43 protein-coding genes and 1 pseudogene are annotated in these 49,401 nt (G+C 65.1%); 21 read left to right on the top strand and 23 right to left on the bottom strand.

All coding sequences use genetic code 11. The features are described from left to right. Window positions 1-233 (top strand): annotated as a pseudogene (locus tag VFG49_RS06715) (tetrameric acyl-CoA thioesterase); the annotation flags it as partial. Window positions 234-248: 15 nt separating this feature from the next. Here the strand turns inward: VFG49_RS06715 and VFG49_RS06710 are convergent. Together VFG49_RS06710 and VFG49_RS06705 are read right to left on the bottom strand one after the other, a co-directional pair. Further along, entirely contained in the window at window positions 249-917 is a 669-nt protein-coding gene (locus VFG49_RS06710; RefSeq protein WP_324858743.1) for a hypothetical protein, read from the bottom strand. Further along, window positions 914-1,432 carry an RNA polymerase sigma factor gene (locus VFG49_RS06705; RefSeq protein ID WP_324858742.1) on the bottom strand — a complete coding sequence of 173 codons (519 nt, stop codon included), beginning with the start codon at window positions 1,430-1,432 and terminating at the stop codon, window positions 914-916. The genes VFG49_RS06710 and VFG49_RS06705 overlap by 4 nt, the downstream gene beginning before the upstream one ends. Window positions 1,433-1,555: 123 nt before the next feature. On the opposite strand from VFG49_RS06705, the gene VFG49_RS06700 reads away from it, so the two are divergent. Further along, window positions 1,556-2,227, top strand: a complete 672-nt coding sequence (locus VFG49_RS06700) for a DUF502 domain-containing protein (RefSeq protein ID WP_324858741.1) — start codon at window positions 1,556-1,558, stop codon at window positions 2,225-2,227. 208 nt (window positions 2,228-2,435) lie between these two features. Here the strand turns inward: VFG49_RS06700 and VFG49_RS06695 are convergent, their stop codons facing one another. From VFG49_RS06695 to VFG49_RS06685, 3 genes are all read right to left on the bottom strand, one after another. Further along, window positions 2,436-4,043, bottom strand: coding sequence for a multicopper oxidase family protein (locus VFG49_RS06695; RefSeq protein ID WP_324858740.1), 1,608 nt, complete (start codon window positions 4,041-4,043; stop codon window positions 2,436-2,438). A gap of 76 nt (window positions 4,044-4,119) precedes the next feature. Continuing rightward, complete coding sequence (locus VFG49_RS06690) at window positions 4,120-5,811, bottom strand: alkaline phosphatase family protein (RefSeq protein WP_324858739.1); 1,692 nt, start codon at window positions 5,809-5,811, stop codon at window positions 4,120-4,122. 83 nt (window positions 5,812-5,894) lie between these two features. After that, on the bottom strand, window positions 5,895-6,038 hold the full coding sequence (locus VFG49_RS06685; protein WP_324858738.1) for a hypothetical protein: 144 nt from the start codon (window positions 6,036-6,038) through the stop codon (window positions 5,895-5,897). A 173-nt stretch (window positions 6,039-6,211) separates the two neighbouring features. Here VFG49_RS06685 and VFG49_RS06680 point away from each other — a divergent pair, with 173 nt between their 5' ends. Further along, complete coding sequence (locus VFG49_RS06680; RefSeq protein WP_324858737.1) at window positions 6,212-8,323, top strand: M13 family metallopeptidase; 2,112 nt, start codon at window positions 6,212-6,214, stop codon at window positions 8,321-8,323. Window positions 8,324-8,562: 239 nt separating this feature from the next. Then, on the top strand, window positions 8,563-9,810 hold the full coding sequence (locus VFG49_RS06675; protein WP_324858736.1) for a patatin-like phospholipase family protein: 1,248 nt from the start codon (window positions 8,563-8,565) through the stop codon (window positions 9,808-9,810). A 5-nt stretch (window positions 9,811-9,815) separates the two neighbouring features. On the opposite strand, the gene panE is transcribed toward VFG49_RS06675, so the two are convergent. Next, window positions 9,816-10,745: a 2-dehydropantoate 2-reductase gene (gene panE, locus VFG49_RS06670; RefSeq protein ID WP_324858735.1), complete on the bottom strand. Its 930-nt coding sequence runs from the start codon at window positions 10,743-10,745 to the stop codon at window positions 9,816-9,818. 304 nt (window positions 10,746-11,049) lie between these two features. On the opposite strand from panE, the gene VFG49_RS06665 reads away from it, so the two are divergent. From VFG49_RS06665 to rapA, 3 genes are all read left to right on the top strand, one after another. Then, a complete protein-coding gene (locus tag VFG49_RS06665) occupies window positions 11,050-13,371 on the top strand; it encodes a catecholate siderophore receptor Fiu (RefSeq protein WP_324858734.1) in 2,322 nt (773 codons plus the stop codon). Window positions 13,372-13,432: 61 nt separating this feature from the next. Next, window positions 13,433-14,110 (top strand): Fe2+-dependent dioxygenase, encoded by a 678-nt coding sequence (locus VFG49_RS06660; protein ID WP_324858733.1) that lies wholly within the window; start codon window positions 13,433-13,435, stop codon window positions 14,108-14,110. A 142-nt stretch (window positions 14,111-14,252) separates the two neighbouring features. After that, complete coding sequence (gene rapA, locus VFG49_RS06655) at window positions 14,253-17,093, top strand: RNA polymerase-associated protein RapA (RefSeq protein WP_324858732.1); 2,841 nt, start codon at window positions 14,253-14,255, stop codon at window positions 17,091-17,093. A gap of 102 nt (window positions 17,094-17,195) precedes the next feature. Here the strand turns inward: rapA and VFG49_RS06650 are convergent, their stop codons facing one another. The 3 genes from VFG49_RS06650 to VFG49_RS06640 all read right to left on the bottom strand — a co-directional run bounded on the left by VFG49_RS06650 (window position 17,196) and on the right by VFG49_RS06640 (window position 19,574). Then, the gene (locus tag VFG49_RS06650; RefSeq protein ID WP_324858731.1) at window positions 17,196-17,447 is read right to left on the bottom strand and encodes a DUF2249 domain-containing protein; all 252 of its coding nucleotides are present in this window, start codon (window positions 17,445-17,447) and stop codon (window positions 17,196-17,198) included. 80 nt (window positions 17,448-17,527) lie between these two features. Next, entirely contained in the window at window positions 17,528-18,895 is a 1,368-nt protein-coding gene (locus VFG49_RS06645) for an amino acid permease (protein ID WP_324858730.1), read from the bottom strand. A gap of 28 nt (window positions 18,896-18,923) precedes the next feature. Then, window positions 18,924-19,574, bottom strand: a complete 651-nt coding sequence (locus tag VFG49_RS06640; protein ID WP_324858729.1) for a rhomboid family intramembrane serine protease — start codon at window positions 19,572-19,574, stop codon at window positions 18,924-18,926. A 471-nt stretch (window positions 19,575-20,045) separates the two neighbouring features. Between VFG49_RS06640 and VFG49_RS06635 the strand changes: the two genes are divergently transcribed. Next, entirely contained in the window at window positions 20,046-21,674 is a 1,629-nt protein-coding gene (locus VFG49_RS06635) for a M28 family peptidase (protein WP_324858728.1), read from the top strand. A gap of 46 nt (window positions 21,675-21,720) precedes the next feature. After that, on the top strand, window positions 21,721-22,362 hold the full coding sequence (locus VFG49_RS06630; RefSeq protein WP_324858727.1) for an oxidoreductase: 642 nt from the start codon (window positions 21,721-21,723) through the stop codon (window positions 22,360-22,362). Window positions 22,363-22,431: 69 nt separating this feature from the next. On the opposite strand, the gene VFG49_RS06625 is transcribed toward VFG49_RS06630, so the two are convergent. The 3 genes from VFG49_RS06625 to VFG49_RS06615 form a co-directional block, all read right to left on the bottom strand. After that, window positions 22,432-23,151: a C40 family peptidase gene (locus VFG49_RS06625; RefSeq protein ID WP_324858726.1), complete on the bottom strand. Its 720-nt coding sequence runs from the start codon at window positions 23,149-23,151 to the stop codon at window positions 22,432-22,434. Window positions 23,152-23,416: 265 nt separating this feature from the next. Then, window positions 23,417-24,121: a YggS family pyridoxal phosphate-dependent enzyme gene (locus tag VFG49_RS06620; protein ID WP_324858725.1), complete on the bottom strand. Its 705-nt coding sequence runs from the start codon at window positions 24,119-24,121 to the stop codon at window positions 23,417-23,419. Window positions 24,122-24,258: 137 nt separating this feature from the next. Further along, window positions 24,259-25,683, bottom strand: coding sequence for a M20 family metallopeptidase (locus VFG49_RS06615; protein WP_324858724.1), 1,425 nt, complete (start codon window positions 25,681-25,683; stop codon window positions 24,259-24,261). Window positions 25,684-25,887: 204 nt separating this feature from the next. On the opposite strand from VFG49_RS06615, the gene VFG49_RS06610 reads away from it, so the two are divergent. The 4 genes from VFG49_RS06610 to VFG49_RS06595 all read left to right on the top strand — a co-directional run bounded on the left by VFG49_RS06610 (window position 25,888) and on the right by VFG49_RS06595 (window position 27,923). Next, window positions 25,888-26,223: a ComEA family DNA-binding protein gene (locus tag VFG49_RS06610; RefSeq protein ID WP_324858723.1), complete on the top strand. Its 336-nt coding sequence runs from the start codon at window positions 25,888-25,890 to the stop codon at window positions 26,221-26,223. A 106-nt stretch (window positions 26,224-26,329) separates the two neighbouring features. Next, window positions 26,330-26,809 carry an SET domain-containing protein gene (locus VFG49_RS06605; protein WP_324858722.1) on the top strand — a complete coding sequence of 160 codons (480 nt, stop codon included), beginning with the start codon at window positions 26,330-26,332 and terminating at the stop codon, window positions 26,807-26,809. 5 nt (window positions 26,810-26,814) lie between these two features. Beyond that, window positions 26,815-27,354, top strand: a complete 540-nt coding sequence (locus tag VFG49_RS06600; protein WP_324858721.1) for a GNAT family N-acetyltransferase — start codon at window positions 26,815-26,817, stop codon at window positions 27,352-27,354. Beyond that, entirely contained in the window at window positions 27,351-27,923 is a 573-nt protein-coding gene (locus VFG49_RS06595; protein ID WP_324858720.1) for a HutD family protein, read from the top strand. The genes VFG49_RS06600 and VFG49_RS06595 overlap by 4 nt, the downstream gene beginning before the upstream one ends. 92 nt (window positions 27,924-28,015) lie before the next feature. On the opposite strand, the gene VFG49_RS06590 is transcribed toward VFG49_RS06595, so the two are convergent. From VFG49_RS06590 to VFG49_RS06560, 7 genes are all read right to left on the bottom strand, one after another. Next, window positions 28,016-28,912, bottom strand: coding sequence for a hypothetical protein (locus VFG49_RS06590; protein ID WP_324858719.1), 897 nt, complete (start codon window positions 28,910-28,912; stop codon window positions 28,016-28,018). Beyond that, window positions 28,912-31,122 carry a M1 family metallopeptidase gene (locus VFG49_RS06585; RefSeq protein WP_324858718.1) on the bottom strand — a complete coding sequence of 737 codons (2,211 nt, stop codon included), beginning with the start codon at window positions 31,120-31,122 and terminating at the stop codon, window positions 28,912-28,914. The genes VFG49_RS06590 and VFG49_RS06585 overlap by 1 nt, the downstream gene beginning before the upstream one ends. Window positions 31,123-31,244: 122 nt before the next feature. Next, the gene (locus VFG49_RS06580; RefSeq protein WP_324858717.1) at window positions 31,245-32,876 is read right to left on the bottom strand and encodes a sulfite reductase flavoprotein subunit alpha; all 1,632 of its coding nucleotides are present in this window, start codon (window positions 32,874-32,876) and stop codon (window positions 31,245-31,247) included. Next, on the bottom strand, window positions 32,873-33,805 hold the full coding sequence (locus VFG49_RS06575; RefSeq protein ID WP_324858716.1) for an FAD:protein FMN transferase: 933 nt from the start codon (window positions 33,803-33,805) through the stop codon (window positions 32,873-32,875). Before VFG49_RS06575 ends, VFG49_RS06580 begins: the two co-directional genes overlap by 4 nt. 57 nt (window positions 33,806-33,862) lie before the next feature. Then, complete coding sequence (locus VFG49_RS06570) at window positions 33,863-34,675, bottom strand: DUF4198 domain-containing protein (protein ID WP_324858715.1); 813 nt, start codon at window positions 34,673-34,675, stop codon at window positions 33,863-33,865. Window positions 34,676-34,690: 15 nt separating this feature from the next. After that, on the bottom strand, window positions 34,691-35,206 hold the full coding sequence (locus VFG49_RS06565; RefSeq protein WP_324858714.1) for a DUF2271 domain-containing protein: 516 nt from the start codon (window positions 35,204-35,206) through the stop codon (window positions 34,691-34,693). Window positions 35,207-35,307: 101 nt separating this feature from the next. Beyond that, the gene (locus VFG49_RS06560; RefSeq protein WP_414649069.1) at window positions 35,308-35,949 is read right to left on the bottom strand and encodes a PepSY-associated TM helix domain-containing protein; all 642 of its coding nucleotides are present in this window, start codon (window positions 35,947-35,949) and stop codon (window positions 35,308-35,310) included. Between the two features lie 225 nt (window positions 35,950-36,174). On the opposite strand from VFG49_RS06560, the gene VFG49_RS06555 reads away from it, so the two are divergent. Both VFG49_RS06555 and VFG49_RS06550 read left to right on the top strand, forming a co-directional pair. Then, entirely contained in the window at window positions 36,175-36,864 is a 690-nt protein-coding gene (locus VFG49_RS06555; RefSeq protein ID WP_324858712.1) for a response regulator, read from the top strand. Window positions 36,865-36,974: 110 nt separating this feature from the next. Next, complete coding sequence (locus VFG49_RS06550) at window positions 36,975-38,318, top strand: sensor histidine kinase (protein ID WP_324858744.1); 1,344 nt, start codon at window positions 36,975-36,977, stop codon at window positions 38,316-38,318. Between the two features lie 406 nt (window positions 38,319-38,724). Here the strand turns inward: VFG49_RS06550 and VFG49_RS06545 are convergent, their stop codons facing one another. Both VFG49_RS06545 and VFG49_RS06540 read right to left on the bottom strand, forming a co-directional pair. Continuing rightward, window positions 38,725-40,134 (bottom strand): aspartate aminotransferase family protein, encoded by a 1,410-nt coding sequence (locus VFG49_RS06545; protein ID WP_324858711.1) that lies wholly within the window; start codon window positions 40,132-40,134, stop codon window positions 38,725-38,727. A 50-nt stretch (window positions 40,135-40,184) separates the two neighbouring features. After that, the gene (locus VFG49_RS06540; RefSeq protein ID WP_324858710.1) at window positions 40,185-40,877 is read right to left on the bottom strand and encodes an MtnX-like HAD-IB family phosphatase; all 693 of its coding nucleotides are present in this window, start codon (window positions 40,875-40,877) and stop codon (window positions 40,185-40,187) included. 248 nt (window positions 40,878-41,125) lie between these two features. Here VFG49_RS06540 and VFG49_RS06535 point away from each other — a divergent pair, with 248 nt between their 5' ends. The 5 genes from VFG49_RS06535 to VFG49_RS06515 are packed head-to-tail and all read left to right on the top strand — an operon-like array spanning window position 41,126 to window position 46,143. Then, window positions 41,126-42,535 carry a TolC family protein gene (locus VFG49_RS06535; protein ID WP_324858709.1) on the top strand — a complete coding sequence of 470 codons (1,410 nt, stop codon included), beginning with the start codon at window positions 41,126-41,128 and terminating at the stop codon, window positions 42,533-42,535. Next, a complete protein-coding gene (locus VFG49_RS06530) occupies window positions 42,535-43,668 on the top strand; it encodes an ABC transporter permease (protein ID WP_324858708.1) in 1,134 nt (377 codons plus the stop codon). The genes VFG49_RS06535 and VFG49_RS06530 overlap by 1 nt, the downstream gene beginning before the upstream one ends. A gap of 11 nt (window positions 43,669-43,679) precedes the next feature. After that, on the top strand, window positions 43,680-44,414 hold the full coding sequence (locus VFG49_RS06525) for an ABC transporter ATP-binding protein (RefSeq protein ID WP_324858707.1): 735 nt from the start codon (window positions 43,680-43,682) through the stop codon (window positions 44,412-44,414). Beyond that, window positions 44,411-45,340, top strand: a complete 930-nt coding sequence (locus tag VFG49_RS06520; protein WP_324858706.1) for an efflux RND transporter periplasmic adaptor subunit — start codon at window positions 44,411-44,413, stop codon at window positions 45,338-45,340. The genes VFG49_RS06525 and VFG49_RS06520 overlap by 4 nt, the downstream gene beginning before the upstream one ends. 8 nt (window positions 45,341-45,348) lie before the next feature. After that, a complete protein-coding gene (locus VFG49_RS06515; protein WP_324858705.1) occupies window positions 45,349-46,143 on the top strand; it encodes a MipA/OmpV family protein in 795 nt (264 codons plus the stop codon). 120 nt (window positions 46,144-46,263) lie between these two features. Here the strand turns inward: VFG49_RS06515 and VFG49_RS06510 are convergent, their stop codons facing one another. Continuing rightward, window positions 46,264-46,584 carry a non-heme iron oxygenase ferredoxin subunit gene (locus tag VFG49_RS06510; protein ID WP_324858704.1) on the bottom strand — a complete coding sequence of 107 codons (321 nt, stop codon included), beginning with the start codon at window positions 46,582-46,584 and terminating at the stop codon, window positions 46,264-46,266. Next, window positions 46,581-47,126 (bottom strand): GNAT family N-acetyltransferase, encoded by a 546-nt coding sequence (locus VFG49_RS06505; RefSeq protein ID WP_324858703.1) that lies wholly within the window; start codon window positions 47,124-47,126, stop codon window positions 46,581-46,583. The genes VFG49_RS06510 and VFG49_RS06505 overlap by 4 nt, the downstream gene beginning before the upstream one ends. A gap of 166 nt (window positions 47,127-47,292) precedes the next feature. Here VFG49_RS06505 and VFG49_RS06500 point away from each other — a divergent pair, with 166 nt between their 5' ends. Beyond that, window positions 47,293-49,326, top strand: coding sequence for a M13 family metallopeptidase (locus VFG49_RS06500; protein WP_324858702.1), 2,034 nt, complete (start codon window positions 47,293-47,295; stop codon window positions 49,324-49,326). Window positions 49,327-49,401: the final 75 nt, after the last annotated feature.

The following is a 49,401-nucleotide window of genomic DNA, read 5'->3' as shown; positions in this document are numbered from 1 at the left end:
ACTACTACGTGTGGGACAAGGCCGGCGCCATCGATTTCGTGGCGCCAGGCCGCGAGGACGTATACGCCCACTTCAAGCTGGACGCGGCTGTCGTGGAGGAGTTGCGTCAGGCGGCAGCCGGTGGCGACAAGGTATTGCGCTGGTTCGACGTGGATGTCGCCGCACGCAGCGGTGAAGTCGTCGCGCGCGTGCGCAAGCAGTTGTATGTGCGGCTCAAGCCCAAGGCACGTTGAGCGCGGCTGGCGCGCTCACTCGCGCTCGAAGCGGGCAATTTCATCGAGCATGCGTTCGGCGCGCGTCACGCAGGCTCCGGCGAACTGGTCCTCCATCCAGCGACGCTTCCCCAGGTAGCGCACGAGCCCATACGCCAGCGCTACGACAGCCAGAGAAACCGCCGCACAAAGCAGCATCCAAAGCAGCAGGCCGGGAGCCTGATCCCAGTAGTCGTGCCCCTGGCGATCGAAGTCGTACTGGATCAGGACCAGCATCACCGGAATCCAGATGACGCTGCCCAAGGCCGCGAACACGGGCGCCTCCACCCGCACGCGCCAACGCCGCAACTGTGCCAGGCGACGCTGGATGTCGAGCACTGGCGAGGCGTAGTCGATCCGGTTCAACAGCCCAAGTATGCGGCCCGCGAAAACCGCCGCCAGCGTGCCGAACACTTGCAGCGCGATGCCGCTCGCCAATGCCATGGGCGTATGCAGATGCGAACTCCACACGCACACGCCCCACAGCAACACCAGCACGCCCAGCGCCAGCTGTACCGCTTGCCACCATCGCAGTGGACGCAGGCCGAGGCGAAGCCGGTCCATATGCTGGCCACGAAACATCTGCCATTGCAGCGCCTGCTGGTCCGCGAGACGCCGGTCCAGCGTCTGCCATGCGGATTTCAGTTCGTCCAGTTCCATGCTCATGCCCTCTCGGTCGCTGCGCCGGTCATCTGGCTGCGCAGGGTTTGCTTGATGCGACCCAGCTTGGTCGCCACATTGGTTTCGCTGATGCCGAGGATGTCGGCAATCTCGGCGTAGCTGCGGTCTTCCAGGTACAGCAGGATCAACGCGCGATTGAGCGCTTCCAGTTGGCCGATAAAGCGGTAGAGCACCACCAGCCGCTCATCAGGCTCGGGCGGCGGTTCAGCACCGATGGTTTCCAGGTGATGCGGCTGCAGCGGCTCCAGACGGCCGCCATCGCCACCGCGGCGCATGCTGGAAATGGCGACGTTCAACGCAATGCGGTACAGCCAGGTGGAAAATTTCGCGCGTCCGGCGTCGTAGCTGGCGAACGAGCGCCACAGCTGCACGCAGATTTCCTGCGCCAGGTCGCTGCGATCCTCCGCGCCGTTGGCATAGAGGCTGGCCACCTTCAGCACGATGCCGCGGTGTTCCCGCAGTCGCGCCTCGAATTGCTGGTGCCGTTGATCTCCCGCCATGTCGTCGCCCCCGGATGTCCCTCCATGATTCGCCGACGCGAAGAAAAAATCACATGGCGCGACAAAGGCCGGCCAGGGACGCGTGCTCCCCTACAATGGGCGCATCTTTCCCGGGCCCCTCCCATGAAGCACCTGCGCATCAAACGCTATCTGTTCACCGGCCTGCTCACGTTCATTCCCCTGTGGGTGACCTGGGTGGTCTTCAAGTTCGTGCTGAGCATGCTTGCCGGCATCGGCACGCCACTGGCATCGGCCCTGCTGACCACGCTGTCCTCCGCCTCGCCGCTTGCGGGCATGGCGCTCAACAACGCCTGGATCAGTTTCATCGTGGCACTGCTGCTGACGCTGGGCGTGCTGTACGTGCTGGGCTGGCTGGCCAACCGCGTGATCGGCCAGCGGCTGATCGATGGCTTCGATGCGCTGCTGGCCCGCATTCCGCTGGTGCAGACCATCTATGGCGGCACCAAGAAGCTGATGGCCGTGCTGCAGCAAAAGCCTTCGGGCGTGCAGCGCGTGGTGCTGGTCGATTTCCCGCGCAAGGGCATGAAGGTGGTGGGCTTCGTCACGCGCGTGATGACGGAGGAAGGCACGGGCCGCGAAATGGCGGCCGTCTATATCCCCACGACGCCCAACCCGACGGGCGGCTATCTCGAAGTGGTCGCGGTGGAGGAGCTCACGCCCACCGACTGGACCATGGACCAGGCCATGGCGTTCATCATTTCCGGCGGCGCCGTGGCGCCCGATACCCTGCCGGCTTCGCCTCAAGACCGCATTAGGGCAGAGGCTGAAGGTTGATGCTGGCTTCGCCGTTAGCCTGATGGCGCGGCTGATGTTCTTGTCCGGGCGTTCGCTGTGGTACAGCGCGCAACACCGGTCGTGAAGCGGGATGCGGCGCGGCTGAGGCAGATTCAGCAGTAGGTTGAGACGTGTAATTGCGCACTGGGTGCACTCCTACATTTGCGCCGCGTTGCAGGAGCGCACCCAGTGCGCGATGGCCCTCGCCTCAAGCCACCACCTCGAACGGCCGCATCATTTCGTTGGAGGCATGCTCCAGCAGGTGGCAGTGCCAGACGTAGCGCCCGGTAAAACCCTCGAACTTGATGATGTAGCGCGTCACCATGCCCGGGTATACCTGCGCCGTGTCTTTCCAGCCGGCTTCGTGCGCCGGCGGCGGCTGCGCAGGGCCCGTGTAGCGCAGGGTTTTCGTATCCAGGTACGTATTCACGTCGAACGGACGCCGGTCGAGAATCTGGAAGCGCACCAGGTGCAGGTGAATCGGGTGCGTATCTTCCGTGAGATTCACCAGGCTCCAGATTTCCGTGCTGCCGAGCCTGGGCTTTTCGCTGACCGGATCGTGCCAGTGCTTGCCATCCAGCAGCATCAGCATGGGCTCGGACACGCAGTCTGAATACTCGTCGATGCTCAGCACGCGCGTGATGCTCGCCGTGCTCTCCACCATGCGCGGCACGTCGCGCAAGGCAGCAGGTACCGCACTGGCATCGCTCTCCTTGCTGGCCGCGATGTCGAAGCGCATCAGCGGCAGGCTGTCGTTCATCAGTTCGACCTGGCTTCCCGCCAAGTCCGCAAAATCGATCACCAGGTCGGCGCGTTCGCCCGGCGCAAGGAACAAACTGGTTTGCCTGACGGGCGCCGCCAGCAGGCCCTGGTCGCTGCCGATCTGCAGGAAAGGCCGCTGACCACGCAGGCTGAGGCGGAAGAAACGCCCGTTGGCCGCATTGAGCACGCGAAAGCGATAACGTCGCGCCCGCACTTCCAGTTTGGGAAGCACCGCGCCGTTCACCAGCATCACATTGCCGAACACTTCGGGAACCCATGGCGCATCGGCAACGCCAGACTCGGGGTAATACAGCTGGCCATCCTCGGTCAGCAGGCGATCGCTCAATACCAGCGGCCATTCGAACTCGCCCGAAGGCAGCCCCAACGACAGCTCGTGCTCGTCGCGCAGCAGGTACATGCCGAACATGCCCGCGTAGAGGTTCAGCCGTTCGATGCCCATGGTGTGGTCGTGGTACCACAGCGTCGCCGCGTCCTGGCCATTGGGATAGCTCTGCCGGCGCGACTGGCCGGGCACGAACCAGTCGGTGGGATAGCCGTCTTCCGAAGCGGGCACGCGTGCCCCGTGCACGTGCACCACGCTGCGCACGTCGGGCACGTCCGGCTCGGCGCCGCAGACGTGGTGATCCACCGGCAGGAAATGTTTCGTCGGCAATTGGTTGATCCACTCCACCCTTAGCGCGCTGCCGCTGCGCGCCTCGATGGTCGGCCCGGGAAAGGAACCTCCATAGGTCCACAACCGTGCCGGTGGCAGTTCGCGATGCAAGCGTTGCCTCGTCTCGCGCATGGCGATGCGCAGCACTTCGCCATGCACCGGGCGAAGCACGGGCGGCAACGGCAGATCATCGACATAAGGCGTGAGATGGGCGGGATCGAGCAGGCGCGGCACGGCCGTCTGGTCGGCGATGTCGTGCTGGCACAGGCCGCTGCTCTTTTTCGGCATGGCCATGTGCATCGGCGCGCCCCACGCGCGCAATACGCCCGCGCCGGTGAGAACGCCGATGCCCTGCAGAAAACGGCGGCGAGAAGCAGACACGATCAGGCGACTCCGGCAGAGGAAACGACGAAGCGCCCCGGCGCGATGGCCGGGGCGCTGATGACGAGCTCGCCAATCAACCGCGCGGCGTGTGCGGCAGGCTGGCCCACGGCCAGGGCTTTGGCTGCTTCACCGGCTGGCCGGTCTGTTCGTCCAGCACCAGCTTGCGGTGGTCCGTGAATGGCTGGAAGAAATCGAACATGTGTTCCAGCGAACCCGCCTCGGCGTCGAACGAACCGCCGCCGATGCGTTTGCCATGCAGCCAGTTGTCCTCGATGAAACGCGTGATGGACGACTGGTCCGTCAGCGTGTGGTCGACGTGGTTGCTGCGTGCCCACGGCGAGATCACCAGCAACGGCAGCCGCGGACCGTAACCGCAGCGGCCCTGTACCGGCTTGCCCTTGCTGTTGCTTCCCGCCAGCGTGCCATGCGCCTTGCACGCGCCCGTGCCATCGAGTGCGTCAGCCGCCGTGGCAGATGCGTTCACGCGGGGCGCTGCCTGGTGGTCGTACCAACCGTCGGAATCGTCATAGGCGATCACTACGGCGGTGTCGCGCCATTCCGGTTGCTGCTGCAGGAAATTGATCACGTGCACGATGAACTGCTGTTCGTCGAGCGGATCGGAGTAGCCGGCATGACCATCCTGGTAGCCCGGTGCCTTGAGGAAGCTCACCGCCGGGAAATTGCCGGCGCTCACCGCGGCGTAGAAGTCGCTGAGGTCGTATTGATGATTGCCCGCATCGCCCTGGTGGCCGATTTTCGCCACCGAGGTTGGACGCGCATGCGTCGGATTGGCGGTGGAGGCGTAGTACTGGAACGGCTGGTGGTGCGGAATGTAATCCGCCTTGGTGGTCTGCGTCACCGCGGACAGCGTCGATCGCTTGCAGCCGGTGGTGCCGTTCGCGTTGGCCTGCGAGAGATCGAAGCCACCCTCGAAGAAGCCCCAGGTGACGCCAGCGTCGTTCAGCAGGTCGCCTACGTTGCGGCCGCTCATCTGCACCTGGTTGCCGCTGGATGACGAGCAGACGTCGCCGATCGGATCGGCATCGCCGATCAGGGTGAGGCCACCCTGCCCGTCGTCGACCTCTTCGCCGGTACCGTTGAGCGTCTGCGCGATGCCGTTGGTCTGGCCGGAGACGAGGTTGAGCGCGCCGGGCGTGGAGGGGCCGAACGTGGTGTTGTAGCTGTTGTCGTTCAACGCGAACCACTGCGCGTAGTTCCACAGCGCCGTGACGGTGTTGCCATCGTAGTAACCCATCACCTGGCCAGTGCCGTTTTCATCCGCCGGCGCACCGGGCAGCGTTTCTCCCGACCCGGTGTATTTAGGAAACAGGTCCATGGCGCCGCCGTTGAATGCCTGTTGCTCCGGGCCGTAATCGTGATCCTGATCGGCGGTGGCCGACTGCGCACGCGAGAGGCGGAACGGATTGATCGCGCCCGCACCGTTCGCCGCGTTCTTCTGGTTAGGGTTGTGGTTGAGCAGGCTCGCGGTGAAGCCATTGGCTTTCGGGGTGAACGGGCGCGCGTAGAAGGTCGGCTCACCCGGCGCGTTGGCGGCGAAGGGATACGTGCCGAAGTAGTGATCGAAGGAGACGTTCTCCTGGAAGATCACCACGAGGTGCTTGATGGGCGTGGACGCATGATCGTCCTTGCCGTGCCAGCCGAAGGCATTGGACGCTTCTTCGGCATGCACGGGGATTTGCGCCAACGATACGGCGGACAGGCTGAGAACGCACGCGGCAAGACAGACTGCGAGGTGATTTCGCATGGAAGGCTCCTACGGTCGCGGTGGAGCGCCCCCCTGTGGAATGCCCGTCTGCAGGTCACCCCAAGCGCTGGATTCGGCGAACGTTAGGCCTCGAAGGTGACAGCCGGATAACAGGTAAACGACGCATTTTCCTGCGATTTTCCCGCCGGCTCGATCGACTCGGCGCCCTCGGGACCCGGCACCTGGCGCGTGGCTTCAACCACGGCCGGGCGAGCCGCCAGCGGCATCACCGGGCCTCGAAGCCGCCCCGGTTGCGAGACGCGCCCCTGACCTTTGACACTGTCTGAACCATGACCTCCGGCCTAGCCTGACAGGTCATGATTGCCAATTCGGTCGCTGCGCAACACGCGGCCGCCGGCACTACTTAGCGCCCATTGGGCGAATCACGAGAGGGAATCCCATGACCAAACCGTATCTGAAGCCCCTGGCGTTCGCCGTCAGCGTGGCCCTGTCGCTCACCGCCTGTGGCAAGCACGAGGAGGCCGAGCAGACCGCCCAGGCTCCTGCCCCCGCCACGACCGCCCCGGCCGCAGCTCCCGCGCCGAAGGTGTTCGACGTGACCGAGCTGGGCGACAACGGCCAGGCTTGCCAGGACTTCAACGGTTTCGTCAACGCAAAGTGGGTCGCCGCCAACCCGATCCCGAACGACCGCACCCGTTGGGGCGCGTTCGACAAGCTGGCCGAGGACAGCCTCAACACCCAGCACGACATCGTGGACGGCGCCGCCAAGGATGCCGCCAACGCCAAGGCCGGTTCGATCGAGCAGAAGATCGGCTACCTGTACGCCTCGGGCATGGACGAAGCCGCCATCGAGAAGGCCGGCTTCGATCCGATCAAGCCCAAGCTCGACGCCATCGCCGCGCTGAAGAACAGCAAGGACGTCGCCAACTACCTCACCCAGAGCTTCGCCGAGGGTGACATGCAGGTGTTCCAGTTCGGCTCGGGCGCCGACTTCAAGAACGCCAAGGTGCAGATCGCGTTCACCCAGGAAGCCGGCCTGGGCTTGCCGACCAAGGACTACTACCTCAGCGACAAGTACAAGGATGTTCGCGACGCCTACGTCGCCTATATCGCCAAGGCGCTGACGTTGACCGGCGTCGCCGATGCCGATGCGAAGAAGCAGGCCGACCAGGTGCTGGCCTTCGAAACCGAACTGGCCAAGGCCTCGCTGGCGCCGGTGGAAATGCGTGATCCAGCCAACGAATACCATTTCGTGAGCGTGAAGGAAGCGGACAAGATCACCCCGCACTTCAGCTGGGACGATTTCTTCAAGGCGCAGGGCGTGACGATCGACAAGGGCTTCTCGCTGTCGCAGCCGAAGTTCATGGCCGAGTTCGACAAGCTGCTGGCCGGCGCACCGGTGGACCAGTGGCAGGCCTACCTACGCTTCCATGTCATCGACGATGCCTCGCCGTTCCTCAGCAAGGGCTTCCAGGACAACAAGTTCGAGTTCTACGGCAAGACCCTCGCCGGCCAGCCGGAACAGAAGCCCCGCTGGAAGCGCGTGCTGGGCGGCGTCAACAGCTCGATGGGCGAAGCCCTGGGCCAGCTGTATGTGGCCAAGGTGTTCACGCCCGAAGCCAAGGTGCGCGCGAAGGAACTGGTCGACAACGTGCGCAACGCCCTCAAGGCACGCATCGAAAACCTCGACTGGATGAGCGACGAGACCAAGCAGAAGGCCATCGCCAAGTGGAACACCTTCCTGCCCAAGATCGGCTACCCGGACAAGTGGCGTGACTGGTCGGGTCTGGATGTGAAGCAGGGCGACTACTACGGCAACGTGATGGCCGCCGCCAAGTTCAACTACCAGTACGACCTGTCCAAGGTGGGCAAGCCGACCGATCGCCTCGAGTGGGGCATGACCCCGCAGACGGTCAATGCCTATTACAACCCGACCGACAACACCATCAACTTCCCGGCCGCCATCCTGCAGCCGCCGTTCTTCTATGCCAACGGCGACGACGCGATCAACTACGGTGGCATCGGCGCGGTAATCGGCCACGAAGCCAGTCACGGTTTCGACGACCAGGGCAGCCAGTTCGATGGCGAAGGCAACAACGCCAACTGGTGGACCAAGGCCGATCGCGAGAAGTTCGATGCGCGCACCGACAAGCTGGTGGAGCAGTTCAACGGCTACACGCCGGTTCCGGGCCAGCCGGACATCCACGTCAACGGCAAGCTGACGCTGGGCGAGAACATCGGCGACCTCGGCGGCCTCAACTCGGCTTACGACGCGCTGCAGATGGCGCTGAAGAAGAACCCGCAGGAAGCCGGCGAGAAGATCGACGGCTATACCCAGGACCAGCGCTTCTTCCTCAACTGGGCCCGCGTGTGGCGTGGCAACATCCGCGACAAGCAGCTGGTGCTGCAGATCAACACCAATGAACACGCGCCGGCCTCGCTGCGTGCCATCGGTGCGCCGTCCAACATGGACAGCTTCGCCAGCGCGTTCCAGTGCAAGCCGACCGATCCGATGGTGCGTTCGGGCGACAAGCAGGTGAAGATCTGGTAACTCCCGGCCGGTCTGCGTGACCGACCCGAAGGCGCCGCGTGAAAACGCGGCGCCTTTTTCGTTGCAAGACTCCCTCTCCCTTGTGGGAGCGCACGCTGTGCGCGAAAAGTCTGCGGAGCGATGACGCCGATGCTCCGTCGTCGACCACAGGGTGCTCTCCCACAACAAGCCGGCGGTCCACACAAAGGATGCACGCACCGCATGGCCCAATCGCGCCTGCATCCATGCCGGGGAAGTCCATGCATCGAGCCGCGCCACTGTTGCTTGCGTTGGGCGTGACGCTGCTCGCTGCCTGCAGCTCATCCACCCGCCGCCCTGCACCGCCCCGCCTGATCTCGGGCTCGGTGCCGGAAGGCTATACGGAGCGCGTGCGCCTGCTGGCCTCCGACGTCGAGCAGTTCGCCAAACGCTCGCCCGAATTCTTCCAGGGCATCCGCGATTCTGCATCCGACGGCAGTATCGACATCCTTGCGCTCTCCGGCGGCGGCGCCGGTGGCGCCTTCGGCGTGGGCGCAATCACCGGCCTGAGCCGCGCCCACACACGGCCGCAATACGAACTGGTGACCGGCGTCAGCGTAGGTGCCCTGCTCGCGCCGTTTGCCTACCTGGGCTCCGACTGGGACGAGGCTATGCAGCAAGCTTTCGGCGGCGACACCACCGCGCATCTGATCGGTTCACCACGTAGCACCTTGCTGGCCCGCCTGGTGTCGCCGATGGGTCACCATCACGGCACGCTGTACCAGTTGGTCGATCACTTCGTGACGCCGACCATGATCGAGGCCGTGGCTCGCGAGAATGCCAAGGGACGGCGACTGGTCGTCGCCACCACCGACCTCGACAAGAGCGAAACCGTGCTATGGGACATGGGTGCGATTGCCTCGCGAGGCGGTGAAACCGCCCGCGCCACCTTCCGCGATGTGCTGGTCGCCTCGGCCAGCGTGCCCGGCATGTTCCCGCCCATGCTTATTCACGTGCAGGATGGCGAACACCATTACGACGAACTGCACGTCGATGGCAGCGTAACGGCACCCGTGTTCACCACACCACTGATTGCCGAACTGCATCCGGAAACACTATCGGCATTGCACGGCGCGAACCTGTACATGATCGTCAACAGTCAGGTCCATCGCTTTCCGAAAACGACGCCGGTGAAGACGTTGCCGGTGCTGATCAGCAGTTTCGGTGCCGGCCTCACCTACAAGACACGCGAGGCCATCGCCGAAACCATCGGGATCACCCGGCAGCTTGGCATCCATTTCCTGATGACATCGATTCCGGTCGACTATCCGGAAACGAGCTTCATCGACTTCGACCCAGCCAACATGCGCGCCCTGTTCAACTACGCGACTGACTGCGCGGAACAGGGCAAGCTATGGGTGACGCCCGAACAGGGGTTGCGCCGCAACCTCATGGCACACAGCACGCCACCGAAAGGCCCGCCGTCCTGCCCGACCGAAGATCCGGCCATCGTGCCCACGGCACATTGAACGGCTCAGCGGCCGCCGTCTCGCCTCGCTTCGTACGCCTTGAGATGCGCATAGGCCGTGCGCAGCATGGTGAGCGATTCCGCATCCGCGCCCGCACGCGCCAGCATGTCGCCGATCACGTGATCGGCTTCGATCTGCCCGCCCTGCTCAAGGTCGCGCATCATCGACGCGCTGAGCTTCGAATCCTTTTCGGTAAGCACGCTGCACGCACGCGCAAGCACGGTGTCGGCAGGTGCATGCTGGTTGAGCGCCGCCACACGCCGGCAGTCTTCCAGCAACTGCAGGGTGGCCGCCTCGCCGCCTGTCGCCGCCATGATGTCGCCCACCGGCGCACGCATCAGGCAGGTGATGCCCGCCAGCGAAGCGAGAAACACCCATTTGTCCCACATGTCCTGCAGGATCGTGGTGCTGAGCCGCGCCTCGAAGCGGGCCTGCGACATCGACGCAAGCACGCTTTCTGCGCGTTCCGAACGCTCGCCACTGCGTTCGCCGAACGTGAGCGAGTGCGATTGGTTGAGGTGATGCACGACGCCCTGCTTGTCCAGCGTGGCGGCGATCACGCATTGGCCGCCAAGCACGCGCTCCTTCCCGAAGCGCTCATCCAGCACATCCAGGTGCCGCATGCCGTTGAGCAGCGGCACGATCATCGTGTGCGGGCCCACCGCCGGCGCCATGTCTTCGATGACCTGCGGCAAGTGATACGCCTTGCAGCTGAGCAGCACGAGATCGAAGGTGTCATGCAAAGCGCCGGCCTGCACCGTGGCGGGCGAAGGCAGCGTGGTGTTGCCATGACTGCTGCGGATGACCAACCCCTGCGCAGCCAGTTGCGCGGCGCGAGCGGCACGCACCAGGAAGGTCACGTCCTGGCCGCTTTCCAGCAGCCGACCACCAAAGTAACCGCCGGTCGCGCCGGCACCGATGACGAGTATGCGCATGTCCTGTCCTCCACGACGTCAGGCCCTTGAGGCTACCCACTCGGACCGTCGCCACTCAAATCGCCTTCTGTCATGCCCGGCCAGCGACAGAATGGGTATTGCAAATCATTCTCATTAAAAATAACATTCCCTAAATCTTTTGCACGGCTCGCCAGGGGATCGGTCCACGGGAAGGCCTTCGTCGCCCCCACCCGATCACGACCGCCGCAGAAAAACCGAAGGATCGGAGCCCGCCATCGCCAGCTCATCGTTCGTCACGCCCCGGCTGCTGACCCATCTCCCCACCCCATCGATGAGCTTTTCCATGGCCTACATCAAGAGTCGCAAGCACCCTGTTACCCGTACCGCCCTGAGTGCTGCCACCGCAACGCTGATGACGGGACTGGCGATCGCCACGCCGGCACTGGCCGCGGACAATGTCGTCGACACCACCACGCCATCGACGACCGATACCAAGAATCTGCCAGGCGTGCGCGTCGACGCGACGGCCGCGAGCGAATACAAGATCGACAAGGTCTCCTCGCCCAAATTCACCCAGCCCCTGCTGGACACCACGCAGACCATCAATGTGATCAGCAGCCAGCTGATCCAGGAACAGGGCGCCACCACGCTGACCGAGGCGTTGCGCAACAGCCCGGGCGTAGGCACTTTCTACGTGGGTGAGAACGGCACCACGACGACGGGCGACGGCATCTACATGCGCGGCTTCGACACGTCGAGCAGCATCTTTGTCGATGGCGTGCGCGACCTCGGTTCGATCTCGCGCGATGTGTTCAACATCGAGCAGATCGAGGTGACCAAGGGCCCGGCGGGCACCGACAACGGCCGCACCGCGCCGACCGGCTCCATCAACATGGTGAGCAAACAGCCGGAATTGAACGATGGCGTGACCGCCTCGTTGTCTTATGGCAGCGGCGACCATCGACGCGCCTCGGCCGACTGGAACCAGTCCATCAGCAGCACGGCGGCCTTCCGACTCAATGTGGTGGGCCAGGACAGCGGCGTGCCGGGCCGCGACAAGGTGGAAAACAACCGCTGGGGCATCGCGCCCACGCTCGCCTTCGGCCTGGGCACGCCCACGCGCGTGTACCTGGACTTCCTGCACGTGAAGCAGAACAACGTGCCCGACGGCGGCGTGCCTACCATCGGCCTGCCCGGCTACAGCAGCCCGGACCCGAAGCGCCCGCAGCTGACCAATGCCGACATGGTCGATTCGTCCAATTTCTACGGCACCACTGCAGACCACGACCATGTCACCGCCGACATGGCGACGGCACGCGTGGAGCACGAATTCAACGACAACCTGGCCCTGCACAGCACCACGCGCTGGGGCCGCACCACGCAGGATTACCTGCTGACCTCGTTCATGGGCAGCGCGGCCAACCTGCTTACGCCGAATATCAATGATCCGTCGACCTGGACGATTGCGCGCAGCAACCCCACCTTCAAGCACCAGGCCAACCGCATCATCACCAACCAGACCAGCCTCAACGCCAATTTCGATACCGGGGCGATCACGCACAACCTCAACACCGGCATCGAACTGACGCAGGAAAAGGCCACCACCGAAGGTCTCGGCGCGCTCAACGGCACGACGTGGCCTGCGGCCAACCTGTACGACCCCCATTGGGATGTCAGCGGACTCATCTACGGCCCGACGGGGGCCTACAGCAACGCCAAGACCAATACCGCATCCGGCTACGTCTTCGACACGCTGAAGTTCGGCGAACACTGGCAGGTGAATGCCGGCGTGCGCCTGGATTACTACGATACCGACTACAGCAGTTGGGTGCAGTGCGGCGCGCGCGGCGCGCCGGTCTGCGGCACGAGGCCCACGGGCACCCCGGTGCCTGGCGTCAATGCGGAGAAGAGCGATAACCTCCTCAACTGGAAGCTCGGCGTGCTTTACAAGCCGGCGCCCAACGGCAGCATCTACGCGAACTTCGCAGTGTCCGCCGAGCCGCCGGGCGGCACCACGCTGACGCTTAGCAGTGCGACCAACAGCGCGGACAACCCCAACCTCGATCCGCAGAAGGCCCGCACCGAGGAAGTCGGCACCAAGTGGGAACTGCTGGACAGCCGACTGTTGCTGACGGGTGCGCTCTATCGCACCACGGTCACCAACGACCTCGTGCAGGACCCGGTGAGCCTGCTGTACTACCAGATCGGCAAGAAACGCGTGCAGGGTGTTGAACTGAGCGCCGTGGGCAAGCTGACCGAGAACTGGGCCGTCACCGCCGGCTTCACCACCATGGACACCAGCGTGGTGAGCGGCACGGCCGTGGCCAACGATGGCTCCTCCGACCTGGCCTACACGCCCAAGTCCGCCTTCACCAGCTGGACGACCTATCACTTCCCGTTCGACCTCACCATTGGCGGCGGCGCGCGCTATGCGGGCGAGATGAAGCGCGGCGTCGATGGCGCCATCGGTACGCCCGCCTATACCGAGGCCTATTGGGTGTTCGATGCCATGGCGTCGTATCCGCTCAACAAGCACGTGGACCTGCAGTTGAACCTGTACAACCTGTTCGACAAGGACTACGTGGCAGCCATCAACAAGAGCGGCTACCGTTACACGCCGGGGTCGCCGCGCTCGGCCATGCTGACTGCCAACATCCGTTTCTGATCGCCAGCCTGGCTGGCAGGACCTGGCCGCGCAGGCCAGGTCCGCTTTCAGGGAAAACCTCATGCTGCTGCATATTCCCGACATCCTCAGCCGTGACGAAGTCGCGCGGTTCCGCAGGGCCCTCGACGGCGCGGACTGGACAGACGGACGCGAAACGGTGGGCTCGCAGGGTGCGAAGGTAAAGCGAAACCTGCAGCTACCCGATGCCTCCCCCTTGAGGGAAGAACTTGGCCGCGCGGTGCTCGCCGCGTTGGCTCGCAATCCGTTGTTTCACGCGGCCGCACTGCCGCAACGCACGCTGATGCCGCGCTTCAACCGATACGAAGGTGGCGGCCAGTACGGCTTTCACGTCGATGGCGCCGTGATGGCGCTGCCGGATGGTGAACAGCTGCGCAGCGATGTCTCTTGCACGCTGTTCCTCGCCGACCCCGAGGAGTACGACGGCGGCGAACTGATCGTCAACGACACGTATGGCGAGCACGAAGTGAAGTTGCCGGCCGGCGACATCATCGTCTACCCGTCCAGCAGCCTTCATCGCGTTGCGCCGGTGACGCGTGGCGCCCGCATCGCCGCCTTCTTCTGGGTGCAGAGCCTGGTGCGCGATGAGCAGCAACGCCGCCTGCTGCTGGAACTGGATGCTTCCATCCAGACGTTGACGCGCAGCGGCGCCGATGCGCAGGCACTGCTGCAGCTGACGGGCGTGTACCACAACCTGTTGCGGCAATGGGCCCAAACCTAGAGGCCCGCATTCAGGCCTTTCCATTCAGGTGGACCGGTTGGGCATCCATCGTGCATGACGGCCCTCGATATGGCCGTTTTCTCTAGGCATCGACAGGCACTGGGCGGATAATCGGCGGTCCCTGCAACTTGCGGTACCGCTGATGTTTGTTCCCGGTCAACGATGGATCTCCACCGCCGAGCCCGAGCTTGGCCTTGGCACCGTGCTTCGCGTCGAGGGACGCGGCGTACAGGTGCTCTTCGCGAAGGCAGGCGTGCTGCGCCCCTACGCCATCGATTCGGCGCCGCTGGTGCGCGCGGAGTTCCGTCCCGGGCAGCGTGTCGCCGGCAAGGGCATTGCCTTCCTGGTCGAGCGCGTCGAAGTGCGCGAAGACCTGCTGGTCTATCGCGGTGAAGGCCGCGAGCTGGAAGAAGGCCAGCTCGACGACGAACAGAGCGTGAGCCAGGCGGATGACCGCCTCATCGGCGGCCGCACCGATCCTGCCGCGCACTTTGAACTCCGCCTGGACGGACTGCGCCGTCGCGCCGATGCGCGCCGCTCACCGGTATGGGGCCTGGGCGCCTCGCGCATCGGACTGGTGCCGCACCAGCTGCGCGTGGCCGGCATTGCCTCGGCGCGCCGCCCGCCACGCGTCCTGCTTGCGGACGAAGTGGGCCTTGGCAAGACCATCGAGGCGGGCATGATCATCGCTCGCCAGTTGGCCACCGGCCGCGCCGAACGCGTGCTGCTGTTGCTGCCCGACACGCTGGTCTACCAGTGGTTCGTGGAACTGCTGCGACGCTTCAACCTCAGCTTCGCCATCTACGACGAAGAGCGCTGCGAGGCGCTGGAGCAGTCCGGCGACGGGCGCAACCCGTTCGAGGATGAGCAGCTGGTCATCGCCGATTTCAGCTTCCTGGAACAATCCCCCAAGCGAGCAAGCCAGTTGCTCGATGCGCGCTGGGACCTGCTGGTGGTCGACGAAGCCCATCATCTCGCCTGGACGCCCGAGGCGGCGAGCCCTCGCTACACGCTGGTGGAACAGCTTGCGGCCGCAACGCCGGGCGTGACCTTGCTTACCGCCACGCCCGAACAGCTGGGCCGCAGCGGCCATTTCGCGCGCCTGCGCCTGCTCGATCCGCAGCGCTATCACGATCTGGACGTCTATCTGTCCGAATCCGATGCGTTCCACAACCTGTCGAAGATTGCCGACCGGCTGCTCGAAGGCCAGTCGCTCGATGACACCCAGCGCGCTGCGCTGAAGGATGCGTTCGCGGGAGACAACGAGCTGCAGGCACGCCTGGCCGACACCACCAAGCCTGAGAACGCCCGCGAAATCCTCGCCGCTCTGATCGACCGCCATGGCACCGGCCGCGCGATGTTCCGCAATCGGCGCGCCAGCATCGGTGGTTTTCCCAAGCGCATACCACAGTGGCACGTACTCGACGCGGATGTGCTCAGCGATGCCCAGCGCCAGGCCCTGCTTGCCGAATTCCATGCGGACATCCAGCAGCCGGCGCCGGCCATCGAGATCGACTACGCCGCCGACCCGCGCCTGGACGCCCTGGTGTCCCTGTTGGAGGCACACCCGCAAGACAAATTCCTGCTCATCTGCCGCAGCCAGGCCAAGGTACTCGCACTCGAGGAAGCCTTGCGTACCCGAAGCGGTGTTGGCCTGGCGCGCTTCCACGAAGGCCTCGGCATCGTGCAGCGCGATCGCAACGCGGCCTACTTTGCGCAGCCCGATGGCGCGCGACTGCTGCTGTGCTCGGAAATCGGTTCGGAAGGCCGCAATTTCCAGTTCGCGCACCGGCTGGTGCTGTGGGACCTGCCGCTCGATCCCGACCTGCTTGAACAGCGCATCGGCCGCCTGGACCGCATCGGCCAGAAGCACGACATCAGCATCCACATCCTCGCCGTCGCCGACAGCGCCCAGCACGTGCTCGCGCGCTGGTACGACGAAGGCATCGACGCCTTCCGCTCCAGCCCCTCCGATGGCCGAGAACTGCTGCGCCGCTTCGGCGAGGCGCTGGCACGCCTGGCCGACGAGCACGCACGCGGCGACGACAACCGCGACCAGGAGCTGGACGTGCTGCTCGCGGAAACCCGCGGTGCCCACGAGGAAATGGCAGCGCTTATCCGCGACGGCCGCGACCATCTGCTGGAGCTCGCGGCCAGCCGCGACCTGCATGCGGACGAACTGCAGCAGGCCTTCGCGCGCGAAGACCACGACCCGGGCCGCGACGCCTTCGTGCAGGCCTTGCTGGAGCGCTTCGGCATCCATGCCGAGGAACTCGGCGGCCAGGTGATCCTGCTCGATCCGCAGTATCTCTCCACCGATGCCCTGCCCGGCTTCGCCGAAGGTCCGCAGGCCGCCACGTTCTCGCGCGAGGTCGCGCTGGCGCGCGAAGAGCTGCCGCTGCTGCGCCTTGACCATCCGCTCGTGCAGGGTGCGCTCGACCTGACGCTGTCGAACGAACAGGGCAATGCCGCCTTCCTCGTCGACGACGCACTGCCGCCGCGCAGTGCCTTGCTGCAGGCGGTGTTCCTGCTGGAATGCGTGGCCGATCGCAGGCTCGATGCCGAACGTTTCCTGCCTGCGCAACCGATCGTGGTGACGGTGGATACCCGTCTTGCCGAACGCGCGGACTTTCGTCCCAGCGACATCGCACTACGCAAGGCGGCCGACCGCAACATCGAGGTGGCGCGCTACCGCAAGTTCCTCGCCAAACTGGTTCCACCCATGCTGGAGAAGGCGGAGACGCTCGCCGCCGAACGCTCACAGGCCAACATGGCCGATGCCATCGCGCAGGCCACCGAGGCGCTCGACGCGGAACTGTCCCGGCTCATTGCCTTGCGCGCGGTGAATCCGGCGATCAGCGAAGCGGAAATCGCCACGCTGGCCGACGAGCGCACCGCCCTGCTCAAGGCGTTGCCGGAATCACGCCTGCGACTGGATGCCGTGCGCTTCGTGGTGAGTCCGGACTTCCTCGCGCTGCGCTGATCCGCGCGGCGCAATGGCGACCGCGGCATTCCAGTCGCGGGAAACCAGGGCCACTCCACGACATGGCCCTGGCATTGGCGTCATGCGCTGCGCAGCACTCGCTCAGTCAACCACGCCAAAGTCGATCACCACGGCATGCTCGTCGCGCTGCACATAGTTCACGGATAGCGCATCGCCGTAGCGCTGGCGCAACTGCTCGATCAGCGGCAGCGGATCGTGGTCGTTGATGAAGCGCATCGCTTCGCCCGGCTGCAATACGCCCAGCGCGCCGAAGATCGCGGAATGGCGGAACCGACGCGCCACGCCGCGTGCGTCGAAGATGTGGATGGATTCACGCTGGAAAGGCAGTGCCATGGAAGGTCCCCGTTGGATGGACCGCGCCAGCATGGGCCGCGCAAGCCATGGGTCTCCATGATTTGAGTCAGTGAAATCGCCTAGGCGGAGACGGCCTGCTCCGCATGCCGCACGGCACTCCAGCGGTAGGCCGACGCCAGCAGCGCGATCCATGCGGCACCGACATACAGCGCCACGCGTGTATCGGGATTGACCCCGAGCATCACCACCACGAAGGCGAAGAACAGCAGGCACACCACGCCGCTGAGTGGCCACCAGCGCAGTCGAAAACCCGAAGGCGCCTCGCCGCGCAGCCGCATGCGGCGACGAAAGCTGTAGTGCGCCAGCAGCACCATCGTCCAGGTCCACACCGTGTTGAACGACAGGATCGACATCATCATGCCGAACACCTTGGCAGGCAGCAGGTAATTCAACAGCACCGCCAGCAACAGCACCGCCAGCGTCACCAGGATCGCGCGTAACGGCACGCCATGCTCGTTGACCTTGCCCAAGACCCGGGGCGCGTGGCCCTTGGTCGCCAGGCTGTACAGCATGCGGCTGCCGCTGAAGGTGGTGCTGTTGAAACCCGAGAGCGCCGCCGTGATCACCACGAAATTGATCACGCCCGCTGCCTGCGCAATGCCCAGCTTGGAGAACGTGGTGACGAAGGGACTGCCGTGCTCGCCCAATCCCGTCCACGGATAGATCGACATGATCACGAACAGCGCGCCCACGTAGAAGATCAGGATGCGCCACAGCACCGAATTCACCGCACGGGGAATGGTGCGCTCCGGCTGTTCGGCCTCGGCCGCGGCAACGCCCACGGTTTCCACGCCGCCGAACGAGAACACCACCACCGGCAGCGCCAGCACCATGCCCATCAACCCATGGGGAAACCAGCCGCCGTGTGACCACAGGTTCGAGAGCCCGGTCGGATGGCCGCCATTGCCCCAGCCCAGGAAGATGATGGCCAGGCCACCGGCGATCATCGCGAGCACCGTTACCACCTTCACCAGGGTGAACCAGAACTCCATCTCGCCGTAGATCCGCACGCTGAGCAGGTTGAGGCCACCGATCATCAGCACGCTGCCCAGCACCCAGACCCAGCGCGGCCAGTCGGGAAACCACGCCTGCATGTACGCGCCCACCGCGGTGGCCTCGGCCATGCCCACGCCCACCATCAGCAGCCAGTAGTTCCAGCCGGTGAGATAACCCGCGAAGCGGCCGAGATAGCGCTGCGCGTACACGCTGAACGACCCGGCGACCGGGTCGTGCACGGTCATCTCGCCCAGCGCGCGCATGATGATGAAGATCATCACGCCGCCGACCATGTAGGCAAACAGCACCGAAGGGCCCGCGAGCTTGATCGCATCGGCCGAGCCGAGGAACAGGCCCGCGCCGATGGCCATGCCGAGCGCCATGAACGTGATGTGGCGCGGCGTGAGGCGGCGCTGGAGATGCTGGGTCATGAAACAGCCGGAAGAATGCGTGGAACGATCAGCGCCACAGATGGCGCTTGGGCTTGATGGGCAGCTTGCCCCGCCAGTACTGGATAAGCAGGAAACCGCCGAGCATGCCGCCCAGGTGCGCGAAGTGCGCAATGCCGGCCTGCGTGCCGGTGACACCCAGCACAAGCTCATACAAGGCGTAGAGAGTCACGAACAACCAGGCGGAAATCGGGATGGGCAGGAAGATCAACATCATCTTCTCGTGCGGGAACAGCATGCCGAAGGCAAGCAGTACGCCGAAGATCGCACCCGAAGCGCCCAGGGTGGGATAGAACCCACCCGTGAACCACTGCACCACCGCCAGTTGGGCGAGCGCCGCCATCAGCAGACACAGGAAGTAATACAGGACGAAATTGCGTGGCCCGAACACGCGCTCGATCTGTCCACCGAACATGAACAGCGCAAGCATGTTGGACAACAGATGCAATGTGCTGCCGTGCATGAACGCGTAGGTCACCAGCTGCCAGGGGCGGAAACCGATCGAAACCAACCCGTCGGGCAATTCGGCCACGCGATCGGGCCCCCAGGGCCACAGGGCGAAATGCAGGATCAAGGTGTCACCCATCACCTGTTGCAGCAGGAAAACCACCACGTTGGCTATCAGCAGATTGCGGGTGACCGCGGGGAGGTTAAACGGCATGGAGAGACTTTTGGGGAGGAAGCAATGGCGCCAAGCGTAACTGCACTGCACTGCCGCTGCCACGTGAGCGCCCTGGATGCCGCCTCGGGGCGTGAGCCATCCGCTGCGACGCCGGTCGTCCCTGGCCGACGTTTCACTGGCGGCAACGGAGTCGCGGCGTCCATTTCTTCTCACCGGAAGGGTGTGGTGTGTGTGGCTTTTCAGGGACGTCTATCGCATTCGGAAAGCGCCGACGCGCATTCCGCTATCCAATCCATCGACGACGCCGCTGCCCCGGCAAGCGGGCTGCGCAGGTGGACTCGTCAACGCAACTCCTGACCCTTCGCCGCTCGCCCGGGTAGGCGCTTGCAAGTCTTACTCGCCTGGCAATTTCTTGCGAAAAAGCCATGAAACCCGCGTAATCTCCTGCGCGTTTTTCTCGCGCGAATCACGCGTTAAATTGATGACCTCCGCTTCACTCAGGTAAGGGGCATGCGTCACCGATGGTGGTTGCCGATGTTGTGCGTGGCGCTGTGCGCCTGCCAGCATCATTCGGGAAACAGTGGGAAAGCCAGCGCGCTGTCGTCCGATGCCGATTTCTCTCCCGGCATCGTGATCGATGACGTCGCGCAGCACATGAAGGCGCTGTCGTCCGACACGCTGCTGGGACGCACGGTGGGCGGCGAATCCGAAGACCGCACCACGCGCTACCTCATCCAGCAATTCACGCGCATCGGTTTGCAGCCGGGCAACAATGGCAGCTGGCTGGAAGCCGTGCCGTACGTGGCGACGACGGTGCAGGATAGCGACAACGTGAAACTGGACATCGCGGTGCGCGACGGCGCCACGCATTTTTCGTTCGGCAAGGACATGGTCGTGGGCACGCTCGACGAGCAACCGCACGCAACGCTCGACCAATCGCAGCTGGTCTTTGTCGGCTATGGCATCGATGCGCCGGGCGAGCAGTGGAACGACTACGCGGGCACCGACCTGAAGGGCAAGACGGTCATCATCCTCATCAATGATCCGGGTTGGGCCAAGCAGGATCCGAAGCTCTTCAAGGGTCGCGAATACACCTACTTCGGCCGCTGGAACTACAAGTTCGAGGAAGCCGCGCGCCAGGGCGCCGCCGCCGCTTTCATCGTGCACGATGCCGAGGGTGCCGGTTATCCGTGGCAGGCCGTGCGGGACAGCTGGAGCACTGCGCGACTGGACCTTCCCAAGGAGCAGGACAGCAGTCGCCGATTGCCCGTGGCCGGCTGGCTGACGACGGATGCGGCCCGCGCGCTGTTCGCACAGGCCGGCGCGGATTTCGATGCGCTACGCAAGCGTTCCGCCGAGCGCGGGTTCACCGCCGTGCCACTGCAGGCGACGCTCAGCGCCAGCTTCGACAGCAGCATCACGCACGGTGAATCACATAACGTCGTCGGTCGCGTCGACGGCAACCGTCACGCGGACGAAACCGTGGTCTATTCCGCCCATTGGGATCATGTCGCCGCGCCCGGCGAAAAGGCGCACGGCACGGTCGACAACGCCACCGGCCTCGCCGGTCTGCTGGAGATCGCCGAAGCCTTTGCACATCGCGCCCCCAAGCCTCACCGCTCCGTGCTGTTCATCGCCACCACGCTCGATGAGAGCGGGCTGCTGGGCGCGCGCTACTACGTCACGCACCCGCTGGTGCCGCTCTCGCGCACGGTCGCCGACATCAACCTCGACATGCTGCCCGCCGACGGCCCCGCCAGCGCGCTGGCCGTGATCGGCTTCGGCCAGTCGCAGCTGGACGATTACGTCGCCGCCGTGGCGCAGCAGCAGCGCCGCGCCGTCCTGCCGGATATCGAGCCGCAGAAGGGCCTGTTCTTCCGCTCCGACCAGCTGAGTTTCGCGCGCGCCGGCGTACCGGTGCTGTACGTCCGCTCGGCCGCTGCCCAGCCCGATTCGCCGGAAGACCCGGACCAGCCATCTGCCGCCGAGCGTTTCGATCCGCATTGGGATTTGAGGGGCACCGTCGAGGACGTCCGTGCCCTGTTCATGGTCGGCAGTCGCCTGTCGATGGAGGACAGCTATCCGCAATGGAAGCCGGGTGCCGATTTCCATCGGCCGGAGAGCATGCGGGGCCTCTAGCCGCACTGCGGCATGACCGCGATGCAGCACGCCGTAGAATGGCCCCATGAGCGACTCGCCACGCCGCGTACTGATAGCCGGTGCCACAGGCCTGACCGGGCAGGCTTTGCTCGCGCTGCTGCTCGGCGACCCCGCCGTCGGCCACGTGCTGGCTCCCTCGCGCCATGCGCTGCCGCCTCACTCCAAGCTTGAGAATCCGGTCGGCATGGTCAGTCACCTGGCCTGCCAGCTGCATGGCCATCTCGACACCGCGTTCTGCTGCCTGGGCACCACCATTCGGCAGGCGGGTTCGCGCGAAGCCTTCCGCACGGTGGACTATGAGCTGCCACTGACGCTTGGCAAGCATGCCCTTGCGCTCGGAGCGCGCCACTACGTAGTGATCAGCGCCCTGGGTGCCGATCCGTCGTCGCGGGTGTTCTACAACCGCACCAAGGGTGAGCTGGAAATCGCCCTGCAGAAGCAGGGCTGGCAGCGATTGACCCTGGTGCGTCCCTCGCTTCTGCTCGGGGCCCGTCACCAGCCTCGCCTGGGCGAGGCCCTCGCCGCACCCTTCTCGCGGCTCCTGCCCGGCCGCTGGCGTGGCATCGAGGCCGCTACCGTGGCGCGTGCCATGTGGCGTCTGGCCGGCGAGCCCGGCGAAGGGGTTCGTCTCGTGGAATCAGACGAGCTTCAGCTCGTCGGTCGCTGACCGGGCAAAAGCCGCGCATAAAAAAAGGCCGCCCTGAGGCGGCCTTTGACTGACGGAGACACCCAGCAATCAGCTGTTGCGAGCCAGCGCGTCCGGACGCTTGGCGCCGGCGAAACGCTTGGCCCAATACGACTCGTCCAGGCTGTCCACGCGCACGGTCTTGCCACGCGAGGGCGAATGGATGAACTGGCCGTTGGCGATGTAGATGCCCACGTGCGAAATGCGGCCCTGGCCACGCTTGCCGGCGGTGCGGAAGAACACCAGGTCACCCGGCTTCATGTCGCCGCGGTTGACCTTGAGGCCGGCGAGGAACTGCGAAGCGGAGTTGGTCGGCAGGTCCAGGCCGACGGCGTGGGCGAACACGTAGCGGACGAAGCCGCTGCAATCGAAACCGGTGGAAGGATCACGGCCGCCGCGCACGTAACGGATGTCACGCAGCTGCATGGCGAGGCCGATCAGGGTCCTGCGAAGATCGGAGGTATCGTTGTCCAGCGAAGCGACCGAACCGTCGGCAACGCCGTCGCCCGGCATGCCGTCATCGTTGTCTTCGTCATTGCCCCAACCCGACGGCACCGCAGCCTTGGCCTGGCTGGCGGCTGGCTGGGCCGGCATCGCCGCCTGGCTCAGGCTGGCCGCCGGTGCGAACACCGCAAGCTGGCCCATCAGGTTCGGCGTGACGGAGGCGACGGTGGGCTTGGCCGTGCCGTTGAGCGGCTCGGCGAAAAGCGGAAGGGACGTGAGCAGTGCACCAGCAAGCGCAGCGGCAGCAAACAATCGCTTCGTTGGCATGTGGGACAAATCCCTTTGCAGTTCGTGGAGTTATGTCATCGGCCTGTGAGATGCCGGTGACGTGATGGCCATGTGAACTTAGCAAAGGGATATAGATCGTATGTTCGATCGAGGTTAACTGAACTCTATCGTTTCAAAACTTGGCACGGCCCATGCTTGAAGGATAATCTATTGTTTTTAAAAGAAAATAGGTGCGAAAGTGGTTACTTATTGATCAATTAGTGAACTAATTATTCAATTCGGTTCCGTATGTTTCAGAACGCCGTCACACTCGCCGGCCGAAGATCGCTGTCCCGATGCGGACCTCCGTGGCCCCTTCGGCGATGGCCAGTGGGAAGTCGCCGCTCATGCCCATCGAAAGCCTTGGCAGATCATGACCTTGCCGTTGCGCCTCGTCCCGCAGCTGGCGTAGTTGGCCGAAGCAGGCGCGCACGCGTGCGTCGTCTTCGGATTGCACCGCCATCGTCATCAGTCCCTTCACTCGCAGTGTGTCGAAGGCACGCAAGGCATCAAGCATTGCCATGAGCTCTTCGGGCGGCAGGCCTTGCTTGCTGTCCTCCGGGGATGTCTTCACTTCGATCAGCACATCGATCGCACGGCCTTCGATCTGCAACCGCTTGTGCAACGCCTCGGCCAGTTCGATGCGGTCCAGCGACTGCACTTCGCTGGCCAGCCGTGCCACATCCTTCGCCTTGTTGGTCTGCAGATGACCGATGACCACCCACGCGATGTCTTCGCCGGCCAGTGCTGCCGCCTTGCTGCGGATCTCCTGCACCTTGTTCTCGCCAAAGCGGGTCAGGCCCAGCGCCATGGCGGCACGCATCGCCTCCGGGCCGAAGGTCTTGCTGACCGGCAGGATCGACACCTCGGAAGGATCACGCCCGGCGGCACGGCAAGCCTCGTCGATGCGCGCGCGCACAGCCGTCCAGTTGGCGGCAAGGTAAGCGTAGTCGTCGGATGATGGATTCATCAGTTTGGCAATCCAGGGCTGCGCCGCACGTCGTCACGCCAGCGCATGGATGACTCCGACACCTTGTGACGGGTACCCACACTGGCCCCGGCGCGTGCCCCTTTCAGGGATACACCCGGGCGACGGTCCGCGAGGCCTTAGCCCTTGGCGCCTTGTGCGTGATGGCGAGCTACCACGTCGGCCACCACCATCGACACCTTCTTGCCGGTGGGGATGTGCAGGAATTCGTTCGGGCCATGCGCGTTGGAATGCGGGCCGAGCACACCGGTGATGAGGAACTGCGCCTGCGGGAATTTCTCGCCCAGCATGCCCATGAACGGGATGCTGCCGCCCTCGCCCATGTAGGCCGAAGGTGCGCCGAAATAGGTCTGCGAGGCGTTGGCCACCGCCTCTTCCAGCCATGCCGACAACTGCGGTGCATTCCAGCCGCTGCCGTCCTTTTCCAGCTTGAAGGTCACCTTGGCGCCATACGGCGGGTCCTTCTCCAGCAACTGCTTGACGAACTGGCCGGCCTTGGCGCCCGACAACGTCGGCGGCACCCGCAGGCTGAGCTTCACCGAGGTCTTCGGACGCAGCACGTTGCCAGCGCTTTCCAGCGGCGGCATCCCATCCACGCCGGTCACCGCCAACTGCGGGCGCCAGGTGCGATTGAGCACGAGCTCAGTGAGGTCTTCGGTGACCGGATGCATGCCCTGCACGAACGGGAACTTGTCGTACACCGCCGTGCCCAGCACCTCGGCCGACTTCTTCGCCTGCTCGATGCGCTGCGCCGGAATGTCGACGTAGAGTTCCTTCGGCTTGATCGTGCCGGTCTGCGGATCTTCCAGGCGGCTAAGCAGCTCGCGCAGGATGCGGAAACTGGACGGCACCACGCCGGACGCATCGCCGGAATGCACGCCCTCTTCCAGCACCTGCACGGTGAGCTCGCCGCCGGTCATGCCGCGCAGCGAGGTGGTGAGCCACAGCTGGTCATAGTTGCCGCAGCCGGAATCCAGGCACACCACCAGCGAGGGATTGCCGATGCGGTCTGCCAGGTGATCCACGTAGTACGGCAGATCGTAGCTGCCCGATTCCTCGCAAGCCTCGATCAGCACCACGCAACGCGCGTGCTGCACGCCCTGTTCGTGCAGCGCCAGCAAGGCCGCCAGCGAACCGAAGATGGCGTAACCGTCATCGGCGCCGCCACGACCATAGAGCTTGTCGCCCTTGAGCACCGGCGTCCACGGGCCCAGGCCTTCCGCCCAGCCCGTCATCTCCGGCTGCTTGTCGAGATGGCCATACAGCACGACGGTGTCGTCGCCCGTGCCCGGCACTTCAATGTAGATCAGCGGCGTGCGGCCTTCCAGGCGAACCACTTCCAGCGTGGAACCAGGCAGCGACGACAGCTTGCTGCGCGCCCAGGTCTCCATCAGCTTGACCGCCGCATCCATGTAGCCGTGTTCCACCCATTTGGGATCGAACATGGGCGATTTGTTCGGGATGCGGATGTACTCCACCAGCTGCGGCACGATCTCCTCATCCCACAGTCCGCTGATGAAACGGTTGAGGCGAGCGGTATCCATGAGGTCGACTCCTGCAGCGTGGGGGAAGACCGTCATTGTATCAGCGCGTCCGACGGCGCCGCCGCGCCTCTTATCGCGCACACCCGCGTTGCCCCAACCCCCACCGCGCAGTGGCCGGTGGGCCGACAGTCACCCGACGCCATGCCGGGCACAGTCGCCGGGCGGCCCCATGGAAGGTCGCTTCATCATCTAGGAGAAACACTCATGCGCAACAAGTTGGTCGCCGTACTTCTGGGCCTGGCCATGTCCCTGCCAGCGTTCGCCTCCACCCCGGTCAACATCAACAAGGCCGACGCCTCCACCCTGGCCAAGTCGCTGGATGGCGTCGGGCTGACCAAGGCCGAAGCCATCGTCGCCTGGCGCGAGGAACACGGGCCGTTCAAGAGCGCGGACGATCTTGGCCAGGTCAAGGGCATCGGCCCGGCCACGCTGGAACGCAACCGCAGCGCCATCCTGCTCGACGACGGCGCCGCTGCCGGCAAGGCCGCCAAACCGGCAACGCCCGCCAAGTCCAAGCTGGCCAAGCCGGCCAGTGAATAACCGCACCCAATCAGCCACTTGCGTTTAGAAAATCCATCCCGCCGGGTATGGCAACCCCGGCGGGATGCGCCTACACTCGGCCGCCTTGCCATCGGTTAGGGCTGACATGATCGTTCCGCGTTACCGCATTTCTGCGTCGGAAATTGCTGGTGCGGGTCAGGGGTTGTTCCTGGAACAGGACGTGGTGGCGGGACAGATAGTCACCGCCCCGGATGCCATTGATCGCACGTATCGTTACGACGAGCTCACCGGCTCACCGGAGCTTTCCGCGCAGCTGTACGCCAGCGCCCGCTGGTTCGAGGACCGCTACACCGTGTCCCCGGACTGGCCGGACGAGTGCTACATCAACCACAGCTTCGAACCGACGGGCCTCTGGCACCTGGGTTTCGTGTTTGCCACGCGGGATCTTCCCGCCGGCACCGAAATCACCGTCGATTACCGCCACCTGTTGCCCCCGGGCGAGGAGGAGGCTTTCGTGGACACCGCGACCGGGCGCAGGATAGTCGGCCTGCCCTGGCTCGATAGCCTGGCCATCAGCACCCGCGCCCTCGCCGGCCTGCTGGATGGCACCCGACTTGCTTGCTGAAGAACATGATCGACATACCCGTCATTGAGACGGCGCGCCTGCGCCTGACCGCCCTCGCCGAGCGACACTTCGACGACTACGCCGCCATGCTGGCCGACCCGGCCAGCACCCGCTGGATCGGCGACGGCGAGCCGCTGGACCGCACCAACGCGTGGCGTTCACTGGCCATGCTGATCGGCCACTGGCAGCTGCGCGGCTACGGCATGTGGGCGCTGGAGCTGAAGGACACCGGTGAATTCATCGGCCGCGCCGGCCTCATGTGCCCGGAAGGCTGGCCCGACCTGGAACTGGGCTGGATGCTCAAGCCGGAATTCCGTCACCACGGCTACGCCACGGAAGCGGGCAACGCGATCCTGGAGTTTGCCTGGCGCAAGCTCAACGTGCCGCGCGTTATCAGCCTCGTGAAGATCGGCAACGAGGCTTCGGACCGCGTGGCCGAACGCCTGGGCGGCGAGCACATTGAGGACATGGACTTCTTTGGCGCGCACAACCACGTGTTCGCCTACTACCCGCCGTTCATCGAGAAGCGGCGCGCCTGGGCATGAGCCAGCTGCGCCCGCTCGCCACCGAGAAACTGAGCGCCAAGCCGTGCTCGGACGGCAGCGTGCTGATCACCGACATTGCCTGCAGTCCGGACAGCGACGACTGGCAGTGGCGCATGTCGATGATCGGCATTGGCGAGCATGACCTTGAATTTCCGGCACATGCCGACATCCATCGGCACTTTGTGCCGCTGGATGCCCCGGTGGACGTCGTGTTCCCCGATGGCCGCACCCAGCACCTGAACCGGTTCGATGTGGCGCACTTCGACAGCCACAACGACCCGGAATGCTGCCTGCCCGAATCGCCCACCCGCACCTTCAACCTGAAGCTGCGCGAGGGTATCCAGGGCGAACTGATGGCGCGCCCGCTGAACGGCACGATGGTGCTGCTGGCGCCCGCCGGCTGGCGCTGGTTCGTACTGCTGCTTTCCGGCGAAGCGAAGGTGATCGCCGATCACCGCTCGCACGTGATGACACACGACGACATGATGTGGATCGACCCGATCCCGGGCCATCCGGTACGCATCGAAGGCGGTGGCGAAATCGTCCTGGCACGCTTGCCCGCCGCCTGAAGCACTCCGCTCCGTCGTGGGCGCATCCTGTGCGCGACCGCAGCGTTGAACCGCTGCGACCACGCGCGCGCACCCCTTCAAGCGATACGCCGCTACGAAAGGCGGCGTCCACCAACTGAGCGTGCCACTTCCGAAAGCGCATACAGGCGCGCGGTGCGCATCCATCCCAGCGCGACCACTACGAGCAGGCTGAGCAGGAAACCCAGCAGCAGCCCGTGCATGTCGGCCGCCAGCGTGTGTGCACGCAGCAGGCCCAGGCCCAGCGCGATGGCGAAGCCGATAACCGTCACCAGCAGGTAGGCGAACAGCGTGGAGAACGGGCGGCGCAGCAGCTGCAGCAGCCCACGGATCATCGCCACCATCGCGGAACGCAGTCCTCCATCCGCGATGAAGGCCGCGCGCGCCGACTCCACCCACGACTGGGCGATCACCAATACCAGACCCGACAACCACCATGCGATGTGCTGTGCGGTATCCGCCTGTGATTCGAGCGTGGCGGCGTCGACGCGATCATCCGTGTGGTCCAGGCCGAACTGGACCAGGAAGACAGCGCCCGCATACGGCAGCAACGACCACAGCAGCAGGCGGAACATGCGACCGTATTCCGACAGGCCGCCCTGCAACAACGCACCGAAACCCAGCGAACGGCCCGAGCGCCCGCTGGCGACCACCATGCCGTTGAGCCACGGCAGCAACAGCACGGCACAGATGACGCTGGCCAGCAGCGCGCCATGGACCATCGCGTGCTGCGGACCCAGTGCCTGCATGACGTCGCCGAACATCATGACGTCGAAATGATGGGCCCACGCGCTGGCATGCACCGAGCGGTCCAGCAGCGCACTGAGCGCCGCCAGCAACGGCAGCGACGCCACCGCCACGGGCAGCAGCAACAGCAGCACCCACAGCAGCAGCAGGCGCCACTGCAGGGCGGCAAAGAGGGAGCCCAGCACGGCGCCCAGGTCGACACGTCGGGAATGCTTGTAGGCCATCACAGCGTCACCAGGAATGCGTAGAAGGCCTGCAGCACGGCGGCGACATCGGCCGTCCAGCGCCGCGAGGCGGAAGCGTCGGATTTCACCGTGCGGCTGTCGTTGAGCTTGTTCGCATCGAGCAGGATCTTCTGCTCCGGATCGAGCTCGGCCGACACCACCTTGGTGGGACGGGTGAAGACGAAACGCGCCCAGCGACGGTCATCGTCCCAGTGCACGTCTTCGTGGCTGCCATCGGCAAACGTCACGCGCAACACCTGCGGCACCTGCGCGCCGTCGCGTACGACGGTCACCGTGCCGCGCCACGAGAACGGACCCGGACCGTTGTCCTTCGCATCGGGATGCGATTTCTTCCATGCGTCGCGTTGCTTGTCGACCTGCTCATCGCGATCGTCGCTGGCCAGTTCGCTGCGCTGGCCCTGTTTCACCCAGCTGCCGGCCTGCGGCATCACTTCCTGGTTGTCGACGGCATCGACGCGATCATCGATGTGCGCCGTGCCGTAGACGAACTGGTCGAACACCTCGTTCACCGCGCGCGCATTGCCCGACACGTCGATCAGCGTCTTGCGCAGGTCGGCCACCGATGGATGGCGGAAATGCCAGCGCCGGTAGTACTCGCGGAAACCACGCTCCATCACGCTCTTGCCGAGGCGTTCCTCCAGGTCGTGCATGGCGGTGGCAGTGCGCGAATACACGGTGCCGTAGCTGGTGCTGGAATAGCGGTCCCAGCTGTTCTGGCCCAGCGGGTCATAAGGCTTGGCGAGACCCGCGAAGTTACGCTCCATGTCGAACACGCCCATCGACGGCGTGATGCCGGCGCGGCGCAACCAGGAGCTGGGTACCAGGATGCGCTGGTTGCGCTCGCGCAGCATGCGCTGGTCCCAGTATTCGTTCATGCCTTCGTCCAGCATCGGCTCCTCGAACTCGTTCGAGGCAAGCAGGCCGTAGAAGTAGCCGTGGCCGAACTCGTGGATGGTGACGAAGTCGATCTCCCACTGGTCCGACGTCTGGCTGTCGATGCGCTTGTAGCCTTCGGCGGTGAAGAACGTGGGGTACTCCATGCCGCCCGCTTCCTGCGCGTTGTACGGCGGCACCACCGCTGTCACCGTGCGATACGGATACGGCCCCAGCGTGTCGGAGAAATAGGTGAGCGAATCGGTCGTCGCCTTCAGTACCGGCTGGGCGCTGGCCTCGTATTCGGGCGGATAGATCACCCGCACCGCAACCCTGGGACTGCCCGGCCCCTGCCACGTCGTGTCGATGGTCTTGTAACCCTTGGCGGCGACCCAGGCAAAGTCGTGCACATCGCCCTGCACGAAGTGATAAGTGGTCTTGCCGCCCGCCTGTTCCGGCTGGCCCTGCAAGGCACCCACGGCGCCCACGGTGTAGTCGGAGGGCACGGTGAGGCGCACGTCGAAGTTGCCGAAGTCGGCATAGAACTCGCTGTTGAAGTGGAACTCATGCACGTTCCACTGCACCTGCGTGGCGCCGCGCTCGCCCGGCAATTCCAGCACGCCGATCTTGGGGAACCACTGGCCCACCAGGTTGAAGTCGCCCCACCAGCCGGTGCGCTCGACCACGCGCGGCAACTGGCTGATGAAGTCGATGTCCAGCGTGAGCGTGCCGCCGGCCGGCACCGGTTCGGCAAGATCGATGCTCACCACCGTCTGGTCCGTCGCCGGGCCATCGTCGGGATGCACGAAGCTCCACTTCAGCGAGGCGCCGCCCTGCTGCACGCTCTTGAGGTCGATCCAGCCCCACTCGTTCTTCTTCAGCGCCGCTGCGCCGCGCGAGTGGCCGTGCGCCGTCAGTACGCTGCGTTCGGTGAAGAACGTGCTGCCCTCGTTCTGGAATCCATTGAGGTACAGGTGCAGATAGATGCGGTTGACCGGCTGGTTGCTGCGATTGCGCCAGGTCAGCTGCTCGGAACCGGTGACGCTGTGCTTGGCCGCATCCAGTTCGGCATCGATGCGATAGCCCACCACGCGATCGGAAAGCGTCGGCTCGTTGCCGGTGCGAACCCCGCCCCATGCATCATCCGAACTGGCTTCGTGCGGCGCGGCGGCATGCGCCCTGGCCAAGGGAATCAACGGCGGAGGTTCTGCCGCGGCAGGCGGCTCCGGTTGTTGCGCGTACGCCATCCAGGGCAATACCAAACACCACGCCGTGGCCAGCCAGCGGCCCGGCCTGCTTCCCTTGAACTTCACCATGATGCCCTCCCCCGAAGGAACACGCAGGGTGAGGCATGGGCGCGCAAGGCTCCTATAGGCCAAAGGTCATGGTCATCGCGTTTCATTTCAGGGAATGGCGATCATTCCCCCGAGGGCGTGAATCAATACACGTCGCGGCGATAGCGACCCTGCTCGCGCAGGCTTTCCACCAGCACATCACCCAACGCTTCGCGCAGCACCGCATCCACTCCGGGCGCCATGCCGGCCAGGCTGCCGCAAACGTAGATGGCCGCTCCGTCATCCACCCACTGCCGCAACATGTCGCCGGCATCGCGCAACCTGTCTTGCACGTAGGCGCGCTGCGCGCCATCGCGCGACCACGCAAGATCAAGGCGTTCGAGCAGACCCAGCGTTTGCCAGCGCTCGATCTCTTCGCGGTGATAAAAATCGTGCGCGGCCTGCCGTTCGCCGAACAGCAACCAGTTGCGCCCGTGACCGCGTTCAACGCGCGACTTGAGCAGCGCCCGCAATCCTGCCAGCCCCGTGCCATTGCCGATCAGGATCAGTGGGCGATCGTCCTTCGGCGCGTGGAAGCCCGGGTTGGCGCGAATGCGCAGGGCAATGTCGCCACCGATGCCGGCGTGCACGGTGAGCCAGCCCGACCCGATGCCCAGCCGGCCGTCATCGCGATGCATCTGGCGCACCAGCAGATGCAGGCCATCGTCAGACGGCAGCGACGCGATGGAGTATTCGCGATGCGGCAGCGTCTGCAGGGTGGCGACGATCGCCGCGGGTGAACGCCCCACGGCATCGCCGGGCGCGGGAAAGTGGCTGGCCGCAAGCCATTCGCGCAAGCTGGCGCGCTGGCCCTCGTGCTCCACTAACGCATCGCCATCCTGCTGCTGCGCGAGCAGCCATTGCTCGACATCGACAGCGGCATGGCGAGGCCCGATCTCCACGAGATCGCCCGCCTGCCATTGGGCATGGCCATCCATCGGCTTCAGCGCCAGATGAAAGCAGGGATCACCGAGGCTGCCCGCGTTGAGCAGCTGGCGATCCATCAGTTTCCACCGCTCGTAGTCGGGACGCTGCCAGTCAGGCAATTCCGCGCTGCCCGAGAACACGGCCAGATGGTGCTGCCAGTGGCGCAAGGCAGCGGGATCGCCGTTGTCCACTTCCACCGCATCGAACAAGGCCTGCGCACCGCCACGCTGCAGCCATCGCTGCAACTCGCGGCCGAATCCGCAGAATTCATCGTAATCGCGATCACCCAGCGCCAGCAGGCCATAGCGAAGACCTGCCAGCGGAAGCGGAGCGCGCATCAGGCGAGTGACAAAGGCCGCCGCGCTGTCGGGCGCATCGCCCTCGCCGGTGGTACTCACCACGAACAAGGCGCGTTCGATCTGCATCAGGGCTTCGGCATCCAGCTCGCACAGCTCGCGCACGCCCACGTTCATGCCTGCCTGACGCAGGCTTTGCGCGGTCTGGCGCGCCAGCTGTTCGGCCGTGCCGGTCTGGCTCGCGAAGACGATCAGCACGCTGTCGCCTTGCGCGGCATCCAACTCGATATGCGCCATGTGCATGTTGCGCCGATGCCATCCCGTCCACGCCGTAAACGCCGTCCACGCCAGCAGCACCAAGGCGGCCCATGTCCTGCGCGATGCGTCCGCGGCGGGCCATGTGAAATCGTCGCCATGCCATGCAAGCAGTGCCATCGCGAGCAAGGCCAGCATGGCGCACAAGACCACGTTGCCCCAGGCCGAACGTGCCGTTGTCTTTGCCAGCGTCGTCATGCGGCAAGTGCCTCGGCAAACGCCGGTGAAAGACGCTCCTCCAGCCCGCGGGCGCCGTGCAGGATGAACATCACCGCCAGCCCGCGAGCGCACGCTAAGGCCATGCCCTCATCCGGCCCCAGCACGGTCATCAGCGTGCCCATGGGATCGGCTTCCACCGCATCGCGTGCGAGCACGCTCACCGACGCCACAGCGTGCGGCACTGGACGACCCGTGCGCGGATCGATGTGATGCGAGAACGCGCGCCCCTCGGCTTCGAACTGCCGCCGATAGTCGCCGGACGTGGCGATGGCGCGACCGCTCAAGCTCAATACCTGGCTCAACTGGTCCACGCGTTGCACCGCACCCGCGGCGGCGCCGGGACGTTCGATGCCAATGCGCCACGGCGAACCATCCGGCTTGGAGCCCTTCCCTTTCAGTTCGCCACCGACTTCGACCAGCCATGCATTGATGCCGAGGCTATCGAGATGACGGCCCACCAGGTCGACGCCGTAGCCCTTGGCAATCGAGGAAAGATCGAGATAGACGCCGCCGGGCTGATAGAGGCTGTGCGTCGCTTCATCCAGCTTGAGCCTCCACCAACCCACGCGCTCGCGCGCCACCGTCATCGCTTCTTCGGAAGGCGGTTTGCTGCGCGCGACATCGGGACCAAAGCCCCACAGGTTCACCAGCGGTCCCACGGTCGGGTCGTAGGCACCGCCACTGTCGCGCGCCACACGCAACGCGCGCCTCACCACGTCAAAGCACTCGGCCGGCAGCACATGCCACGTGCCGGCGGGTGCATCGTTGAAGCGCGACAAGGCCGACAGCGGCTTGTAGGTGCTCATCTGGCCATCGACCAGATCCAGCACGGCCTGTGCGCTTGCATGCCACGCCGGCGCCGTCGCATGCGCCGGCAGCACGGCACGCACCGACCAGGTGGTACCCATGGTCGATCCCTGCGCGGACTGCACGACGAATGCCATCACAACGGACCCGCGGCTCGATTACTGCGGCAGCACTTCCAGCGTGGCGGCATACGACAGGCGTCGCTGCTTGGCTTGCTTGATGCTGGTCTTGTCATCCTGCGTGCTGGCGTTGATCCAGTACATGCCGGCATGCGGCCAGTTCAGGCTGAACTTGCCGTCCTTGCCGGTGGTGACATCCACCTCTTCCTGGGCATTGCGATAGCGCGTCTCGCCGGCAATGGCGGTGACCTTGAGGCCGGCGGCCGGCTTGCCGTCGAGCAACAGCTGGAACGTCGCCGGTTCGCCCGCGGCCAGGTCGGTGAAGCGCGTCACCGGCATCAGCTCCAGGCCCTTGCCGCTGGGCTTGAGCGCGGTGTCGCTGGGCTTGCCGTTGGTGACGAAGGTCTCCACGCGATTGATCGACTCGGACACTTCCACATTCTTCGCGCCGGCCGGGATTTCCTTCGCGAGGTTGGCCGCATCGCCACGCCAGCGCTTCTTCTGGCCATCCATTTCGTAGCTGGCGAACAAGCCGCCATTCACCGCGGCAATCTTGTAAGTGCCCTGCTGGGTAAGGTGCACGTCGAACACGCTACGGTACTGGCCGGTGAGCGCGTTCTCCGGTTTGGACGTCTGGCCGTCCGGCGCGGTGATGCTCACGCGATCGAGCGCGACCGGCATATGGTCGGGATAGAACAGGTCGTTGGACACGGCGGCGTCCACCGTCACCCAGGGATCGGCACCGGACACGTTGGTGGCTGACGGCACCATCCACATCTTGTGCGCGTGGGCGGCCATCGGCAGCGCCAGGACCAGCGCCAGCGCGCTCCACTTCAACGAATGCTTCCTCATGAGGCTCTCCAGAATTCAAGGGGCGAGATCGAGTTTGACGTTGCCGAGCTCGCTGCTGCCCTTGGCAGCCAGCTCCTGCGGCGCACTGACCGGCCAGGTGAATGGCACGCGCACCACTTCGCGGCCGCCAACCTCACGGGCCGCTTCGACCACCAGCTCGTACTTGCCGGCCGGCAGCTGGCCCAGCGGCGCCTTGCCATCATGGAAGCTCAGCTTCTGGTCGCCCGCGGGACGCGTTGCGCCCGACACGCCGTCCACCGGCATCTGCAGTTCACGGCCTCCGCGACGCCACCACTGGCGCAGCTCGGGCAGCCACTTGGTGCCGGCGCCCTCCTTCGATTCCTTCTGCGCGTACCACACGGCCAGCTGCGCGGCGACCGTGTGGTCCTCGCGCTCCACCCAGACGGCGGTGTACGGGCGGTGGTATTCCGCCACGTCCAGTTGGGGAATCTGCACGGTGACATTGAGATCGGCCGCCACGGCCGGAGCCGCCAGCAGCATCACGGGAATAGTCAGGGAAAAACGGCGCATGGGTTTCTCTCTTGGGAGGAGTGAGTGAAGAGAAGTGAAAAAAACAGAGAAGAGCGTGGCGCCGTTTCTCGTTTCTCACTTAAATTCACTCGCTCCTCGCATCAATGGATAAAGATCAAAGCCAGCACCAACGGCAACACCAGCCCGAATGCGACCAATGGCCAAGTGGCGCCGCGCTGTGCGGCGTGCATTTTCAGCAGAAGCAAACCGGTGACTGAAAAGATCACGCAAGCCAAAGCGAATACATCGATGAACCAGCCCCAGGCCGGTCCGGCGTGGCGGCCCTTGTGCAGGTCGTTGAGATACGCAATGGCGCCGCGCGTGCTCAGTTCCGATTCCACCTTGCCGCTTTCCCGGTCGATACTGACCCAGGCGTCGCCGCCCGGACGTGGCATCGAAATGTAGATTTCGTCCGACGACCAGTCCGCCGCACGACCCGACACATTGATGTCCAGCGTGCCGCCGATCCAATGGGCGATGGCGGGCGGCACGGCCACGCCCTTGCGTTCGTCCTCGCCGGCCACGGCTCGCAACAGCGGCGCCGGCAACTGGGCGTTGCGATGCACGGTGTGCGCGCTCGCCTCGATTTGTCCGGCATGGTTGAGCGTGAAGCCGGTGATAGCGAACAGCAGCATGCCTACCAGGCACAAGGCCGAGCTGATCCAGTGCCACTGGTGCAGCTGCTTCAGCCAGAACGCCCGGCTGGACCCCGCCCTGTTGTTCGAACGCATCGCTGGTTCCATGCCCGCCTTCTTGCCTGTCTCTACTGCGCCACTTCTGCATGACGGGCCATGCAACCGAGTCGCGCGCCAGCTGTCTCAATGTGGCGTCGGGAGCTAAGCTCCGCACGGGCAGCCTCCCTTCCGACATCATTCGGGGATACTGCCACAAATGAGAATCACTCGCAATTCAAAAGACCCCGTGCACATCGCCGCATCCCCAGCGGCTGGTCTTACCTGGAAACCGATATGCGTATCTTGATTGCCGAGGATGATCCTTCCATTGCCGCCGGTGTAAGCGCCTCGCTGCGCCAGGGCGGCCATGCCGTGGATTGCGTCTCCGATGGCGCCAGGGCGGACGCGGCGCTGCGCGATACGCCGTATGACCTGCTCATCCTCGACCTCGGGCTGCCCCACCTCGACGGCGCGGACGTATTGCAGCGGCTGCGCAAGCGCGGCACCGGCCTGCCGGTGCTTGTGATCACCGCACGCGAAGGCCTGCGCGAGCGCGTGCGCGTGCTCGATCTCGGTGCTGACGATTACCTGGTCAAGCCATTCGCACTGGCGGAATTCGAAGCGCGCGTGCGAGCGCTGCTGCGCCGCTACACCGCGCAAGGTGCGCCGGAAATGATGCTCGGCAGGTTGCGTCTTGACCTTCCGGGACATCGCGCGTGGATCGGCGACACGCCGCTGGAACTCACCGCGCGCGAGTTTGGCCTGCTCGAAGCGCTTGCGGCGCGCCCTGATCGCGTCACCAGCCGAGCGCAATTGGTCGAAGCCTTGTGCAGCTGGGACGAAGAACTCACCGACAACGGCCTGGACATCGCCATCTATCGCCTCCGCCGCAAACTCGCCGACTCCGGCACGCAGGTACGCACCATCCGCGGACTGGGTTACCTGCTAGAAGAAGTGAAGGAAGGCAAGGAAACCAAGGCATGAGCGCCACGGCGGCGAAGACGGTCGAACGGAGCTGGCTGCAAAGGCTGGCCGAGTCCGACGAACGGCCCAGTCTCCGCCGCCGATTGTTGTCGTCGCTGCTGGTGCCGCTGATGATGTTGCTGGTGGTGGAAAGTCTGGTCACCTACAGCGGCGCACTGATCTATTCCAACAACGTGCACGACCGCGACCTTGCGGATGACGCGATGACGCTCGCGCAGATGCTCAGCCAGGAAGACCTCGGCGGGCAGGTGTCGCCACAGGCGCGCTTCCTGCTCGAATATGCGCCCGAAGGCCACAACTACTTCAACGTCAGCAGCCAGAAGCACGGCCTGCTGGCCGGTGCGCCGGAGCTGCGCCCCGCGCCGCTCAAGGCGGCTGCGCAGGACGGCGAACCGCAGCTGTTCACCACCATGGTCGGCCGCCGTGAGCTGCGCGCGGCCACCGTGCGCATTCCCAACCTGCACGATCCCGACGACCAGCTTACGGTCACCATGGCGGAAACCTTCCACGACCGTCACCAACGGGCGCGCGAGATCCTGCTGCTCAGCATTCCCGCTCAAGCCATCCTCATCGCCAGCGTGTTCGTGCTGGTGATGTATGGCGTGCGCGTGGGCCTTCGCCAACTCGATCCGCTCACCGCGCGACTCGCCGCGCGCGAGCACGATCTCGCCCCGATCGGCGACGCGGATGTGCCCGTGGAAATCCTCCCGCTCACCCGCACCATCGACGCCTTGTTTGCCCGCCAGCGCGGCATGCTTGCTTTGCAGGAACGCTTCATTGCCGACGCAGCGCATCAGCTGAAGACGCCGCTGGCCGGCTTGCGCGTGCACGTCGAGCGCGCACAGGCAGACCCGAGCAAGGAAACCGTCAAGGACGCCCTCCAGCACATCCTGCGACTCACCCAGCGCGCCAGCCGCGCATCCAGCCAACTGCTGGCGCTGACGCGTGTGCAATCCAATGAAAGCACCGACGTCGGCGTGCCGGTGCTGCTGGACCTCGCGCAACTGATTCCCGAAATGCTCAGCGTACGCGTGCACGACGCCATCGCCGCCGGCGTTGACCTCGGCTATGAAGGACCTGCCGGCCCCGTGTGGATCGACGGCGATCGCATTTCGCTGCAGGAAATGCTCGACAACCTGATCGACAACAGCCTGCGCTATGCGGGACGCCACAGCATCGTCACGGTCGGCGTGGCCGCCGTACCCGAAGGCGCATGCCTCAGCGTGGAAGACGACGGCCCGGGCGTGCCGCCCGCCTTCCTCGAGCGCCTGGGCGAACGCTTCTTCCGCGTACCCGGCGTGACCGAGGAAGGCACCGGACTGGGCCTGGCCATCGTGCAGCGCATCGTCGAACGACATCGCGCACTGGTGCGCTACGTCAACGGCGGTGGCGGTGGTTTGCGCGTGGAGGTGGTGTTTCCGCCGGCGCGTACGTCGAAGTTAGCGCAGATGTAATTACGGTCTACCGACCGGATCGCTCTCGCAGGAGCCCACCCAGTGGGCGACCGCAGCGCCTCGGCTTCAACGCTTCGCGACATCCCCTTGGGAGGACTGGCTTGTCGCGCACTGGGTGCGCTCCTACAGAGGCGGCGCCAGGTGTGTTGCGCGTCGTTGTAGGAGCCCACCCAGTGGGCGACCGCAGCGCCTCGGCTTCAACGCTTCGCGACGTCCCCTTGGGGGATTGGCTCATCGCGCACTGGGTGCGCTCCTACATGCCGCGCACAGAGTGCGCCGCCGCAGCCCGGTGCACAAAAAAATACGGCGACGCATGCGCGTCGCCGTCGTCACACATCCCCTGCATGGGAACCACTTGAGACAAACCATCAACAAAACGCCGCGGGAGTGACCCGCGGCGTTTGCATTACATTTCCTTCTTCGCCTTGGTCAGCAGCTGGTCGAGCAGCGCGATGGCCAGGTCGATCTCTTCGTGCGTGATTTCCAGCGACGGCGCGAAGGTGATCACGTTCTTGTACCAGCCGCCCACGTCCAGCACGAGGCCGATCTTCTTGCCGTTGTGCTCCAGGTCGCCGGCCAGGCCGATGTCGACCATCTTGTCCAGCAGTGCCTTGTTCGGCGTGAAGCCGTCATCGGTGCAGATCTCGGCGCGCAGCGCGAGGCCAAGGCCGTCGACGTCGCCGATTTGCTTGTGGCGCTTCTGCAGGTCACGCAGGCCTTCGAGGAAGTGTGCGCCCTTCTTCGGCACGGTGGTCTCGTAGTCCAGCTCGTAACCCATCTTGATCACTTCCAGACCCAGCGCAGTGCCGAGCGGGTTGGAGTTGAAAGTGCTGTGGGTGGAGCCCGGCGGGAAGATGGTCGGGTTGATCATCTCTTCGCGCGCCCACAGACCCGACAGCGGGTTGAGGCCGTTGGTCAGCGCCTTGCCGAACACGATGATGTCCGGGGTCACGCCGAAGTGCTCGATCGACCACAGCTTGCCGGTGCGCCAGAAACCCATCTGGATCTCGTCGGCCACCATCAGGATGCCGTACTGGTCCAGCACCTTCTTCAGGTCCTTGAAGAAGTTCATCGGCGGGATGACGTAGCCACCGGTGCCCTGGATCGGCTCGACATAGAAAGCCGCGTATTCGGCCTGGTTGACCTTGGGATCCCACACGCCGTTGTATTCGGTCTCGAACAGACGCGCGAACTGGCGTACGCATGCATCGGAATACTCTTCCGGCGTCATGCCTTTCGGACGGCGGAACGGATACGGGAACGGCACGAACATAGCGCGCTCGCCGAAGTGGCCGAAGCGACGACGGTAGCGGTAGCTGGAGGTGATGGACGAAGCGCCCAGCGTGCGGCCGTGGTAACCGCCTTCGAAGGCGAACATCAGGCTCTTGCCACCGGTGTAGTTGCGCACCAGCTTGAGCGAATCCTCGACGGCCTGCGCGCCACCGACGTTGAAATGCACACGGCCCTTCAGGCCGAACTTCTGCTGCGCGTCGACCGCGATGGTCTTGGCCAGCTCGATGCGGGTCTGGTGCAGGTACTGGCTGGCAACCTGCGGCAGCACGTCGATCTGATTCTTGAGCGTGTCGTTGAGGCGCTTGTTGCCGTAACCGAAGTTGACCGCCGAGTACCACATCTGCAGGTCGAGGAAACGCGTACCGGCCGTGTCGATCATCCAGCTGCCTTCGCCGTGGCGGAAGATCTTCGGCGGATCGACGTAGTGCACGGTGTCGCCAAACGAGCTCCACTCGGCCTCGTCAGCCAGCAGCTGCGCGTCGGGAATGACAGCGCCCGCGGCGCTCTTATCAAATACGTTCATGGGGTAAATCCGGAAGCGGTCATAAAGTGGAAGAACGGGCGAGCCCGTTCTTAGAGAGCGGTTGCCAGAGCAGGTTCGCCCGGCGAATGTTCGGCCAGCAGGCTGCCATCGAGCAGGCGCGGCAGCAGCTCCAGTGCATCCTCGAAACCGGTGATCGGCATGTAGGGAATGCCGGCGGCGCGGCAATGCTCGATCAGGCGGTGCTTGGCGAACACGAAGTCGACACGGTCGGCGGCGCAGAAATCGGAAGCGCCGTCACCGATCAGCAGCGTGCGCGTGCCCGTTTGCGCGGCTACGGCACACTTGCAGGTGCCGCTGCGGCAACCCTCGGCCTGGAACGGCGAGGTGAGCTGCCACTGGCGCGGCGGCGTTGCCGGCGCCAGGTGATTGGCAGCCAACGGCAGATCATCCAGGCCATAACGGCCCAGAATCTTGTGGATGGCGTAGTCGAGGCCATCGCTCACCACGCGGATCGGCGTGTGCCATTCGCGCGCCTTGGCCACGAAGCCAGGGAACGCGTGGTCGATCCACAGCGACGAGAGGTGCTTGTCCAGCGCCTCGCGCGTCATGTCTAGCAGCGCCACCTGACCCGTCATGCAGTCGCGCGAGCCAATGCGGCCGGCACGCCAGTCCTGTTCGAGCTCTTCCCAGCCCGGACGGCCGAAACGGTCGAGCAGCGAGTCGATGACGTCCTCGACGGAAATGGTGCCGTCGAAGTCGCAGAGAATGGTCCAGCCAGTCACCAGGTGAAACCTCGTATCCCAGAATGACGTACACGATAGGGAGCGGCCCCTTTCGGCGCCCTTTCTTGCGCCGGAATGCCGGCCTACCCGGGTGAAACGGCCATAAGCAAGCCATAAGCCAGCCGTAGGCGAGCTCCGGTATGCTTGGGCACTTCCTGGCGCTGCGCCGGTCACGCACCGAGTCGCCAGCCAGCTGAACATTCAGGAATTTCGTGTTTCAGTGCCGAAACAAAACGGGCCTTTTGAACATGGATGCCGCGCCCCGCCAACGTTCCCTGCTTGCCGGCCTGCTGATGGCTTGCGGGGTGATGTTGGCCGCGTGTTCGGTAGCGCCGCTGCCCGAACTCAAGCCGCCCGTACCTGATGCGTGGCGCAATGCGCCGGCGGGCGTGGCGCCGCCGAGTGCCGACCTGCGCGGATGGTGGCAGGCGCTGGGCGATCCGGAACTCGACGCGCTGATCGACCGGGCGCTGCAAGCCAACCTCGACGTTGCGCAAGCCGCCGAGCGCGTGCAGGCAGCCCGCACGCTCAATCGCCACGCGCACGATCCTTATCTGCCCTCACTGCATGGCCGCACAAACGATCAGATCGATCCGGACACCACGGCGTCGTACTTCGTGGCGGGCTTCGACGCGCTGTGGGAACTGCCGCTGTTCGGCGCCTGGCAGAGCAGCGCGCGCGAAGCACAGGGCCAGCTCAATGGCGCCAACGCCGCATTGCGTGGCGCACAGGTCACGCTGGTTGCCGAGGTCACACGCCGCTGGATCGAACTTCGCTCCGCACAACAGCAGGCCTTGCTGCTGACCAATATCAGCGATGCCTTGCAGGAAAAGCTGCGCCTGGTGCAGGTGCGCGAACGGCTCAAGCTCGCGCCGCCACTGGAAGTCGCCCGTGCGCAGGCGGAACTGGCACGTGCCGATGCCGCATTGGCGGAACCGCGGCAGGCGATCAACAGCAGCGCACAACAGCTGGCCGTGCTACTGGGGCAGAACGAGCCCGATCCGCAATGGCTGCAACCCGGCCCGCAACCGAAGCTCGGCAACTGGCAGCTCACCACCGCCCCCGCCGACATGCTGCGTGCGCGACCCGAAATCGCCAGCGCCGAGGCCGACGTGCTGCGTGCCGCCGGCGAGCTGGGCCTGAGCCGCGCGGACATCTATCCGCACATCGGGCTGGGCGCCTCGCTTCAGTGGTCCGCCAACATCGCAAGCAACTATCGCGTGCACACGGGCGAGGCCATTTTCTCGTATGGCCCGCTGATCGACATTCCGCTATTCGACTGGGGACAGCGCGTCGCGGCCGCGCACGCCAAGGCCCACGAATTGAAGGCTGCCGTGTTTGCCTATCGCCAAGCGGTACTGCAGGGCGTTGCCGAAGCAGAAATCGCCATGGGCGACCTTGAGCAACTACGCGGCCGCGAAGAGGCCTCGCTGCAGGCAGCACAGGCGCTGCAGGCCAGCAGCGAGGCGCTGAACAAGCGTGCCGAGCTCAGGCTGAGCAGCCATCTGGACGTCCAGGACGGCATGATCGAGAACCATCGCGCGCAGCTCGAAGTCGTCAGCGCCGTGGCCGCGCGCGACCTTGCCTATGTGTCGTTGTACAAGGCACTGGGCGGCGCCCCCATGCCGGCCGGCGCGGCGCCGCGGGTTGCCGAATAATGGTGGCACTGGCGCGCAAGACCTTGGTGTACGAATGGCGGCGCTTCCTCCCGGCCATTCTTGCCGTGGGCTTCGCCGGCCTGCTGCAATTGCTGCAGGCGGCACTCGTGCTGGGCATCTTCGGCAGCGCGAGTGTCTACATCACGGGTTCCTCGGCAGATCTTTGGGCAGGCTACCCGGGCACGCAGAGCGTGAACCTCGGCCGCTCGATCGACTCCGGCGTGGAGATGCGCCTTCGGATGGATCCGGCCGTGTCCGCGGTGGAACCGTTCCACTGGGTGGATGCGGATTGGCGTGGTCCCAGCGACACGGGCGGCGTGTCGGTCTTCGTTTCCGGCATCAACGCGCGTCCTGACGGCCTGCTGTTCGCGCACGCCTTGTCCCCTGCCCTGCGCGCGCGGCTCAACGAGCCCGACGCGGTCATCGTCGACCGTGCCGATCTGGACAGCCTGGGCGTAGGCATCGGTGATACCGCCGTGATCAACGGCCACCGGGTGCGCGTGGTGGGTGTAAGCAACGGCCTGCGCGCGCTGGGCGGCGTCAACGTGGTCGCCTCACTGGCCACCGCCGCGGAACTGGACACCGACCCCAGCAACGCAAACCGCATGACTTACTTCGTCGCCAAGTTGCGCGATCCGTCCGACGCCGATGACGTCGCTGCGCGCCTTCGCGGCAATCGCGCCTTCGGGCCCTACGATGTATGGACGGCTGAAAGTTTCGCGCGTCGCTCACAGATGTACTGGATGTTCGACACGGGCGCCGGCGCGGGCGTGTTGTTCCTTGCGGGCGTCGTCTTTCTCGTTGGCGCGGTGATCACCAGCCAGACGCTGGTCGCTGCGGTCATTGGTTCGGTGCGCGAGTACGCCACGCTCAACGCACTGGGGGTGGGGGTCGGCGCGCTGCGCAAGGTGGTCATGGAACAGGCCTTCTGGGTGGGCGCGATCGGATTGTTGGGAAGTACCGTGCTGGGAGGCCTGGCGCTGGCGCTCGCGCGCAGCCGCAGCGTGCCGGTGGCGCTCAGCCTGTGGACCACGCTGGCCTGCCTGGGCCTGTGCATGGGGCTGGCCATCGTGTCGGGCCTGGCGGCCATGCGCAGCCTGCGCCGCGCCGACCCTGCCACGCTGCTGCGGTGAGGGGACGCCCCATGTCTTCCATCTCGCTGCGGGCACGTCATGTCAGCAAATCGTTCACCTCCGGGCCGATCCACAACACCGTGCTGCACGACCTCACGCTGGACATCCGCGCCGGCGAGCTCACCCTGATCTCCGGGCCGTCGGGCTGTGGCAAGAGCACCCTGCTGGCCATCCTCAGCGGCCTGCAGCGGCCTGACAGCGGCCAGGTAACCGCGCTCGAACAGGACCTTGGCGAGCTCAACCTGCATGCGCTCGAACGCTTTCGCCTGTTGCACACCGGTTTCGTGTTCCAGGGCTTCAACCTGTTCCCCGCGCTCAATGCACTGGAACAGGTGGAATTGCCGCTGAGCTACCTGGGCCTTGCTCCGGGTGAAGCGAGGCGCCGCGCGGTCGCCTCGCTGGAGGAGGTCGGCCTGGGCCCGCGCATGGGATTGCGTCCTTCCGAGCTGTCGGGCGGCGAAAAGCAGCGCGTGGCGATCGCACGCGCGCTGGCCAAGGAACCGGGCCTGCTGTTCGCCGACGAACCCACCAGCGCACTGGACGCAGCGAACGGCCAGATCATCATCGACATCCTGCACCGCATTGCGCGCACGCATGGCACCACGGTGCTGTGCGTCAGCCATGATCCGCGCCTGGTCGGCCATGCCGATCGCGTGCTCGCCATGGAGGATGGCCGTATCCTTAGCGACCGTGTGCCGTCCCCCGCATCGACGCCGACGTCAGGCCTCGAGGAACCTTCTGCATGACCCTGCGCCCGCATTCGCTGCTGCCCTTGGCCCTCGCCGCCTCGCTATTGGCGGCCTGCTCGCACAATGACGCAGCGGACAAGGACACGGCCGCGACGGCGCAGGCGTCCTACGCGGCGGTCGCCCGCGGGCGCGTGGATGTGGAAGGTGGCCTGCTCAAGCTCAGCATGCCGCGCGAAGGCGTGGTGGCCGAGATCAAGGTCCACGAGGGCGATCACGTTCACAAGGGGCAGGTGCTGGCCACGCTGGATACTAAGCCCGCGCAACTGGCCGTCAGCGCTGCCGAGGCTGAGCGGAACCAGGCGCAGACACAGGCGCGCCTGCTCGATGTTCGACTCAAGGCCGCACAACAGCGCGCCGGCCGTCTTGCCGAGGCCGCTGCGGCCGGTGCCGGCGATGGGCAGAGTGCCGACGATGCGCACGACGCCGCCCAGCAATTGCAGGGCGAACTCGACAACGCACGCGCCGCCGATGCGATGGCTGCGCAAAAGCTGGACGCGGCCCGCTACGAACTGGCGCAGCGCAGCCTGGTCGCGCCGGTCGATGCGCAGATCGTGGAGCGCGACATTCAACCGGGTGCGGCTGTCTCGCCGCAAGGCGGCGCTGCGTTCGTGCTGCTTCCCGAAGGAGCACGCATCGTGCGCGCGGAACTCAACGAGTCGTTCGTGGGCGCGGTCAAGGATGGCATGCATGCCACCATCATCGACGACAGCGGCAGTGGCGCACCGGCACTGAGCGCCCACGTGCAGCGCATCGGCACGGTGTTCGGCCCCAGCGCGCTGGAAGAGGATCCGTTGGTGCGCGCCAATACGCGCACCGTCGAATGCGTGCTGGCCTTCGACCAGCCGCCGCCGGCATCGCTCCGCATCGGCCAACGCGTGATCGTGCAGTTCGCGCCGCAGGCCGCTGCGAAGACGACTCCCTGATTCCGCGCATGGTTCGCCCTTCCCTTTCCGTGCGCGCGATGCGCGCCCTTGGATTGATCCTGCTGTGCGCGATGGCGTCCCACGCCATGGCCGATGACGTCAGCGAGGAGCGCAACGTGCTGCTGGGCGCTGGCGTGGAACGCATGCCGGCGTGGATTGGATCGAGCGAGCACCGTGACCAGGCCGTTCCCTACATCCAGGCCGAGCTGCCCTGGCATGTCACGCTGTCGACGCTCGACGGACTCACGGTCGATGTCATCCATGGATCCCAGTGGCACGGCGGCTTCTACGGCAACTACCAGTGGGGCCGCGATCATGACGAGCTGGGACCGCAGCTGTCGGGCATCGTCCCGTCGCTGTCGCCCCGGTTGAACGCTGGTGGCTATCTCGAATACCAGGCGACCGTGCAGCTCAACCTGGGCGCCACGCTGAGCCACGACACGCAGGGCGCCGGCGCCTACCTCAATATCTACGCCGACTATGACCTGCCCGTCATCGGCTATCTTGAACACAGCGTGCAGCTGCAATGGCAGGGCATGAATGGACCGGCGATGCGCCGCTACTTCGGCCTCACGCCGCAGCAGGCTACGCAACTGGGCGTGGCGCCGTGGGCGCCGGGCGCCGGCAGCCAGCAGATCTCGCTGGAATACGACGCCTACATGCCCACCAGCCTGCACACGGGTTTTGCGCTGGCCATCAACTATGCGCGCCTGCTGGGCGACGCCGCCGACAGTCCGTTGGTAAAGACCTTTGGCACGCCGAACCAGCTGACCACCACGCTGGCCTTCGTCTATCGGCTGTAAGCACGAGCGGGTTAATCAGGAGTGGGTGAAGAGACGTGAGAAACGAGAGAAAGCTCTCTCTCACTGCTCACTTCTCTTCACTCACTCCCGCTCCACTGCTCCATTGCTTCACTGCTTCACTCACCGGTCGTCGCGCGTCCATATCTGGCCGTCCACTTCGTGCACGGGGAAGCTGGCGATGGGTTCGTAGGCCGGTGGACAGGTCACCGCGCCGTTGCGCACGTCGAAGCGTGCACCATGGCGCGGGCATTCCACCTCGAAGCCGTGCACTTCACCGCCGGCCAGTTCGCCGCCATCGTGGCTGCAGACATCCTCGATGGCGTACAGGGCACCGTCGATGTTGTAGACGGCGATGGCCGTATCGCCATCCCAGACAACCTTGAATTCGCCCGGCAGCATGTCGCTGCGCGTACCCACGAAAATCCAGTCGGCGAGATTCATGCCGGCATCTCCAGACGCTTGCTCATGTAGACGAAGCGCAGGTCGTCGCGACGCGGAATGCCGAAGCGCGGCTGGCCATAAGGAAACATGCCCGTCTCGCCGGTGAGCTGGTAGCCGCGGCGCTCGTACCAGGCGATGAGCTCGGCGCGCTGTTCGATGACCGACATGCGCATGGCCGGGGTCATCCATTCCTCGCAGACCACGCGCTCGGCTTCGCCCAGCAAGGCGCGGCCCAGTCCGGCCATCTGCAAATCGGGGTTGACGGCGAACATGCCGAAGTAGCCGGCCTCCTCCTGGCGCTCGACATGACAGCAGGCGACCAGCGTGCCGTCGCGTTCGGCCAGCAGCACGCGGCTGTCGTCGCGGCCGATCAGGCCCGCCACGTCTTCCGCATCAGTACGCTGGCCATCGAGCAGGTGGCTTTCGGTGGTCCATCCGCGCTGGCCGGATTCGCCGCGGTAAGCGGATTGCACCAGCGCGACGATGGCGGGAATGTCGGCGGCGGTGGCCGCGCGGAAGGTCGGGGAGGCATGGGTTGGCATCCGTGCATGATACGTCCCCTGCCATCGCATCGCACTGCACAATGACCTTCGACACTGTGCGCCAGCGATCATCGCTGCCTAGCCTGTCCGGCGGGACCACGCCGGTCCCTGACACGCTGTACTGGCCGACCGGGTGCGCGAGGCGCATTCCACCAAGGGAGAATCCATGAAGAACCGCATTGTGAAACCGCTCGCGCTTGCCGTGGGCATGGCCGTCTGCACCGGCGTGTTCGCCGCGCCCGGCTCGTTCAACATCCAGGAGCTGGATGCCGGCAAGGACGTGTGCAACGACTTCAACGGATTCGTCAATGCAAAGTGGATCGCGGCCAATCCGATTCCGGCCGATCGCACGCGCTGGGGTTCGTTCGATGCGCTGCGCGAGGACAGCCTGAACGTGCAGCACGGCATCGTCGACAAGGCGGCCGCGAACGTGACCCACGCCAAGCCCGGTTCCATCGAGCAGAAGATTGGCTACTTCTATGCCTCGGGCATGGATGAAGCCGCCATCGAGAAGGCCGGCTACGATCCGATCAAGCCGGAGCTGGCGCGCATCGATGCCCTCAAGGGCACCGGCGACATCGTCGCCTACATCACCGACAGCTACGCGCACGGCAACCCGGTGGCGTTCCGCTTCGGCGGCAACCCCGACTTCAAGAATTCCAGCCTGCAGATTGCCTACGCCGGCCAAGGCGGCCTGGGCCTTCCCACGGCGGATTACTACAGCAAGCCCGACTTCGAGAAGATCCGCGGCGAATACGTCGCACACATTGCGCGCACGCTGCAGCTGGTGGGTGTGGGCGAGGCCGATGCGCAGAAGCAGGCCAAGGCCGTGATGTCCATCGAAACGCGCCTGGCCTCGGCCTCGCTGGTGCCGACGGAACTGCGCCAGCCGGAGAACCGCTATCACTATGTGAGCATCGCTGACGCCGACAAGGTGACGCCGCACTTCGCGTGGGCTTCGTTCTTCAAGGCACAAGGCGCCGACGTGAAGGAAGGCTTCTCGCTGTCGCAGCCGAAGTTCTTCGCCGAATTCGACAAGATGCTGGCCGACGTGCCGGTGGCTGACTGGCAGGCCTACCTGCGCTTCCACGCCATCGACGAAGCGGCGGCGTACCTGTCCACGCCGTTCCAGAAGGAAGACTTCGCCTTCAACGCGCAGACGCTCAACGGCCAGAAGGAAATGAAGTCGCGCTGGAAGCGCACGCTCGATGCCGTCGAAGGCGGCATGGGCATGGCGCTGGGTCAGCTTTACGTCGCCCAGACGTTCTCGCCCGAGTCGAAGGCGCGCGCGCAGGAGCTCGTGGGCAACCTGCGCGCTTCCTACAAGAACCGCATCGAGAACCTGCCGTGGATGAGCGAAGCCACCAAGAAGAAGGCGCTGGAAAAGTGGGCCAGCTTCACGCCGAAGATCGGCTATCCGGACAAGTGGCGTGACTGGACCGGCCTGCAAGTGATGCAGGGCAACTACTTCGCCAACGTCGAGTCCGCCGCCAAGTTCAACTACGACTACATGGTCGGCAAGATCGGCAAGCCGGTGGACCGCACCGAATGGGGCATGACACCGCAGACGGTGAACGCCTACTACAGCCCGCAGAAGAACGAGATCGTGTTCCCGGCCGCCATCCTGCAGCCACCGTTCTTCGATGCCAAGGCGGATGACGCGCTCAACTACGGCGGCATCGGCGCCGTGATCGGCCACGAGATGGGCCACGGCTACGACGACCAGGGCAGCAAGTTCGATGCGCAGGGCAACAACGCCAACTGGTGGACCGACGAAGACCGCAAGGCCTTCGAGGCGCGCACCGACAGGCTCGCCGACCAGTTCAACCACTACGAGGCGCTGCCGGGCAAGTACGTCAACGGCAAGCTGACCATGGGCGAGAACATCGGCGACCTCGGCGGCCTCAACGCTGCGTACGATGCGTTGCAGATGGCGTTGAAGAAAAATCCGAAGGAAGCCAACAGCAAGATCGACGGCTACACCCAGGACCAGCGCTTCTTCCTCAACTGGGGCCGCGTGTGGCGCGGCAATATCCGACCGGAAGCGCAGCTCACGCTGCTCAACACCGATCCGCACGCGCCGGCGCAGTTCCGCGCCATCGGCGCGCCGTCGAACATGCCGGCGTTTGCGCAGGCCTTCCAGTGCAAGGCGGGCGACAAGATGGTTCGCGACGGCGAACACCAGGTGAAGATCTGGTAAGTCGATCGAACCTTCGCTATACCGAAAACGCCGCGGTCCACCGCGGCGTTTTTCTATCTCGTAGGAGCGCACCCC

Origin of the sequence: Dyella sp. (assembly GCF_035685885.1) — a bacterium.
Lineage (GTDB): Bacteria > Pseudomonadota > Gammaproteobacteria > Xanthomonadales > Rhodanobacteraceae > Dyella.
Note: the sequence above shows the minus strand (reverse complement) of the source record. Positions and strands in the feature narration are given on the sequence as shown.

Coding starts and splice junctions, on each gene's coding strand:
- VFG49_RS06595 (WP_324858720.1), top strand. CDS start 27,351: ATGAGCCAGCTGCGCCCGCTCGCCACCGAGAAACTGAGCGCCAAGCCG.
- VFG49_RS06535 (WP_324858709.1), top strand. CDS start 41,126: ATGGATGCCGCGCCCCGCCAACGTTCCCTGCTTGCCGGCCTGCTGATG.
- VFG49_RS06665 (WP_324858734.1), top strand. CDS start 11,050: ATGGCCTACATCAAGAGTCGCAAGCACCCTGTTACCCGTACCGCCCTG.
- VFG49_RS06710 (WP_324858743.1), bottom strand. CDS start 917: ATGAGCATGGAACTGGACGAACTGAAATCCGCATGGCAGACGCTGGAC.
- VFG49_RS06565 (WP_324858714.1), bottom strand. CDS start 35,206: ATGCGCCGTTTTTCCCTGACTATTCCCGTGATGCTGCTGGCGGCTCCG.
- VFG49_RS06570 (WP_324858715.1), bottom strand. CDS start 34,675: ATGAGGAAGCATTCGTTGAAGTGGAGCGCGCTGGCGCTGGTCCTGGCG.
- VFG49_RS06605 (WP_324858722.1), top strand. CDS start 26,330: ATGATCGTTCCGCGTTACCGCATTTCTGCGTCGGAAATTGCTGGTGCG.
- VFG49_RS06600 (WP_324858721.1), top strand. CDS start 26,815: ATGATCGACATACCCGTCATTGAGACGGCGCGCCTGCGCCTGACCGCC.
- panE (WP_324858735.1), bottom strand. CDS start 10,745: ATGCGCATACTCGTCATCGGTGCCGGCGCGACCGGCGGTTACTTTGGT.
- VFG49_RS06620 (WP_324858725.1), bottom strand. CDS start 24,121: ATGAATCCATCATCCGACGACTACGCTTACCTTGCCGCCAACTGGACG.
- VFG49_RS06650 (WP_324858731.1), bottom strand. CDS start 17,447: ATGGCACTGCCTTTCCAGCGTGAATCCATCCACATCTTCGACGCACGC.
- VFG49_RS06635 (WP_324858728.1), top strand. CDS start 20,046: ATGCGTCACCGATGGTGGTTGCCGATGTTGTGCGTGGCGCTGTGCGCC.
- VFG49_RS06630 (WP_324858727.1), top strand. CDS start 21,721: ATGAGCGACTCGCCACGCCGCGTACTGATAGCCGGTGCCACAGGCCTG.
- VFG49_RS06510 (WP_324858704.1), bottom strand. CDS start 46,584: ATGAATCTCGCCGACTGGATTTTCGTGGGTACGCGCAGCGACATGCTG.
- VFG49_RS06610 (WP_324858723.1), top strand. CDS start 25,888: ATGCGCAACAAGTTGGTCGCCGTACTTCTGGGCCTGGCCATGTCCCTG.
- VFG49_RS06520 (WP_324858706.1), top strand. CDS start 44,411: ATGACCCTGCGCCCGCATTCGCTGCTGCCCTTGGCCCTCGCCGCCTCG.
- VFG49_RS06515 (WP_324858705.1), top strand. CDS start 45,349: ATGGTTCGCCCTTCCCTTTCCGTGCGCGCGATGCGCGCCCTTGGATTG.
- VFG49_RS06645 (WP_324858730.1), bottom strand. CDS start 18,895: ATGACCCAGCATCTCCAGCGCCGCCTCACGCCGCGCCACATCACGTTC.
- VFG49_RS06555 (WP_324858712.1), top strand. CDS start 36,175: ATGCGTATCTTGATTGCCGAGGATGATCCTTCCATTGCCGCCGGTGTA.
- VFG49_RS06500 (WP_324858702.1), top strand. CDS start 47,293: ATGAAGAACCGCATTGTGAAACCGCTCGCGCTTGCCGTGGGCATGGCC.
- VFG49_RS06525 (WP_324858707.1), top strand. CDS start 43,680: ATGTCTTCCATCTCGCTGCGGGCACGTCATGTCAGCAAATCGTTCACC.
- VFG49_RS06590 (WP_324858719.1), bottom strand. CDS start 28,912: ATGGCCTACAAGCATTCCCGACGTGTCGACCTGGGCGCCGTGCTGGGC.
- VFG49_RS06705 (WP_324858742.1), bottom strand. CDS start 1,432: ATGGCGGGAGATCAACGGCACCAGCAATTCGAGGCGCGACTGCGGGAA.
- VFG49_RS06690 (WP_324858739.1), bottom strand. CDS start 5,811: ATGCGAAATCACCTCGCAGTCTGTCTTGCCGCGTGCGTTCTCAGCCTG.
- VFG49_RS06660 (WP_324858733.1), top strand. CDS start 13,433: ATGCTGCTGCATATTCCCGACATCCTCAGCCGTGACGAAGTCGCGCGG.
- VFG49_RS06685 (WP_324858738.1), bottom strand. CDS start 6,038: ATGCCGCTGGCGGCTCGCCCGGCCGTGGTTGAAGCCACGCGCCAGGTG.
- VFG49_RS06550 (WP_324858744.1), top strand. CDS start 36,975: ATGATGTTGCTGGTGGTGGAAAGTCTGGTCACCTACAGCGGCGCACTG.
- VFG49_RS06545 (WP_324858711.1), bottom strand. CDS start 40,134: ATGAACGTATTTGATAAGAGCGCCGCGGGCGCTGTCATTCCCGACGCG.
- VFG49_RS06625 (WP_324858726.1), bottom strand. CDS start 23,151: ATGCCAACGAAGCGATTGTTTGCTGCCGCTGCGCTTGCTGGTGCACTG.
- rapA (WP_324858732.1), top strand. CDS start 14,253: ATGTTTGTTCCCGGTCAACGATGGATCTCCACCGCCGAGCCCGAGCTT.
- VFG49_RS06575 (WP_324858716.1), bottom strand. CDS start 33,805: ATGGGTACCACCTGGTCGGTGCGTGCCGTGCTGCCGGCGCATGCGACG.
- VFG49_RS06530 (WP_324858708.1), top strand. CDS start 42,535: ATGGTGGCACTGGCGCGCAAGACCTTGGTGTACGAATGGCGGCGCTTC.
- VFG49_RS06580 (WP_324858717.1), bottom strand. CDS start 32,876: ATGACGACGCTGGCAAAGACAACGGCACGTTCGGCCTGGGGCAACGTG.
- VFG49_RS06615 (WP_324858724.1), bottom strand. CDS start 25,683: ATGGATACCGCTCGCCTCAACCGTTTCATCAGCGGACTGTGGGATGAG.
- VFG49_RS06505 (WP_324858703.1), bottom strand. CDS start 47,126: ATGCCAACCCATGCCTCCCCGACCTTCCGCGCGGCCACCGCCGCCGAC.
- VFG49_RS06700 (WP_324858741.1), top strand. CDS start 1,556: ATGAAGCACCTGCGCATCAAACGCTATCTGTTCACCGGCCTGCTCACG.
- VFG49_RS06560 (WP_414649069.1), bottom strand. CDS start 35,949: ATGGAACCAGCGATGCGTTCGAACAACAGGGCGGGGTCCAGCCGGGCG.
- VFG49_RS06675 (WP_324858736.1), top strand. CDS start 8,563: ATGCATCGAGCCGCGCCACTGTTGCTTGCGTTGGGCGTGACGCTGCTC.
- VFG49_RS06585 (WP_324858718.1), bottom strand. CDS start 31,122: ATGGTGAAGTTCAAGGGAAGCAGGCCGGGCCGCTGGCTGGCCACGGCG.
- VFG49_RS06680 (WP_324858737.1), top strand. CDS start 6,212: ATGACCAAACCGTATCTGAAGCCCCTGGCGTTCGCCGTCAGCGTGGCC.
- VFG49_RS06640 (WP_324858729.1), bottom strand. CDS start 19,574: ATGCCGTTTAACCTCCCCGCGGTCACCCGCAATCTGCTGATAGCCAAC.